This is a genomic window from Streptomyces sp. NPDC006551, from assembly GCF_040611675.1.
Taxonomy (GTDB): Bacteria; Actinomycetota; Actinomycetes; order Streptomycetales; family Streptomycetaceae; genus Streptomyces.
The window spans coordinates 508,163-551,868 of the sequence record NZ_JBEXOT010000001.1; the positions used below are offsets into that span (position 1 = coordinate 508,163).

General features: G+C 71.4%; 49 protein-coding genes and 4 tRNA genes. 20 read left to right on the plus strand and 33 right to left on the minus strand.

The features are described from left to right. Positions 1-105 precede the first annotated feature (105 nt). From rplK to ABZY12_RS02305, 4 genes are all read right to left on the minus strand, one after another. Complete coding sequence (gene rplK, locus ABZY12_RS02290) at positions 106-540, minus strand: 50S ribosomal protein L11 (protein ID WP_030318720.1); 435 nt, start codon at positions 538-540, stop codon at positions 106-108. 166 nt (positions 541-706) lie between these two features. Then, complete coding sequence (gene nusG / locus ABZY12_RS02295) at positions 707-1,615, minus strand: transcription termination/antitermination protein NusG (protein ID WP_356886164.1); 909 nt, start codon at positions 1,613-1,615, stop codon at positions 707-709. A 43-nt stretch (positions 1,616-1,658) separates the two neighbouring features. Beyond that, positions 1,659-1,946 (minus strand): preprotein translocase subunit SecE, encoded by a 288-nt coding sequence (gene secE / locus ABZY12_RS02300; RefSeq protein ID WP_356886166.1) that lies wholly within the window; start codon positions 1,944-1,946, stop codon positions 1,659-1,661. A gap of 103 nt (positions 1,947-2,049) precedes the next feature. After that, positions 2,050-2,122: transfer RNA gene (locus ABZY12_RS02305), tRNA-Trp, on the minus strand. A 247-nt stretch (positions 2,123-2,369) separates the two neighbouring features. Here ABZY12_RS02305 and ABZY12_RS02310 point away from each other — a divergent pair. After that, positions 2,370-3,596, plus strand: a complete 1,227-nt coding sequence (locus ABZY12_RS02310) for a pyridoxal phosphate-dependent aminotransferase (RefSeq protein WP_356886168.1) — start codon at positions 2,370-2,372, stop codon at positions 3,594-3,596. Between the two features lie 117 nt (positions 3,597-3,713). Continuing rightward, entirely contained in the window at positions 3,714-4,769 is a 1,056-nt protein-coding gene (locus ABZY12_RS02315; protein WP_356886170.1) for an adenosine deaminase, read from the plus strand. A 76-nt stretch (positions 4,770-4,845) separates the two neighbouring features. Here ABZY12_RS02315 and ABZY12_RS02320 read toward each other — a convergent pair whose 3' ends face one another. Then, the gene (locus ABZY12_RS02320; RefSeq protein WP_356886172.1) at positions 4,846-5,451 is read right to left on the minus strand and encodes a TetR/AcrR family transcriptional regulator; all 606 of its coding nucleotides are present in this window, start codon (positions 5,449-5,451) and stop codon (positions 4,846-4,848) included. Positions 5,452-5,537: 86 nt separating this feature from the next. Here ABZY12_RS02320 and ABZY12_RS02325 point away from each other — a divergent pair, with 86 nt between their 5' ends. After that, positions 5,538-6,170, plus strand: coding sequence for an SDR family oxidoreductase (locus tag ABZY12_RS02325; protein WP_356886174.1), 633 nt, complete (start codon positions 5,538-5,540; stop codon positions 6,168-6,170). A 49-nt stretch (positions 6,171-6,219) separates the two neighbouring features. Here the strand turns inward: ABZY12_RS02325 and ABZY12_RS02330 are convergent, their stop codons facing one another. The 6 genes from ABZY12_RS02330 to ABZY12_RS02355 form a co-directional block, all read right to left on the minus strand. After that, complete coding sequence (locus tag ABZY12_RS02330) at positions 6,220-7,275, minus strand: UDP-N-acetylmuramate dehydrogenase (RefSeq protein ID WP_356886176.1); 1,056 nt, start codon at positions 7,273-7,275, stop codon at positions 6,220-6,222. A gap of 111 nt (positions 7,276-7,386) precedes the next feature. Continuing rightward, entirely contained in the window at positions 7,387-7,815 is a 429-nt protein-coding gene (locus tag ABZY12_RS02335) for a MaoC family dehydratase (RefSeq protein WP_356886178.1), read from the minus strand. A gap of 4 nt (positions 7,816-7,819) precedes the next feature. Beyond that, a complete protein-coding gene (locus ABZY12_RS02340; protein WP_356886180.1) occupies positions 7,820-8,272 on the minus strand; it encodes a MaoC family dehydratase N-terminal domain-containing protein in 453 nt (150 codons plus the stop codon). A gap of 100 nt (positions 8,273-8,372) precedes the next feature. Continuing rightward, a complete protein-coding gene (gene rpmG / locus ABZY12_RS02345) occupies positions 8,373-8,537 on the minus strand; it encodes a 50S ribosomal protein L33 (protein WP_003956487.1) in 165 nt (54 codons plus the stop codon). Between the two features lie 89 nt (positions 8,538-8,626). After that, positions 8,627-8,699: transfer RNA gene (locus ABZY12_RS02350), tRNA-Met, on the minus strand. A gap of 44 nt (positions 8,700-8,743) precedes the next feature. Continuing rightward, positions 8,744-8,816: transfer RNA gene (locus tag ABZY12_RS02355), tRNA-Thr, on the minus strand. Positions 8,817-9,054: 238 nt separating this feature from the next. Here ABZY12_RS02355 and ABZY12_RS02360 point away from each other — a divergent pair. Together ABZY12_RS02360 and ABZY12_RS02365 are read left to right on the plus strand one after the other, a co-directional pair. Further along, positions 9,055-10,323, plus strand: a complete 1,269-nt coding sequence (locus tag ABZY12_RS02360) for an amidohydrolase family protein (RefSeq protein ID WP_356886182.1) — start codon at positions 9,055-9,057, stop codon at positions 10,321-10,323. Positions 10,324-10,325: 2 nt separating this feature from the next. Beyond that, a complete protein-coding gene (locus ABZY12_RS02365; protein WP_356886183.1) occupies positions 10,326-10,982 on the plus strand; it encodes an NAD(P)H-binding protein in 657 nt (218 codons plus the stop codon). Positions 10,983-11,071: 89 nt separating this feature from the next. Here ABZY12_RS02365 and ABZY12_RS02370 read toward each other — a convergent pair. Next, positions 11,072-11,153 (minus strand) — tRNA-Tyr (locus ABZY12_RS02370). Between the two features lie 182 nt (positions 11,154-11,335). Between ABZY12_RS02370 and ABZY12_RS02375 the strand changes: the two genes are divergently transcribed. The 3 genes from ABZY12_RS02375 (at position 11,336) to ABZY12_RS02385 (ending at position 13,048) form a co-directional block, all read left to right on the plus strand. Further along, positions 11,336-11,824, plus strand: a complete 489-nt coding sequence (locus tag ABZY12_RS02375) for a YajQ family cyclic di-GMP-binding protein (protein WP_356886185.1) — start codon at positions 11,336-11,338, stop codon at positions 11,822-11,824. A 94-nt stretch (positions 11,825-11,918) separates the two neighbouring features. Next, positions 11,919-12,425: a methylated-DNA--[protein]-cysteine S-methyltransferase gene (locus ABZY12_RS02380; protein WP_356886187.1), complete on the plus strand. Its 507-nt coding sequence runs from the start codon at positions 11,919-11,921 to the stop codon at positions 12,423-12,425. Beyond that, on the plus strand, positions 12,422-13,048 hold the full coding sequence (locus ABZY12_RS02385; protein ID WP_356886189.1) for an alpha-ketoglutarate-dependent dioxygenase AlkB: 627 nt from the start codon (positions 12,422-12,424) through the stop codon (positions 13,046-13,048). Before ABZY12_RS02380 ends, ABZY12_RS02385 begins: the two co-directional genes overlap by 4 nt. Here the strand turns inward: ABZY12_RS02385 and ABZY12_RS02390 are convergent. Further along, positions 13,045-13,314: a GlsB/YeaQ/YmgE family stress response membrane protein gene (locus ABZY12_RS02390; RefSeq protein WP_356886191.1), complete on the minus strand. Its 270-nt coding sequence runs from the start codon at positions 13,312-13,314 to the stop codon at positions 13,045-13,047. The two genes, ABZY12_RS02385 and ABZY12_RS02390, sit on opposite strands and share 4 nt — an antisense overlap. Positions 13,315-13,372: 58 nt before the next feature. Here ABZY12_RS02390 and ABZY12_RS02395 point away from each other — a divergent pair, with 58 nt between their 5' ends. Continuing rightward, a complete protein-coding gene (locus tag ABZY12_RS02395; RefSeq protein ID WP_356886193.1) occupies positions 13,373-14,611 on the plus strand; it encodes an amino acid permease in 1,239 nt (412 codons plus the stop codon). A gap of 76 nt (positions 14,612-14,687) precedes the next feature. Here the strand turns inward: ABZY12_RS02395 and ABZY12_RS02400 are convergent, their stop codons facing one another. From ABZY12_RS02400 to ABZY12_RS02460, 13 genes are all read right to left on the minus strand, one after another. After that, complete coding sequence (locus ABZY12_RS02400; protein WP_356886195.1) at positions 14,688-15,092, minus strand: YccF domain-containing protein; 405 nt, start codon at positions 15,090-15,092, stop codon at positions 14,688-14,690. Next, complete coding sequence (htpX, locus tag ABZY12_RS02405) at positions 15,089-15,952, minus strand: zinc metalloprotease HtpX (RefSeq protein ID WP_356886197.1); 864 nt, start codon at positions 15,950-15,952, stop codon at positions 15,089-15,091. Before htpX ends, ABZY12_RS02400 begins: the two co-directional genes overlap by 4 nt. Before the next feature lie 168 nt (positions 15,953-16,120). Beyond that, a complete protein-coding gene (gene mscL / locus ABZY12_RS02410) occupies positions 16,121-16,597 on the minus strand; it encodes a large conductance mechanosensitive channel protein MscL (RefSeq protein WP_356886199.1) in 477 nt (158 codons plus the stop codon). 42 nt (positions 16,598-16,639) lie between these two features. After that, complete coding sequence (locus tag ABZY12_RS02415; RefSeq protein WP_356886201.1) at positions 16,640-18,175, minus strand: NADH-quinone oxidoreductase subunit N; 1,536 nt, start codon at positions 18,173-18,175, stop codon at positions 16,640-16,642. After that, on the minus strand, positions 18,172-19,725 hold the full coding sequence (locus ABZY12_RS02420) for an NADH-quinone oxidoreductase subunit M (RefSeq protein WP_356886290.1): 1,554 nt from the start codon (positions 19,723-19,725) through the stop codon (positions 18,172-18,174). The genes ABZY12_RS02415 and ABZY12_RS02420 overlap by 4 nt, the downstream gene beginning before the upstream one ends. Before the next feature lie 27 nt (positions 19,726-19,752). Further along, positions 19,753-21,744: an NADH-quinone oxidoreductase subunit L gene (locus ABZY12_RS02425; protein ID WP_356886203.1), complete on the minus strand. Its 1,992-nt coding sequence runs from the start codon at positions 21,742-21,744 to the stop codon at positions 19,753-19,755. Next, positions 21,741-22,112: an NADH-quinone oxidoreductase subunit NuoK gene (gene nuoK, locus ABZY12_RS02430; protein ID WP_356886205.1), complete on the minus strand. Its 372-nt coding sequence runs from the start codon at positions 22,110-22,112 to the stop codon at positions 21,741-21,743. The genes ABZY12_RS02425 and nuoK overlap by 4 nt, the downstream gene beginning before the upstream one ends. Continuing rightward, complete coding sequence (locus tag ABZY12_RS02435; protein ID WP_356886207.1) at positions 22,112-22,666, minus strand: NADH-quinone oxidoreductase subunit J; 555 nt, start codon at positions 22,664-22,666, stop codon at positions 22,112-22,114. The genes nuoK and ABZY12_RS02435 overlap by 1 nt, the downstream gene beginning before the upstream one ends. Next, positions 22,663-23,370: an NADH-quinone oxidoreductase subunit I gene (locus ABZY12_RS02440; protein ID WP_356886209.1), complete on the minus strand. Its 708-nt coding sequence runs from the start codon at positions 23,368-23,370 to the stop codon at positions 22,663-22,665. The genes ABZY12_RS02435 and ABZY12_RS02440 overlap by 4 nt, the downstream gene beginning before the upstream one ends. Next, the gene (locus ABZY12_RS02445; protein ID WP_356886211.1) at positions 23,370-24,338 is read right to left on the minus strand and encodes a complex I subunit 1 family protein; all 969 of its coding nucleotides are present in this window, start codon (positions 24,336-24,338) and stop codon (positions 23,370-23,372) included. Before ABZY12_RS02445 ends, ABZY12_RS02440 begins: the two co-directional genes overlap by 1 nt. Continuing rightward, positions 24,335-25,768 (minus strand): NADH-quinone oxidoreductase subunit C, encoded by a 1,434-nt coding sequence (locus tag ABZY12_RS02450; protein WP_356886213.1) that lies wholly within the window; start codon positions 25,766-25,768, stop codon positions 24,335-24,337. The genes ABZY12_RS02445 and ABZY12_RS02450 overlap by 4 nt, the downstream gene beginning before the upstream one ends. After that, the gene (locus ABZY12_RS02455; RefSeq protein ID WP_356886215.1) at positions 25,765-26,391 is read right to left on the minus strand and encodes an NADH-quinone oxidoreductase subunit B family protein; all 627 of its coding nucleotides are present in this window, start codon (positions 26,389-26,391) and stop codon (positions 25,765-25,767) included. The genes ABZY12_RS02450 and ABZY12_RS02455 overlap by 4 nt, the downstream gene beginning before the upstream one ends. Beyond that, a complete protein-coding gene (locus ABZY12_RS02460) occupies positions 26,382-26,783 on the minus strand; it encodes an NADH-quinone oxidoreductase subunit A (protein ID WP_356886292.1) in 402 nt (133 codons plus the stop codon). Before ABZY12_RS02460 ends, ABZY12_RS02455 begins: the two co-directional genes overlap by 10 nt. A gap of 227 nt (positions 26,784-27,010) precedes the next feature. On the opposite strand from ABZY12_RS02460, the gene ABZY12_RS02465 reads away from it, so the two are divergent. The 5 genes from ABZY12_RS02465 to ABZY12_RS02485 all read left to right on the plus strand — a co-directional run bounded on the left by ABZY12_RS02465 (position 27,011) and on the right by ABZY12_RS02485 (position 33,874). Further along, complete coding sequence (locus ABZY12_RS02465; RefSeq protein ID WP_356886217.1) at positions 27,011-28,177, plus strand: sensor domain-containing protein; 1,167 nt, start codon at positions 27,011-27,013, stop codon at positions 28,175-28,177. Positions 28,178-28,333: 156 nt separating this feature from the next. Then, entirely contained in the window at positions 28,334-29,623 is a 1,290-nt protein-coding gene (locus tag ABZY12_RS02470; protein ID WP_356886294.1) for a sensor domain-containing protein, read from the plus strand. Between the two features lie 332 nt (positions 29,624-29,955). Next, positions 29,956-30,615 carry a response regulator transcription factor gene (locus tag ABZY12_RS02475; protein ID WP_356886296.1) on the plus strand — a complete coding sequence of 220 codons (660 nt, stop codon included), beginning with the start codon at positions 29,956-29,958 and terminating at the stop codon, positions 30,613-30,615. Positions 30,616-30,891: 276 nt separating this feature from the next. Then, a complete protein-coding gene (locus ABZY12_RS02480) occupies positions 30,892-32,829 on the plus strand; it encodes a 2-oxoacid:acceptor oxidoreductase subunit alpha (RefSeq protein ID WP_356886219.1) in 1,938 nt (645 codons plus the stop codon). After that, on the plus strand, positions 32,822-33,874 hold the full coding sequence (locus tag ABZY12_RS02485; protein WP_356886221.1) for a 2-oxoacid:ferredoxin oxidoreductase subunit beta: 1,053 nt from the start codon (positions 32,822-32,824) through the stop codon (positions 33,872-33,874). The genes ABZY12_RS02480 and ABZY12_RS02485 overlap by 8 nt, the downstream gene beginning before the upstream one ends. 73 nt (positions 33,875-33,947) lie before the next feature. Here the strand turns inward: ABZY12_RS02485 and ABZY12_RS02490 are convergent, their stop codons facing one another. Then, positions 33,948-34,295: a helix-turn-helix domain-containing protein gene (locus ABZY12_RS02490; RefSeq protein WP_356886298.1), complete on the minus strand. Its 348-nt coding sequence runs from the start codon at positions 34,293-34,295 to the stop codon at positions 33,948-33,950. A 187-nt stretch (positions 34,296-34,482) separates the two neighbouring features. Here ABZY12_RS02490 and ABZY12_RS02495 point away from each other — a divergent pair, with 187 nt between their 5' ends. The 3 genes from ABZY12_RS02495 to ABZY12_RS02505 all read left to right on the plus strand — a co-directional run bounded on the left by ABZY12_RS02495 (position 34,483) and on the right by ABZY12_RS02505 (position 37,423). Continuing rightward, the gene (locus ABZY12_RS02495; protein WP_356886223.1) at positions 34,483-35,349 is read left to right on the plus strand and encodes an SDR family oxidoreductase; all 867 of its coding nucleotides are present in this window, start codon (positions 34,483-34,485) and stop codon (positions 35,347-35,349) included. A gap of 112 nt (positions 35,350-35,461) precedes the next feature. Next, positions 35,462-36,472, plus strand: a complete 1,011-nt coding sequence (rarD, locus tag ABZY12_RS02500; protein WP_356886224.1) for an EamA family transporter RarD — start codon at positions 35,462-35,464, stop codon at positions 36,470-36,472. Between the two features lie 90 nt (positions 36,473-36,562). Further along, positions 36,563-37,423: a hypothetical protein gene (locus ABZY12_RS02505; protein WP_356886226.1), complete on the plus strand. Its 861-nt coding sequence runs from the start codon at positions 36,563-36,565 to the stop codon at positions 37,421-37,423. A 91-nt stretch (positions 37,424-37,514) separates the two neighbouring features. Here the strand turns inward: ABZY12_RS02505 and ABZY12_RS02510 are convergent, their stop codons facing one another. Both ABZY12_RS02510 and ABZY12_RS02515 read right to left on the minus strand, forming a co-directional pair. Then, positions 37,515-37,841, minus strand: a complete 327-nt coding sequence (locus tag ABZY12_RS02510) for a DUF6401 family natural product biosynthesis protein (protein ID WP_356886228.1) — start codon at positions 37,839-37,841, stop codon at positions 37,515-37,517. A 26-nt stretch (positions 37,842-37,867) separates the two neighbouring features. Then, on the minus strand, positions 37,868-39,262 hold the full coding sequence (locus ABZY12_RS02515; protein WP_356886230.1) for an MFS transporter: 1,395 nt from the start codon (positions 39,260-39,262) through the stop codon (positions 37,868-37,870). Positions 39,263-39,359: 97 nt separating this feature from the next. Here ABZY12_RS02515 and ABZY12_RS02520 point away from each other — a divergent pair, with 97 nt between their 5' ends. Further along, a complete protein-coding gene (locus tag ABZY12_RS02520) occupies positions 39,360-39,833 on the plus strand; it encodes a helix-turn-helix domain-containing protein (protein WP_356886232.1) in 474 nt (157 codons plus the stop codon). A gap of 106 nt (positions 39,834-39,939) precedes the next feature. Here the strand turns inward: ABZY12_RS02520 and ABZY12_RS02525 are convergent, their stop codons facing one another. Beyond that, a complete protein-coding gene (locus tag ABZY12_RS02525; protein WP_356886300.1) occupies positions 39,940-40,530 on the minus strand; it encodes an ABATE domain-containing protein in 591 nt (196 codons plus the stop codon). 42 nt (positions 40,531-40,572) lie between these two features. Between ABZY12_RS02525 and ABZY12_RS02530 the strand changes: the two genes are divergently transcribed. Beyond that, positions 40,573-41,025 (plus strand): VOC family protein, encoded by a 453-nt coding sequence (locus tag ABZY12_RS02530; protein ID WP_356886234.1) that lies wholly within the window; start codon positions 40,573-40,575, stop codon positions 41,023-41,025. Between the two features lie 78 nt (positions 41,026-41,103). Here the strand turns inward: ABZY12_RS02530 and ABZY12_RS02535 are convergent, their stop codons facing one another. Genes ABZY12_RS02535 through ABZY12_RS02545 form a run of 3 tightly spaced genes read right to left on the minus strand, consistent with a single transcriptional unit; the run spans position 41,104 to position 42,375 of the window. Then, positions 41,104-41,325, minus strand: coding sequence for a helix-turn-helix transcriptional regulator (locus ABZY12_RS02535; protein ID WP_356886236.1), 222 nt, complete (start codon positions 41,323-41,325; stop codon positions 41,104-41,106). After that, positions 41,325-41,822, minus strand: a complete 498-nt coding sequence (locus tag ABZY12_RS02540) for a DUF2975 domain-containing protein (RefSeq protein WP_356886238.1) — start codon at positions 41,820-41,822, stop codon at positions 41,325-41,327. The genes ABZY12_RS02535 and ABZY12_RS02540 overlap by 1 nt, the downstream gene beginning before the upstream one ends. Before the next feature lie 52 nt (positions 41,823-41,874). Continuing rightward, positions 41,875-42,375, minus strand: coding sequence for a DUF1203 domain-containing protein (locus tag ABZY12_RS02545; RefSeq protein WP_356886240.1), 501 nt, complete (start codon positions 42,373-42,375; stop codon positions 41,875-41,877). Positions 42,376-42,640: 265 nt separating this feature from the next. Between ABZY12_RS02545 and ABZY12_RS02550 the strand changes: the two genes are divergently transcribed. Beyond that, the coding region (locus ABZY12_RS02550; protein WP_356886242.1) for a M28 family metallopeptidase at positions 42,641-43,706 on the plus strand (1,066 nt) is incomplete at its 3' end.

Genomic DNA, 43,706 nt, shown 5'->3' on the forward strand with positions numbered 1-43,706 from the left:
TGCTTCTCCTGTGAAGTAAAACCATGCGGCTGACGCCGCGTGGCAGGTGTGGGAGTCGTGGTGCGGACCAGCGCTGGTCCTACCACAGAGGTCACGAGGGGCTGATCAGCCCTCGACCGTGATGCCCATGGAGCGGGCGGTGCCGGCGATGATCTTCGACGCGGCGTCCAGGTCGTTGGCGTTCAGGTCGGGCAGCTTGACCGTGGCGATCTCGCGGACCTGGGCGGCCGTGAGCTTGGCGACCTTGGTCTTGTGCGGCTCGCCGGAGCCCTTGTCCACACCTGCGGCCTTGAGGATCAGCTTGGCGGCCGGCGGAGTCTTGGTGATGAAGGTGAAGGAACGGTCCTCGTAGACCGTGATCTCCACCGGCACGACCATGCCACGCTGCGACTCGGTCGCGGCGTTGTAGGCCTTGCAGAACTCCATGATGTTGACGCCGTGCTGACCGAGCGCGGGGCCGACCGGCGGGGCCGGGTTGGCCGCACCGGCGTTGATCTGGAGCTTGATAAGCCCCGTGACCTTCTTCTTCTTGGGAGGCATTGCTCTCTCCGGGTCCTAGTGAGAGTGTTCAGCCCGCCATCCGGTCATCCGGATGGAGGCATACCGCACCACGATAACGGGTATAGACGTGCGGCTAAAAACCGAGCAGGTCAGAGCGGCTGCGAGAGCCACTCCGACCTGGTCGGAAAACCGTGAACCTGTGAGGTCAGTTCTTCTGGATCTGGTCGAAGCTCAGCTCGACCGGGGTCTCGCGGCCGAAGATCTCGACGAGGCCCTTGACCTTCTTCGAGTCGGCGTTGATCTCGTTGATCGTGGCCTGGAGGGTGGCGAAGGGACCGTCGGTGACGGTGACCGAGTCGCCGACCTCGAAGTCCAGGACCTGGACCTCGACCTTGCGGGCCGGAGCCGGCTTGCCCTCGGCCTCGGCGGCCTCGCGGGCGGCCTTCTCCTCGGCCTCCGGGGCGAGCATCTTGACGATCTCGTCCAGGGTGAGCGGGTACGGGTCGTAGGCGTTGCCCACGAAGCCGGTGACGCCGGGGGTGTTGCGGACGACGCCCCAGGACTCGTTCGTCAGATCCATGCGGACGAGAACGTAACCGGGCAGCTTGTTCTGCCGGACGTTCTTGCGCTCGCCGTTCTTGATCTGGACGATCTCTTCCTCGGGCACCTCGGCCTGGTAGATGAACTCCTCGACGTTCAGCGAGACGGCACGCTGCTCGAGGTTGGCCTTCACGCGCTTCTCGTAGCCCGCGTAGGTGTGGATCACGTACCACTCGCCGGGCAGGCCGCGGAGCTCGTCACGCAGGGCCTGGATCGGGTCGACGGGAGCGGCGGGCTCCTCCTCGGCCTCCTCGACCTCTTCGGCCTGGGCCTCGGCGTCCTCGTCGGAGTCGCCCTCGGCGTCCGAAGCCTCGTCCTCGACGTCCTCTTCGGAGGTGTCCTCGTCGGACTCCTCGGACTCGTCGTCGATGGTCAGAGCGGCCTCTTCGGCCGCCTCGCCCGCAGCGGCGTCAGCAGCCTCAGCCTGGTCCTCGTCGGCCGCCTCGACGATGTCGAGCTCGTCCTCAACGGACTCGACAGAATCGACGGCGTCGTTCAGGTTCGGGTCAGACACGGTGGCTGCTTCTTCCTGGATACAGATGGGGTGGAACAAGAAGTCAGCCGAAGACGTACTTGACTGCTTCCTGGAAGCCATAGTCAATCACGGTCACCAGACCGATCATGATGACAACGAAGACAATCACTACCGTGGTGTACGTCGTCAGCTGGCTACGAGTGGGCCAGACGACCTTGCGGAGCTCGGCGACGATCTGGCGGTAGAAGAGCGCGAGGCGGCCCAGGGGGCCCTTCTTCCCGCGCTTGCCGCCCTTACGGGCCTTCTTCTTCGACTCCAGCGCCTCGTCCTCGGCATCAGGCATGTCGATGGAGCCCACGGCGTCCGTCACGCTTCTCACCTGATCCCGGGTCATGGCAGAGCCGTGCCGGGTGGATCCGCACGGCGGTGCATTGAAGTACGTACATGCGCACACATCCTGGCGGTGTGTGTAGCAGGGCCGGAGGGACTTGAACCCCCAACCGCTGGTTTTGGAGACCAGTGCTCTACCAATTGAGCTACGACCCTTTGTGGCTCCCCCAACCTACCGCATCCTGGGATGTGGTCGGTGAGGGCCAACGAGCAGTGAGTGTACGTGTTCAAGAGCGCTGCGTCGAACAGAAAGCACGTCGGAGGCCCGGAGGCGCTGTGAGAGGTCTCCGGCGAGGTCCTCCGGAGGCCCCGCCGGGCCCCCGTACGACCGGGAATGACCGTTCCTGTCCGCTCCTCGAAACCTGTGTGCCGGGTCGAGAGACGGTCTGGGACGATGGGCCGCATGAGCGCTGCTACCCCTCCGACCGAGCGCCGGGTCTCCGCCCGCATCGGTGCGATCTCCGAGTCCGCGACCCTCGCCGTCGACGCCAAGGCCAAGGCCCTCAAGGCCGCCGGGCGGCCGGTGATCGGTTTCGGCGCGGGTGAGCCCGACTTCCCGACGCCCGACTACATCGTCGACGCCGCCGTCGAGGCGTGCAAGAACCCGAAGTACCACCGCTACACCCCGGCCGGCGGCCTGCCCGAGCTGAAGGCCGCGATCGCCGCCAAGACGCTGCGGGACTCCGGCTACGAGGTCGACGCCTCCCAGGTCCTGGTCACCAACGGCGGCAAGCAGGCGATCTATGAAGCCTTCGCCGCGATCCTCGACCCGGGCGACGAGGTCATCGTCCCGGCCCCGTACTGGACGACGTACCCCGAGTCGATCCGTCTCGCGGGCGGTGTCCCGGTCGAGGTCGTCGCCGACGAGACGACCGGCTACCGCGTCTCGGTCGAGCAGCTGGAGGCGGCCCGCACGGAGAAGACCAAGGTCGTCCTCTTCGTCTCCCCGTCGAACCCGACCGGCGCCGTCTACAGCGAGACCGAGACCGAGGCCATCGGCCGCTGGGCCGTCGAGCACGGTCTGTGGGTGCTGACGGACGAGATCTACGAGCACCTCGTGTACGGCAACGCCGCCGCGGTCTCCCTGCCGTCGGTCATGCCGGAGCTGCGCGACAAGTGCATCGTGGTCAACGGCGTCGCCAAGACGTACGCGATGACCGGCTGGCGCGTGGGGTGGATCATCGGCCCGAAGGACGTGGTGAAGGCCGCGACCAACCTGCAGTCGCACGCCACGTCGAACGTGAGCAACGTGGCACAGGTCGCCGCGCTGGCCGCCGTCTCGGGGAACCTGGACGCGGTCGCGGAGATGGGTCGCGCCTTCGACCGGCGCCGCCAGACGATCGTGCGGATGCTCAACGAGATCGAGGGCGTCCTGTGCCCCACCCCGGAGGGCGCGTTCTACGTGTACCCGTCGGTGAAGGGGCTGCTCGGCAAGGAGATCCGCGGCAAGCGCCCGAAGACCTCGGTCGAGCTGGCCGCGCTGATCCTGGACGAGGCCGAGGTCGCGGTCGTCCCGGGCGAGGCCTTCGGCACGCCGGGCTACCTGCGTCTCTCGTACGCGCTGGGTGACGAGGACCTGGTCGAGGGCGTGTCCCGGATGCAGAAGCTGCTCACGGAAGCGCGCCCGTAGCTCTCCGGTCGTGACGGGCCCCCGGCGTCGCGCCGGGGGCCCGTTCTTGCGTTCTAGCAAGGTCCCGATCGGGGAAAGGGGCTGTCTTCGTCCATTCGGGTGCGGCAAGATCCTTCAATGGAGCACGTTTCCGAGCACGTTTCCGGGTCTGCTGTCCGCGACATCAGTCTGCTGCCCAAGGCGCATCTGCATCTGCACTTCACCGGTTCGATGCGTCCCACGACGCTCATCGAGCTGGCCGACAAGTACGGCGTCCATCTCCCGGAGGCGCTGAGCAGCGGCACTCCGCCCCAGTTGCGGGCGACGGACGAGCGCGGCTGGTTCCGCTTCCAGCGCCTGTACGACATCGCGCGGTCCTGTCTGCGGGAGCCCGAGGACATCCGGCGGCTGGTCCGCGAGGCGGCCGAGGAGGACGTGCGGGACGGCTCGGGGTGGCTGGAGATCCAGGTCGACCCGACCTCGTACGCCCCGCTGCTCGGCGGTCTGACCCCGGCCATGGAGATCATTCTGGACGCCGTGGACACGGCCGCGCGGGAGACGGGGCTCGGGATGCGGGTCCTGGTCGCCGCGAACCGGATGAAGCACCCCCTGGAGGCCCGCACGCTGGCGCGGCTCGCGGTGCGGTACGCGGACCGGGGCGTGGTCGGCTTCGGGCTGTCCAACGACGAGCGCCGGGGCATGGCCCGTGATTTCGACCGCGCCTTCGCGATCGCCCGCGACGGCGGTCTGCTCGCGGCGCCGCACGGCGGTGAGCTGACGGGTCCCGCGTCGGTACGGGACTGCCTTGACGACCTCCGGGCGACCCGGGTGGGCCACGGGGTGCGCGCGGCGGAGGACCCGCGGGTGCTGCGCAAGCTCGCGGAGAGGGGCGTGACCTGCGAGGTCTGTCCGTCCTCGAACGTGGCCCTCGGGGTGTACGAGAAGCCGGAGGACGTTCCGCTGCGGACGCTGTTCGAGGCGGGGGTCCCGCTGGCCCTGGGCGCGGACGACCCGCTGCTCTTCGGTTCCCGGCTGGCCGCTCAGTACGAGATCGCCCGCAGGCACCACGCCTTCACGGACGCGGAACTGGCCGAACTGGCCCGCCAGTCGGTACGGGGTTCGGCGGCGCCGGAGGACGTCAGGCGGAAGCTGCTGTCGGGGATCGACGACTGGCTGACGAGCCCTGCGGCCTGAAGCGGCGCAGAGGCGGGTGGCCCGGAGCCATGCCGATCTCGGTCCGCTCGCCGCTGCCCGTCGGGCGCCGCGAACGTCATGTCCGTACGGCGATCCCGGCCAGCAGGGTGCGGGCGAGTGAGGTGGCGAAGGTGTCCAGGTCCTGGGGTGGCTCCTTGCCGACCTTCGCGTCGTAGGCGAAGGCTCGCTGGGCGCAGGCGCCGAGCAGGAGGGACGCCGCCGCGAAGGTGTCGGCGCCGGGCTGGACGCGGCCGGCCGTCTGTTCGGCGCGCAGGTAGCCGTCGAGGCTCTCCAGCGGGCGGTGCGGGCCGGCGTCGAGTCGGCGCATCGCCGCGTCGTGGCGTGCCTTGAGCCGGGTCTCGGCGTAGAGCGAGGCGGCGATCGGAAAGCTCTCGGCGTAGAAGAGGGCGGCCCGGCGGGCGATCTCGGTGAGGTTCTCCTCCACCGTCCGCTCCCCCGGGTCGGCGGTCAGCCGGTCGAGCAGCGGTGCCAGCTTCGGGAGGCGTTCGCTCAGGACGGCGACGAAGAGCTCCTCCTTGCCCGCGAAGTACTTGTAGAGCGCCGCCTCCGAGCAGCCGGCGCCCCGGGCGATCTCCTTGGTGGTGGTGCGGGCGAGGCCCACCGTGGTCCACAGCTCGTGCGCCGCGTCGAGGATCCGTTCCCGGGTGGGCCTCTTCTCCATGCCTGCTCCAACACCACTTGACGACGGGGTGAGTACACACTCACTGTAGGGGTGAGTGAACACTTACCCACCCCGGAGGGTGCGATATGAAGCTCACCGTCTTCGGCGCGACCGGCGGCATCGGTCGGGAGATCGTCGAGCAGGCGCTGCGCGCAGGCCACGAGGTGACGGCGGTCGTCCGTGATCCGGCGCGTCTCGCGGTCACCGGCGAACGCCTGGAGGTCTTCCGGGCCGACCTCACCGATCCGGCCGCCCTGCGCGGAGCGGTCGCCGGCCGGGACGCGGTGCTCTCCGGGCTCGGCGCCCGCTCCCGCGCTGACGCCGGTGTGGCCGCGCGGCTGACCCGCTCCGTCCTCGCCGCCATGGAGGCGGAGGCCACCCCGCGCCTCCTGGTGGTGAGCGCCGCCCCGCTCGGCCCGGTCCCGGACGGGCACACCGTCGTCGACAAGGCCGTCCTCGCGCTCATCAACACTGTCCTCAAGGACATCTACGACGACCTGCGGGAGATGGAGGAGCAGCTGGCCGCGAGCGCCACGGACTGGACCTCCGTACGGCCGCCGAAGCTCACGGACAAGCCGCTCACCGGCCGCTATCGCTCGGTCGTCGGCGGCAACCCGGGCCGGGGCCGCTCCCTCGCCCGCGCCGATGTGGCGCACGCGATGCTGGCGATGATCGACGACCCGGCGACGGTGCGGCAGGGCGTGGGGGTCGCCTACTGACAGCGAGGCAGGCCCCGGAGGGCGGGCGCCGGGTGGCGCCGGGCCGGGGTCAGAGGCTGACGCCGACCGTCACGGGCTCGTTCACGAGGGTGATCCCGAAGGCGTCCCGCACCCCGGCGACGACCTCGCGGGCGAGCGCGAGCAGGTCCTCGGTGGTGGCCTCGCCCCGGTTGGTGAGGGCGAGGGTGTGCTTGGTGGAGATCCGCGCGGGGCCGGAGCCGTACCCCTTGGTGAAGCCGGCCTTGTCGATCAGCCAGGCGGCCGAGGTCTTGGTGAAACCGTCGCCGACGGGGAAGGCGGGGGCCTTCACGTCGGGACCGAGGCGCTCGGCCACGCGGGCGTGGAAGGCGGAGAACTCCTCGTTCGTGAGGATCGGGTTGGTGAAGAACGACCCGGCCGACCAGGTGTCGTGGTCCTCCGGGTCGAGCACCATGCCCTTGCCCGCGCGCAGCTTCAGGACGGTCTCGCGGAGGGTGGCCAGCGGCACTCGGTCGCCGACCTCCACCCCGAGGGCCCGGGCGGTCTCGGCGTACGCGATGGGCGCGCTCAGGCCCCCGGCGTCCTCAAGTTGGAAGCGGACGCGCAGCACCACATAGGAGTCCGGCAGCTTCTTGAAGAGGCTGTGCCGGTACGAGAAGTCGCACTGTTCGTTCGTCAGCGTGACCACCCGGTGGTCGATCGTGTCGTACGCGATCACCTCGGTGATCGTGGACGAGACGTCCTGGCCGTACGCGCCCACGTTCTGGATCGGCGTCGCGCCCGCGCACCCGGGGATCCCCGCCAGGCACTCGATGCCCGCGAGACCCGCCTCGACGGTGCGCTCCACGGCGTCGGTCCAGACCTCGCCGGCCGCCAGTTCCAGCTTCGTGCCGTCGAGCTCGAAGCCCTTGGTGGCGATGCGCAGGGCGGTGCCCGGGAAGCCCTTGTCGCTGATGACCAGGTTGCTGCCGCCGCCGATGATCAGCAGCGGGGTGGCCGTCACATCGGCGTCGCGAATCGCCTGGATCACCTCGGCGTCGGTCGTCGCGGTGACCAGCCGGGCGGCGGGGCCGCCGAGCCGGAAGGTGGTCAGGGGGGCGAGGGGGGCGTCGTGGAGTTCCTGCACGGGCTCAAGAGTACGGGGGCGGCCCCACCGGTCCGGTCGGGGCCGCGCGCACGAAGCGGTCGGGGGCGACCACCGGGGCGCGTCCCGCGGCCGCCCCCGCTCTGTCACGAGCTACGCGAGCCGGACCACGGCCCGGGACATGCCCAGGACCTTCTGGCCCGCCGACATCGCCGTCAGGTCCACCCGGACCCGCCCGTCGTCCAGCTTCGCCGCGACCTTGCCGCTGACCTCGATCAGCGCGCCCTTGTCGTCGTTCGGCACGACGACCGGCTTGGTGAAGCGCACGCCGTACTCGACGACGGCCGCCGGGTCGCCGACCCAGTCCGTCACGACACGGATCGCCTCGGCCATGGTGAACATGCCGTGCGCGATGACGTCGGGGAGACCGACCTCACGCGCGAACTTCTCGTTCCAGTGGATCGGGTTGAAGTCCCCGGAGGCACCGGCGTACCGCACCAGCGTGGCGCGTGTCACGGGGAAGGACCGGGCCGGCAGCTCGGTGCCGACCTCGACCTCGTCGTAAGCGATCTTCGCAGCCATGGGTTCAGGCCTCCTCGGGCGCTCGGGACACGATCTTGGTCCACCCGGTCACGACGTGCTCGCCGGTCTCGTCGTGCACCTCGCCGCGGATGTCCAGGATGTCGTTGCCCGCCAGGGACTTGACCGCCTCGATGGTGGAGGTGACCGAGAGCCGGTCCCCGGCCCGCACCGGCCGGCTGTAGGCGAACTTCTGGTCGCCGTGCACCACGCGGCTGTAGTCCAGACCCAGCTGCGGATCCTCGATGACCTGCCCGGCCGCCGCGAAAGTGATCGCGAACACAAAAGTCGGCGGAGCGATCACATCGGGGTGACCGAGCGCCTTCGCCGCTTCCTGATCGATGTAGGCGGGATTCGCGTCACCCACCGCTTCCGCGAACTCGCGGATCTTTTCGCGGCCGACCTCGTAGGGCGCGGTGGGCGGATAGGTCCGACCCACGAAGGACTGGTCGAGCGCCATGGACTCGATACCTCCTGGATTTATTGCCGATGTTGCCGATGGTGCCGACAAACGACACGAGGCCGCCCCCTGGTGGGGACGGCCTCGTGTACGAGCCTGATTAGCGAGTCTCGCGGTGCGCAGTGTGCGAGTTGCAGCGAGGGCAGTGCTTCTTCATCTCAAGACGGTCCGGGTTGTTACGCCGGTTCTTCTTGGTGATGTAGTTCCGCTCCTTGCACTCCACGCAGGCCAGCGTGATCTTCGGGCGGACGTCGGTGGCAGCCACGTGAGTGCTCCTTGGACGGACGGATGGACGGATGAACGCATAGAAGAGTAGCCGATCGAAGGACCGACCCCACAATCGGCTACCGTGTGTAGCGGTGACCGGACTTGAACCGGTGACACAGCGATTATGAGCCGCTTGCTCTACCGACTGAGCTACACCGCTTTGATGATCTGGTTCCCGCCCGAAGGCGGGTTCCTTCTCACCAGAGCCCCAATACGGAATCGAACCGTAGACCTTCTCCTTACCATGGAGACGCTCTACCGACTGAGCTATTGGGGCGAGCGATGAAGACATTACACGGTCCTCCGCCGATCGCCCAAATCCGTTTCCGCGGCCGTCTCCGCGCGGGCGTTCGCGCCCGCGGCTCCCCGCGCGCACGAGCGCCCCGTCCGCCCCGTACGCCACTCGTGGCCTCATCAGTACGACTATTGCGCTCCTCCGCGAAGGGCGGCCGGGCCGCCCCTAGGCTCGGCTCCACGCTGCGTGATCTTGATCTTGAGGAGCCTTGAGGAGCCCGATGTCAGCCGACAGCAAGCAGCCCCAGCCGCCCGACGACTGGGCCGCCGACACCGCCGACTCCACCTCGCTCCTGCTCTCCAACGCCCGCCTCACCGACGGGCGGACGGTGGACGTACGCCTCGTCGGCGGCCGGATCGAGGCCGTCGGCACGGCCGGCAGCCTGACCGCCCTCGGCGCCCGCGTCGACCTCACCGGGTACCTCCTGCTGCCCGCGCCCGCCGAGCCCCACGCCCACGCCGACACCGCGCTCAGCGCCGACACCCCCGGCCCCGTCTCGTACGCGCCCGAGGAGGTGCAGCGGCGCGCCACCGAGGCTGCGCTGCTCCAGCTCGGTCACGGCGCCACCGCCCTGCGCGCCCACGTCCGGATCGGGGACGTCCAGGGGCTCGGCCCCCTCGAAGCCGTCCTCCAGGCCCGGCGCTCGCTGCGCGGCCTCACGGATCTGACGGCGGTCGCGGTCCCGCGTCTGCTGACCGGCGCGGCGGGCGGCGACGGGCTCGCGATGCTGCGGGACGCGGTGAAGATGGGCGCCGGGGTGGTGGGGGGCTGTCCGGACCTCGACCCCGATCCGGCCGGGTACGTGGAGGCCGTCCTGGAGACCGCGGCGGAGCACGGCTGCCCGGTCGACCTCCACACCGACGGCGACGACCCGGCACGCCTGGCCCGGCTCGCCGCGATGGCGGGCGGACTGCGACCCGGAGTGACCATCGGGCCCTGCGCCGGGCTCGCCCGGCTGCCCTCCGACGTGGCGCGGCGCGCGGCCGACCAGCTGGCGGCGGCCGGGGTGACCGTCGTCTGCCTGCCCCAGGGCGGCTGCGGGGCGACCGAGCTGCGCGGCGCGGCGCCGGTGCGGCTGCTGCGCGCGGCGGGCGTACGGCTGGCCGCGGGCGGCGGGGCCCTGCGGGACGTCTCCAACCCGGTGGGGCGCGGGGACCCGTTGGAGGCGGCCTATCTGCTGGCCTCCCTGGGGGGCCTCACGGCCCAGGACGCGTACGACACCGTGAGCGCGGCGGCGAGGACCGCGATGGGGCTGCCGGAGGTGCGGGTGGAGGCCGGGTTCCCCGCCGAGCTGCTCGCGGTGCGCGGCGAACGGCTCACGGGCGTGCTGTCCCTCGCGTACAGCCGGATCGTGGTGCATCGCGGGCGGGTGGTGGCGCGGACGAGCGCGGTGCGGGAGTACTGCGACTCCGCGGCGGCGCTCGACCTTCCCCGCCAGTCCCGGCCGGAGTCGGGAAGCCCTCCGGGCGGCCCCGTCGTACGGTCGTGAGTATGCGCATTGTCATCGCTGGAGGACACGGACAGATCGCCCTGCGTCTGGAGCGGCTGCTCTCGGCGGGCGGGCACGAGGCGGTCGGGATCATCCGCAGACCGGAACACGCCGAGGACCTGCGCGCGGCCGGCGCGGAACCGGTCGTCCTGGACCTGGAGTCGGCCTCGGTGGACGAGGTCGCCGAGGCCCTGCGCGGCGCCGACGCGGCGGTCTTCGCGGCGGGCGCCGGGCCGGGCAGCTCGGTGGAGCGCAAGGACACCGTGGACCGCGCGGCCGCGGTGCTCTTCGCGGACGCGGCCGAACGGGCGGGCGTACGGCGCTATGTCGTCGTCTCCTCCATGGGAGCCGACGCGGGCCACCCGGGCGGCGAGGTCTTCGACGCCTACCTCCGCGCCAAGGGCGAGGCGGACGACGCCGTGCGCTCCCGCGAGGCCCTGGACTGGACGATCCTGCGTCCCGGCATGCTCACCGACGACGCCGGCAAGGGCCTGGTCCGCCTGGAGGCCCGGACGGGCCGCGGCCCGATCCCCCGCGACGACGTGGCGGCGGTCCTCGCGGAACTCGTCGAAACCCCGGCCACGGCCGGCCTGACCCTGGAGCTGATCAGCGGCTCGACCCCGGTCTCGGTCGCGGTGAAGGCCGTGGCGGGCGAGTAGCCGGGCACCACCGGCCAAGGCGGCCCGGCCGCACATGCAGAACGGCCCCTGATCCGCGTTTCCGCAGATCAGGGGCCGTTCTTATCGCGTGGCGGCGCCAGGATTCGAACCTGGGTAGGCTAAGCCGACGGATTTACAGTCCGCTCCCATTGGCCACTCGGGCACACCGCCATGGAATGTCGCTGCCGGGAGCCGCTTTTCGGCGGTGCTCCGTGGCAACGACGTAAACGATACCTGATGCGTGGGGGTGGTTCGCCACCGGATTGATCAGCGGTTCGGGCGGGTGCGGGTGACTAGGCTTGCGTCGTAACGCCAACGCAACCCAACGCATTCGACGCAAGGAGCCACACGTCATGGCCGACTCCAGTTTCGACATCGTCTCCAAGGTCGAGCGGCAGGAGGTCGACAACGCCCTCAACCAGGCCGCGAAGGAGATCTCGCAGCGCTACGACTTCAAGGGCACCGACGCCTCGATCTCCTGGCAGGGCGAGAAGATCCTGATGCAGGCCAACGGCGAGGAGCGGGTGAAGGCGATCCTCGACATCTTCGAGACCAAGCTGATCAAGCGCGGGATCTCGCTGAAGTCGCTGGACGCGGGCGAGCCGCAGCTGTCCGGCAAGGAGTACAAGATCTTCGCCACGATCGAGGAGGGCATCTCCCAGGAGAACGCCAAGAAGGTCTCCAAGGTCATCCGCGACGAGGGCCCCAAGGGCGTCAAGGCGCAGGTCCAGGGTGACGAGCTGCGGGTCAGCTCCAAGAGCCGGGACGACCTGCAGGCCGTACAGGCGCTGCTCAAGGGCAAGGACTTCGACTTCGCCATCCAGTTCGTGAACTACCGGTAGGTCCACGACCTGCGTGTCCGAAAACCGCCAGCTTCCCCTGGCGGCCCCTCGCACACTGGACAACGGATCGAGCGTGCGAGGAGAGGAACCAGCCATGACGCCGCAGACCGTGTACGCCCACATCGACAGCCCCCTCGGGGAGATGCTGCTGGCCGGTCGCGTCACCGAGGACGGTTCCACGGAGCTGGCGTCGCTCTCGCTGCCCGGCCAGAAGGGTGCCGTCACCGTCCAGGACGGCTGGCGGCACGCGCCCGAGCTGTTCACGGGGGTCGCCGGGCAGCTGGGCGAGTACTTCGCCGGGCGGCGGGACCGTTTCGACCTCGTGTACGCCGCGAGCGGTACGGACTTCCAGCGGCGCGTCTGGCGGGCCCTCGAGGACATTCCGTACGGCTCCACGGTCTCGTACGCGGACATCGCCCGCCGGGTCGGGGCGTCCGGGGCCGGGGTACGGGCCGTCGGCACCGCGATCGGGCGCAATCCGCTGCTCGTGGTGCGGCCCTGCCACCGGGTGATCGGCGCGGACGGGAGCCTGCGCGGGTACGCGGCCGGGCTGGAGCGCAAGGAGCGGCTGCTCGGGCTCGAAGGCGCCCTGGTGGGATGAGCGGGGAAGGGCTCTTTCCCCGCGAGCGGGCGGTCGTCGCGCCGGGCGCGGTGCATGTGCCCGGGTGGCTGCCGCCCGCGCGGCAGCGGGAGTTGGTCGTCGCCTGCCGGGAGTGGGGCCGTGGACCCGTTCCGTACCGGCACACCGTGCTGCCGGGCGGCGGGGTGATGTCCGTGCGGTCGCTGTGCCTGGGCCGGCGGTGGGAGCCGTACCGCTATCTGCCTGGGGTCGGCGTCGAAATGCCCGACTGGCTCGCGGAGTTGGGGCGTGAGGCGCTGGTCGAGGCGTACGGGGAGCACGGGGGTTTCGCGCCCGACACGGCGTTGGTGAACTTCTACGACGCCGGGGCGAGGATGGGCATGCACCAGGACAAGGAGGAGCGGTCCGGTGCGCCGGTGGTGTCGTTGAGTCTCGGCGACACCTGCGTGTTCCGGTTCGGGAACACCGAGAGCCGCGGACGGCCCTATACGGACGTGGAGTTGACCTCGGGTGATCTCTTCGTCTTCGGCGGGCCGTCGCGTCTCGCGTACCACGGGGTGCCCAAGGTGCTGCCCGGCACGGCCGATCCGGAGCTCGGACTGACCGGCCGGCTGAACATCACCCTGCGCCAGACGGGGCTCTAGCGCGAGCGCGAGTGGCCGAAGAGGATCCGGTACGCGATCAGGAGCACGAGCGCGCCGCCGATGGCCGAGAGCCAGGTGGCGCCGTCGTAGAACTGCGTGGTGATCGGGCGGTCCAGGAAGCGCGCGGAGATCCAGCCGCCGACGAACGCTCCGGCGACGCCGATGAGGGTGGTGCCGATGAGGCCGCCCGGATCCCGGCCGGGCAGCAGGATCTTGGCGATGACGCCGGCGAGCAGTCCGAGAACGACCCAGCTGATGATGGTCATGCCGTGAAGGACGACCGTGCGGCGCTGTCCGGTTGCGGGACTGGCTAGGGTGCGGCGCATGACACAGGGACTGCGCCGTTCGCTCGGGGTGTTCGACGCCGTCGTCATCGGGCTGGGCTCGATGGTGGGGGCCGGGATCTTCGTGGCGCTCGCGCCGGCGGCGGGCGCGGCCGGTTCGGGGCTGCTTCCGGCGCTCGGCGTCGCCGCGCTCGTGGCGTACTGCAACGCCATGGCGTCGGCCCGGCTCGCGGCCCGCTATCCGGCCTCCGGCGGCACCTATGTGTACGGTCGCGAACGCCTCGGCCCCTTCTGGGGGTACCTGGCGGGCTGGGCGTTCGTCGTCGGCAAGACGGCCTCGTGCGCGGCGATGGCGCTGACGGTCGGGGCGTATCTGTGGCCGGAGCAGGCGCACGCGGTGGCGGTGGCGGCCGTGGTGGCGCTGACGGCCGTGAACTACGGCGGTGTGCGGAAGTCGGCGCTGCTGACCCGGGTGATCGTGGCGCTCGTGCTCGCCGTCCTGGCCGCGGTGGTGGTGGCGTCGTTCGCGTCCGGGTCCGGGGAGTTCGAGCGGCTCGGGCTGGGCGCGGACGTGTCGGCGAGCGGGGTTCTGCAGGCGGCGGGACTCCTGTTCTTCGCGTTCGCGGGCTACGCGCGGATCGCCACGCTCGGCGAGGAGGTGCGTGATCCGGCCCGGACGATCCCGCGGGCGGTCCCGCTGGCGCTCGGGATCGCGCTGGGCGTCTACGCGGCGGTCTCGGTGTGTGTCCTCGCCGTTCTGGGGCCGCAGGCCCTGGCCGCCTCGCCCGCGCCGCTCGCGGACGCGGCCCGTGCGGCAGACGCGGGCTGGCTGGTCCCGGTGGTGCGGGTGGGAGCGGTCGTCGCGGCCCTGGGGTCGCTGCTGTCGCTGATCCTGGGGGTGTCCCGTACGACGCTGGCGATGGCGCGGGACGGTCATCTGCCGGCCGGACTCGCCGCCGTGCATCCCCGTTTCCAGGTGCCGCACCGGGCCGAGCTGGCGGTGGGTGCCGTGGTGGCCGTGGTGGCGGCGACGGCCGACGTGCGGGGCGCGATCGGCTTCTCCTCGTTCGGCGTGCTGGTCTACTACGGCATCGCCAACGCCTCCGCCTGGACGCTGGGCCGTTCGCGCCGGCTGCTCGCGGCCGTGGGTCTGGCCGGCTGCGCGGTCCTGGCGTTCGCGCTGCCGCTGACCTCCGTGCTCGCGGGGGTGGGGGTGCTCGCGGCGGGGGTGGTGGCGTACGCGGTCACGCGAGGACGGCCCGTACGCCCGCGTCCGTGAGGGGCGCTCGCGCGGGTCTGAAGGTCCGGCGGGACTGGCGCTCGCGCAGGACTGAAGCTCCGGCGGGACTGGCGCTCTAGCGGGCCGCGTACCCGTACGGGTACGGCTGGTCCGTGGGGACGATCTCCTTGCCGAGGGGCAGCAGGGAGACCGGGACCAGTTTGAAGTTCGCGAGGCCCAGGGGGATGCCGATGATCGTGACGCAGAGCGCGATGCCGGTGACGATGTGGCCGAGCGCCAGCCACCAGCCGGCGAGGACCAGCCAGAGCACGTTACCGACGCAGGAGGGCGCGCCCGCGTCACGCTGGTCCACGACCGTGTAGCCGAAGGGCCACAGGGCGTAGACGCCGATGCGGAAAGCGGCGACCCCGAAGGGGATGCCGATGATCGTGACGCACAGCAGGACGCCGGCCAGGAGGTAGCCGAGGAACATCCACAGGCCGCACAGGATCAGCCATATGACGTTGAGGATTGTCTTCATGGGCGACGACCTGCCATCTGCTCGAGTCGGGAGATGCGCTCCGCCATCGGCGGGTGCGTCGAGAACATCCTGGACAGCCCCTGACCAGGCCGGAACGGGTTCGCGATCATCATGTGGCTCGCGGTCTCGATCTTCGGCTCGGGCGGCAGCGGGAGCTGCTTCGTGCCGGCTTCGAGCTTGCGCAGGGCGCTGGCCAGGGCCAGCGGGTCGCCGGTGAGCTGGGCGCCGGAGGCGTCGGCCTCGTACTCCCGCGAACGGCTGATGGCGAGCTGGATGACGGAGGCGGCGACGGGGCCGAGGATCATGATCAGCAGCATGCCGAGGAGGCCGGGGCCGTCGTCGTCGCTGGAGCGGCCGACGGGGATCAGCCAGGCGAAGTTGACCAGGAACATGATCACGGACGCGAGGGCGCCGGCGACCGAGGAGATCAGGATGTCCCGGTTGTAGACGTGGCTCAGCTCGTGGCCGATGACTCCGCGCAGCTCGCGCTCGTCGAGGAGCCGCAGGATGCCCTCCGTGCAGCAGACGGCGGCGTTGCGCGGGTTACGGCCGGTGGCGAAGGCGTTGGGGGCCTGGGTGGGCGAGATGTAGAGCCGGGGCATCGGCTGACGGGCCTGGGTGGAGAGTTCGCGCACCATCCGGTAGAGGGCGGGGGCCTCGAACTCGCTGACCGGGCGGGCCCGCATGGCCCGCAGCGCCAGCTTGTCGCTGTTCCAGTAGGCGTACGCGTTGGTGCCGAGCGCCACGAGGAGCGCGACGATCAGCCCCGTACGTCCGAAGAAGCTGCCGATGACGATGATGAGGGCCGAGAGCCCTCCGAGGAGTACGGCGGTCCTCAGCCCGTTGTGCCGGCGGTGCACGGTACGCCCTCCAAGTCGTGCGGCAGGGGAACCCTTGCTCGGTGCTGGTCCACTGGTCCAGTGGACCCTCCCGTACTGGTCAACGCCAGGCGGGAGGCGCGGGTTCCCCTGGGGGCACAGGGGGCGACGCTGGGCGGTGTGGGCCGTCCGGGTGACGGGGGCGGGGGATCAGCGCGCGGCGGGGACGGCGGCCTTCTCCAGGGAGCTCTCCAGGGAGTTCTCCAGCGCCGCGGCCACCGGCTCGACGTGGCTGGTGCAGTGCGCGCAGCGGGTGGCGACGGCCGGGATCTCGCTGAAGCAGTCGGGGCAGTCGCGCTTCTCGGACTTGATGTCGGTCTCCTGGCGGGCGAACCTCTCCTGGATCTTCGTCATGGGGACGACGACGAAGAAGTAGAGCACCGCGGCGGTGATGACGAAGGCGATCGTGGCGGCGATGAGCAGGCCGTACGGGAAGACGGCGCCACGGATGGTGAAGCTGGCCTCGCTGAAGTCGCCGACGGAGCCGGTGGCGAGGCCGATGAGCGGGGTGATGAACGCCTTGCTGAAGCCGGTGACGACTGCCGTGAACGCCGAACCCACGGCGAGACCGATGGCCAGGGAAATGACGTTTCCGCGGAGGATGAAGTCCTTGAAGCCGTTCAGCACGGGTGATGCTCCTTGGTGCGTTCCTGTCGGGTGGCGACAGGGTCAGAAGAGGCTGTTTGCCGCGAAACGGAGGGCGAACTGCGGGTAGCCCGACAGTACGACGCCCGCGACGGCGGTCAGCGCGATCACCGCGGTCAGCGGGGCGGGGACGCGGTGGCTGACCGGCTCGCCCTTCGGGGCGCGGAAGAGCAGCGCTGTCCACCGAAGGTAGTAGTAGAGGGCGATCACGACGTTGACGCCCATGATCACGGCCAGCCAGCCGAGGCCGGCGTCGACCGCCGCCGAGAAGACGGTGACCTTGGCGAAGAGGCCGATGATGCCGGGCGGCAGACCGGCCAGGTTGAGCAGGAAGAAGCCCATGGTGAGGGCGGTGAGCGGCCGGGCGGCGTACAGGCCGCGGTAGTCGGCGATGCGGTTCTCGGGCCGGCTTCGGGCGACCAGCGCGGCCACCGCGAAGGCGCCGAGGTTCACGACGGCGTACATCAGGGCGTACGCGACGGTGGCGCCGATCTGGTCGTCGCTGGAGTACGCGGCGGCGGCGATCGGCACCAGGAGGTAGCCGGCCTGGGCGACGGAGGACCAGGCGAGCAGCCGGACCGCGCTCCACGCGCGCGTGGAGACCTGCCGCAGGGCGGCCACGTTGCCGACGGTCATGGTGAGCGCGGCCAGGACGGCGAGCGCCGGGCCCCAGACGTGCGCGTACGAGGGGAAGGCGACGACGGTCACGAGGATGAGGCCGGTGAAGCCGACGGCCTTGCCGACCACGGAGAGGTAGCCGGCGACGGGCAGCGGGGCGCCGACGTAGGTGTCGGGTACCCAGAAGTGGAAGGGGACGGCGGCCGTCTTGAAGGCGAAGCCGATCAGGGTGAGGACCACGCCCGCCTCGGCGAGGGTCTGCAGCTGGGCGGGGACGTCGTCGAGGCGCTGGGCGATCTCGGAGAGATGGAGGGTGCCGGTGGCGGCGTACACGAAGCTGACGCCGAGCAGGGTGACGGCGGTCGCGGCGACCGAGGAGAGGAAGAACTTCAGCGCGGCCTCGCTGGACATCCGGTCGCCGCGGCGCAGGCCCACGAGGGCGAAGGCGGGCAGCGAGGCCACTTCGAGGGCGACGACGAGGGTGGCGAGGTCACGCGAGGCGGGCAGCAGCGCGGCGCCGGCGGCCGAGGAGAGCAGCAGGAACCAGTACTCCCCCGCCGGCAGCTTCTCCTTGGTGTCGGAGAGCGAGAGCAGGGCGGTGAGGAGCGCCCCGCCGAGCACCAGGAACTGGATGACCAGCGTGAAGTGGTCGGCGGTGTAGCTGCAGCCGGCGGTGCCGGAGGCGTCCTGCGCCATCGAGGCGGCCTCGGCCGCCTCGGGGGTGAGGCAGAAGGTCGAGCGGTCGCCGGCGCGCAGCGGGATCAGCAGGACGATCGCGGCGACGAGCCCGGCGATCGCGGTCCAGCCGAGGAGCTGCTTGCGATGGGCGGGGACGAAGAGGTCGGCGACGAGTACGGCGAGCGCCACCACCGCGGTGAGGGTGGGCGGCGCGATCGTGAGCCAGTCGACGGACTGGACGAGGCTCGCGGCTGTAGGGGTCACTGCTTGCCTCCGGCGAGGAGCTGCTGCACGGCCGGGTCGGTGAGGCCGAGGAGGACCGCGGGCCACAGGCCGGCGAGGACGGTGAGGGCGACGAGCGGGGTCCAGGCGGCGAACTCGTAGCCCTGGACGTCGGCGATGGCCGTCTCGCCGCCGGGGCGGGGGCCGCCCATGCAGACGCGTCGGACCACGACGAGGAGATAGGCGGCGGTGAGCAGGGTGCCGAAGGCGCCGACCGCCATGAAGGTGAGGAAGGCGGGGCGGCTGAGGCCGTCCGCCGGGTCGAAGGCGCCGAACAGGGCCAGCATCTCGCCCCAGAACCCGGCGAGTCCGGGCAGTCCGAGGGAGGCGACGGCGGCGAACGCGAGCAGTCCGCCCAGGCGGGGGGCGCGGCCGTAGAGGGCGGCGCCGGTGGCGCCGGCGAGGGTGTCGAGGTCGGCGGTGCCGTACCGGTCCTTGAGGGCTCCGACGAGGAAGAACAGCAGGCCGGTGATGAGGCCGTGGGCGATGTTGGCGAAGAGCGCGCCGTTGACTCCGGTGGGCGTCATGGTCGCGATGCCGAGGAGGACGAAGCCCATGTGACCGACGGAGGAGTAGGCGATCAGACGCTTGAGGTCGCCCTTGTTGCCGGGCCTCGCGAGGGCGAGGCAGGCGAGGGATCCGTAGATGACGCCGGCGACGGCGAAGGCGGCGAGGTAGGGGGCGAAGACCCGCATGCCGTCGGGGGCGATCGGCAGGACGATCCGTACGAAGCCGTACGTGCCCATCTTCAGCAGGACGCCGGCGAGGAGGACGGAGCCGACGGTCGGGGCGGCGGTGTGGGCGTCCGGGAGCCAGCTGTGCAGGGGCCACATCGGGGTCTTCACGGCGAGCCCGATCCCGATCGCGAGAACGGCGATGACCTGCACGGATGTGGTCAGTCCACGGCCGTTGTCAGTGGCCAGTGCCACCATGTCGAACGTGCCCGCCTTCAGGCCGATGAGGAGCAGGCCGAGCAACATGACGACGGAGCCGAGGAGGGTGAAGAGGATGAACTTCCAGGCGGCGGCCTGCCTGCCCTCACCGCCCCAGCGGGCGATGAGGAAGTACATCGGGATGAGGACCATCTCGAAGGCGAGGAAGAACAGCACGAGGTCGAGGACGGCGAAGGTGGCCAGGGTGCCGGACTCGAGGACGAGCAGCAGGGCGACGAAGGCCTTGGGGGAAGGCCCGCTCGGCATCTTGGAGTAGCTGTACAGCGCGCAGAGGAAGGTCAGCAGCGCGGTCATCACCAGGAGGGGGAGGGAAATGCCGTCGACACCGAGGTGGATGCGTACGTCTAGTGCGGGGATCCACGTGATGTCCGTGCTCGCCTGCATCTTCGACGGCTGGTCGTGGTCGAAGCCGAGCGCGAGGACGATCGTGGCGGCCAGGACGACGCCGGTCACGGTCACGCCGTGGCGGAGCACGGCCTGGTCGGGTGACTTCCCCTTCAGCCCGGGCGGGGCCGGGAGAAGGGCGGCGGCGGCGCCGACGAGCGGCCCGGCGACGATCAACGCGAGAAGGAACTGCATCACGGATTCGCTGATATCGATCACGGCTCACGCTCCGGCGGCGACGAGTACGGCGGCGATCGCCAGGACGACGGAGCCGGCGAGCAGGGCGCTGAGGTAGGTCTGCACATTGCCGGTCTGGGCGCGGCGGACGAGCCATCCCAGCCAGTTGGTGCCGGTGCCCGCGCCGCTGACGTAGGTGTCGACGACCTCCCGGTCCAGGAAACGGACGAGGGAGGCGGCGGCCAGGACGGGGCGGACGAAGAGGGTGCGGTAGACGGCGTCCAGGTGGAAGCCGGTGACCGCGTGGCGGTACAGCGGGCCGAGGAGGACGCGGCCGGGGTCGGCGGGGTCCGGGGCGGAGGCCACGTCCCCGTAGGCGGGGGCGTGGCCGGCGATCGCCTCGGCCTCGACGAGGCCGGCGTCGCCCTCGGGGTGGGCGGCGACGGCACCGAGCGGGGTGCGGGCCGCGAGGGCGCGGGTGCGCTGCCAGACGGCGTAGGTGACGGCGCCGCCGATGACGGCGATGCCCGTGCCGAGGACGGCGGTGGTGACGGTCGGGGTGAGGGCCTGGCCGTCGAACCAGTCGTCGAGGGAGGTGACGGTGAGGCCGAAGCCGAGAGAGGGGATGGCGAGCACCCACAGGACCGTGGTCATGGCGATCGGCTGACGGCCGTGGTCGGGGGCCTCGGTGCCACGGCCGCGGAAGGCGAGGAGCCAGAGGCGGGTCGCGTAGGCGGCGGTGAGCAGGGCGGTGAGCAGGCCCGCGACGAGGACGGTCCAGCCGGCGCCGGCGGGGGCGACGGTCCGGTCTCCGAGGGCGGTGTGCTCGGCGGCCACGAGGACGGCTTCCTTGGAGAAGAAGCCGGCGAACGGCGGGAGCGCGGCCAGCGCGAGCAGGGCGACGGTCATCGTCCAGTACGCGTCGGGGATCCGCTTGGTCAGGCCGCTCATCCGGGACATCGCGGAGAGCGAGTTGGTCCCGGCGGCGTGGATGATCACGCCGGCGGCGAGGAAGAGCAGCGCCTTGAAGGCGCCGTGCGACAGGAGGTGGAAGACGGCGGCCCCGCGGTCGCCCACGGCCAGGGCGCCTGCCATGTAGCCGAGCTGGCCGATGGTCGAGTAGGCGAGGACCCGCTTGATGTCGTCCTGCGCGAGGGCGGCGAGCGCCGAGCCGACCATCGTGACGGCGGCCATCACGGCGAGCACGGTCAGCGCCGCGGCGGAGGCGGCGAAGACGGGGAGGAGCCGGGCGATGAAGTAGATGCCGGCGGCGACCATCGTCGCCGCGTGGATGAGCGCGGAGACGGGGGTGGGGCCGGCCATCGCGTCGGGGAGCCAGGTGTGCAGCGGGAACTGCGCGGACTTGCCCGCCACGCCGGCCAGAAGCAGCAGCGCGATCAGCGTGGGGTGGTCGAGGCCGCCCGCGGCGACCGCGCCGAGGATCCCGCCGATCCGGAAGGTGCCCGCGTCGGCGGCGAGCGCGAACAGACCGATCAGGAAGGGCACGTCGCCGAGCTTGGTGACCAGGAAGGCCTTCAGGGAGGCGGCGCGCGCCTCGGGGGTCTCCCAGTAGTGCCCGACGAGGAAGTACGAGCAGATGCCCATGATCTCCCAGCCGACCAGCAGCACCATCAGGTCGCCGGAGTAGACGACGAGCAGCATCGCGGAGGTGAAGAGGGAGACGAGCGAGGCGTACGAGGGGTAGCGCGGGTCGTCGCGGAGGTACCCGGTGGAGTAGATCTGCACACAGCCGGCGACCACGCAGACCAGGACGGCGGCGAGGGCGGCGAAGCCGTCGAGGCGCAGGGCCAGGTCGATGGGGACCGAGCCGGTGGGGGTGAGCTGGGTGGCGGCCTCGACGGTCTTCCCACCGCCGTGGCGGACGGCGACGAGGACGGCGAGGACGGCCGCGGCGAGGGTCGGCAGGACGGCCAGTGGGCGGACGAAGCCGGGCGCGGTACGGCCCAGGAGGAGACCGGCGGCGGCGCCGAGGAAGGGCAGGAGGGGGACGAGGACGGCGAGGGTCGTGGTGGTCACGCGGTGGCCTCGGCCTTCTCGTCGTCGGAGGTGGAGGTCTCGTCGGACGCGGCGGCCCCGTCGGCCTCCGCGGTGTCGCGGAGCCGGTCGACGTCCGAGGTGCCGCCGTTGCGGTACACCATCAAGACGATCGCGAGACCGATGCCGATCTCGGCGGCGGCGATGGCGATGACGAACAGGGTGAGCGCCTGGCCGGCGTGGAGGGTGTCGCGGAGCCAGACGTCGAAGGCGACCAGGTTGAGGTTGACGGCGTTGAGCATCAGCTCGACGGACATCAGGACCAGGATCGCGTTGCGGCGGGCGAGGACGCCGTACAGGCCGACGCAGAAGAGGAGGGCGGCGAGGACGGCGGGATAGGCGAGGTGCATCAGCGCGGTCCTTCCTCGGAGCGGTCCCTGCGGGAGAGGACGATCGCGCCGACCAGGGCGGCCAGGAGGAGGACGGACAGGGCCTCGAAGGGCAGCACCCAGTGCCGGAAGAGGATCTCGCCGGACACCCTGGTGGAGCCCTGGGCCGGTCCGTCCAGCTCGATCCAGGTCGTACGGAACGCGTCGACGACCACCCAGACGAGCGCGGCGGCCGCGGCCAGGGCGACCACGAGGGCGACCGGGCGGTTGCCGGAATCGGCGTCCGGGGAGCGGCCGATGGGGGCCTTGGTGAGCATGAGACCGAAGAGGAGGAGGACGACGACGGAGCCGACGTAGATCAGCACCTGGACCCAGGCGATGAACTCGGCGGTGAGGAGGAGGTACTCGACGGCGATGCCGCCGAGCGTCACGACCAGCCACAGGGCGGCGTGGACGAGCTGCCTGGTGGTGACGGTGACGAGGGCCGCGCCGAGGGTGGCGAGGCCGACGAGGAGGAAGGCGATCTCGACGCCGGAGGGCGAGAGGAAGCCGGGGTGGGCGGCGGCGAGGTTCACGCGGGGCCTCCCTCGGAAGAGCCGGGGGTGGTGCCGGGGGCGGCGGGACCGCGGGGGGTCTCGGGGGTGCCGGGGGCCGGGGGCTCGGGAGCGCCGGGGGCCGGGGGCTCGGGCTGGGCTCGGGTCACGGGCTGGGACTCTGCCTGGGCTTGCGCCTCGGCCTGGGCCCGGGCGGCGGCTTCGGCGGCGGCCTGCTTCTCGACCGCCTTGCGGGCCGCGGCGATCTCCTTCGGCTCCTCCGCCGCCGGGTCGAGCGCGGGCGGCTCGGGGACCGTCCACATCCACTCCCGGAGCTTGTCGCGCTCGTGCGTGAGTTCGTGGATGTCCGTCTCCGCGTACTCGAACTCGGGCGACCAGAACAGCGCGTCGAAGGGGCACACCTCGATGCAGATACCGCAGTACATGCAGAGGGAGAAGTCGATGGCGAAGCGGTCGAGGACGTTGCGGCTGCGCTCACGGCCGCCGGGGGCGGCGGCCGGGAGCGTCTCCTTGTGGGAGTCGATGTAGATGCACCAGTCGGGGCACTCGCGGGCGCAGAGCATGCAGACCGTGCAGTTCTCCTCGAACAGTCCGATGACCCCGCGGCTGCGGGGCGGGAGCTCGGGCTGGGCGTCGGGGTACTGGGCGGTGTGCGCGCGCTTGGTCATCGTGCGCAGGGTGACGGCGAGGCCTTTCGCCAGGCCGCTGCCGGGGATCGGGGCCATTAGTTGATCGCCACCTTCACGATGCCGGTGAGCGCGATCTGCGCGAGGGCGAGGGGGACGAGCGTCGTCCAGGCGAGCTTCTGGAGCTGGTCCTCGCGCAGGCGGGGGTAGCTCACGCGCAGCCAGATGACGACGAAGGCGAGGATCGCGGTCTTGAGCAGGGTCCAGACCCAGCCGAGGCCGTCGGCGCCGAACGGGCCGTGCCAGCCGCCGAGGAAGAGGACGGTGGTCAGACCGCAGAGGACGACGATGCCGGCGTACTCGGCGAGGAGGAAGAGCGCGAAGCGGAGGCCGGTGTACTCGGTGTACGCGCCGAAGATGATCTCCGAGTCGGCGACGGGCATGTCGAACGGCGGGCGCTGGAGCTCGGCGAGGCCGGCGACGAAGAAGACGAGCGCGCCGACGATCTGCCAGGGCAGCCACCACCACTCGAAGGCGTTGAGGATGCCGGGGAGGGAGACGGTGCCGGCGGCCATCGCGACGGAGGCGGCGGCGAGGAGCATCGGGAGTTCGTAGGCGAGGAGCTGGGCGGCGGTGCGGAGTCCTCCGAGCAGGGAGAACTTGTTGGCGGAGGCCCAGCCGGCCATGAGACTGCCGAGGACGCCGACGCCCATCACGGCGAGGACGAAGAAGATGCCCGCGTCGACGATCTGGCCGACGGCTCCCTCGCTCGGGCCGATGGGGATGGCGACGAGGACGAGGAGGTACGGGAGGAGGGCGACGGCGGGGGCGAGCTGGAAGACGCGGCGGTCGGCGTTGGCCGGGACGACGTCCTCCTTCTGCGCGAACTTCACCCCGTCGGCGACGAGCTGGGCCCAGCCGTGGAAGCCGCCGGCGTACATGGGGCCGAGGCGGCCCTGCATGTGGGCCATCACCTTGTGCTCGGTCTGCCCGATGACGAGGGGCAGGACCAGGAACACGCCGAAGACGACGAGCAGCCGGAGGGCGACGTCGAGTGCGTCGTTCACGCGGGATCGCCTCCGGCGGGGTGGTGGGTGGACGGGTTCTCGGGCGAGCGGCCCTCGGGGGCGGGGTCGGGGGCCCGTTCTGGCTCGGCGGCGGGGCCCGGTTCCGGCTCGGCGGCATCCGAGGGCTCGGGGGCCTGCACCGGCTCGGCAGCGCGGCTCTCGGGGGCCGGGCTCTCGGGAGCCGGGCTCTCGGGGGCCGGGCTGTCCGGCGCCGCTTCCGTACCGGAGGTCGGCTCGGGGGCCCGCGACGGCTCGGGGGCCGGTTCCGCGGCCGGGCTGTCCGGCGCCGACCCGGCCTCCGGAGCCGGTTCGGCGGCGGTCGAGGTCTCGTCGTCGAAGGCCGGTCGGGCGTGGTGCCAGGGGGCGTCCGCGCTGCGGGTGCGCGGCGGTGGGGTGGGCGCGGCCGTGCCGGCCTGGCTCGCCGAGCCGTCGGCCGCGCTACGGGTGCGCCGTGGCGGGCGGGCCTGGGGAGTCGTCTCCGTACCGCCGTCCGTACCGCCGTCCGTACCGTCAGCGCTCGGCGCCTCGGCGCGCTGGGTCGCCGAGCCCTCGCTCACGGAGCGCGAGCGGCGGGCCGGGCGCGCGGCGCCGGTGTCCGGGGCTGCCGCAGGGGGCGCCGCCTGGCTCGCCGAGCCCTCCGCGGCCGTACGCGCGCGACGCGGAGCGACCCCCGGAGCCGGGGCCTCGGGTGCCTGGCCGGCCGTGCCCGGGGCCTCGGTCGCCTGGCTCGCCGAGCCCTCCGCTGTCGTGCGCGCGCGACGCGGGGTGGCCGCGGGCGGTGTCGAGCCCTCTGCCGTCGTGCGGGCGCGTGCCGTGCGGGCGGGGCGGGTTGGGGCAGGGGGGAGTTGGCCCTTGAGGGGGCCCCAGTCGTTGGGGTCGGGGACGCCCGGCGGGAGCATCTGGCGGCGCTTGGGGCCGCCGTGCCCCGCGCCCGCCGCAGGCTCCCCCGGCTCCTTCGCGCCCGGCCACGCCTTGGCGACCCGCGCCGCCAGCACGAAGTCCTTGCGAAGCGGGTGGCCCTCGAAGTTCTCCGGGAGGAGGAGCGGAGCCAGGTTCGGGTGGTCGGTGAAGGTGACGCCGAACATCTCGTGCGTCTCGCGCTCGTGCCACGCCGCGCCCGCGTAGATCTCCACCGCCGTCGGCAGGGACGCCGCCTCGTGCGGGACGGTCGTGCGCACCAGGAGGCGGCGGACCGTGCCGCCCTCCAGGGCGACCACGTGCGCGCAGACACGGAAGCCCGTGCCCGGCTCGTCGACCGCGCTCAGCCAGTCGAAGTACGTGCAGCCCAGCTTGTCCCGGGCGATCTCCAGCGCCGCGATCCACGAGCCCGCCGGCACGTCGACCGTCAGCAGGTCGTACGCCCGTTCCGCCGTCGCCTCCTCGCCGAAGACCTCGGTCACGGCCTCCGGCAGGGTGTCGTACGCGTTCACTTCTCACCGCCCGGCGGGGTGACCAGGCCGCTGGTCAGCTGGCCCACGGAGGGACCCGAGTACCGCTCGCCCAGGGACTCTCGGGCGATCTTCTCCTGCAGCTTCAGGATTCCCTGGAGCAGCGCCTCCGGCCGCGGCGGGCAGCCGGGGACGTAGACGTCGACGGGGATGATCTGGTCGACGCCCTTCGTCACCGCGTAGGAGTCCCAATAGGGGCCGCCGCAGTTCGAGCAGGCGCCGAAGGAGATGACGTACTTCGGCTCGGGCATCTGTTCGTAGAGACGCTTCACCGCCGGCGCCATCTTGTCCGTCACCGTGCCGGAGACGATCATCAGGTCGGCCTGACGCGGTCCGGGCGCGAAGGGGATGACGCCGAGACGGATGAAGTCGTGACGGGCCATCGACGCGGCGATGAACTCGATCGCGCAGCAGGCGAGGCCGAAGTTGAAGACCCAGAGGCTGTAGCGGCGGCCCCAGTTCAGGACCACCTTCATCGGCTCGGGAGCGAGCCGGGCGAGCGGACCGAGTGTGGGGGCCGGCAGCGGCATCGGCTGCGGCGACCGCCCGGCCCGCGGGGCCGGCCCGGTCCGGGGCGTCTGCGGGGTCTGCGGGGTCACGTCCATGTCAGGACGCCCTTCTTGTACGCGTAGAGCAGTCCCACGGCCAGGAAGCCGAGGAAGATGAACATCTCGACCAGCGTCGTCGCGCCGTAGCCGGGCGCCGCGAAGACCGTCGCCCAGGGGAAGAGGAAGATCGAGTCCACGGCGAAGATGACGTAAAGAAAAGCGTAGACGTAGTAGCGGACCTGGGTGTGGGCCCAGCCCTCGCCGACCGGGTCGACGCCGCACTCGTACGTCAGCAGCTTCTCGGGCGTCGGCGCGACGGGCCGCAGCAGCCGGCCCGCCCCGAAGGCGATGGCCACGAAGAGCACGCCGAGGGCGGCGAGCAGTCCGACGACGGAGTACGTCTGGAAGTAGTCCGCCGCGAGTCCCGCCCGTACGGTCGGATCCGGCACGTCCACCCCTCGCTCCCTGCCCGTATCGACGATCTGTACGCACGGGAGTCTAGGCCCTCGTAAAGAGCGGGTAAGCGGTCGTGTCAAGGAGTGGGCGGCGCGGCGCCGCGAGGACGCGCGCCGGGACGTGGAGGGCGCGGGTGGGGCCACGGGTGGGGATATCCCTACCCCGGCCCACCCACGGACCCCATGGCGTCGCCGGACTCCCGACCGGCAGGCTTGAGCCCATGAGCGTCGACACCGAAAGCCCTGACAGCGACAGACTGCCGCCCGCGCGCCTCGCCTACGGCCGGCACACCTGGAAGGAGATCTCCTTCCTCCTCTCCAATCTGCCGTTCGCACTGGTCGGCTTCGTGTACGCGGTGGTCTCGGTCCTCCTCGGGGTGGGCCTGTCGGTCACCGTGATCGGTCTGCCGCTCCTCGCCCTCGGTCTGGCCGGGGCGCGCGGGATGGGCCGGGCCGAGCGGGCGAGGGCCCGGGCGCTGCTCGGTGTACGGGTGGAGGAGCCCAGTCCGCTGCCCCGTCGGCACGGCTTCCTCCCCTGGCTGTGGACGGCGTTGAAGGATCCCGTCGCCTGGCGGACGGTGCTGTACGGGTTCATCCGGCTGCCCTGGGGGGTCGTGACGTTCACGGTGGCCCTCGTCGGGCTGATCGTGCTCTGGCCCGTGCTGCCGTTCATCGCCCGCGGTCTGTCCAACGCCGACCGGGCCATGGTCCGCGGTCTACTCTCGCCCTCGGACGAGCTGGAGCGGCGGGTCGCCGAACTGGAGTCGGACCGGGGGGTGGTCGTGGACACGGCCGCCGCCGATCTGCGCCGCATCGAGCGCGATCTGCACGACGGCGCGCAGGCCCGGCTCGTGGCGCTGGCGATGGGGCTCGGTCTGGCGAAGGAGAAGCTCCTCGAGGACCCGGAGGCGGCGGCCGCGATGGTCGACGAGGCGCACGGCGAGGTGAAGCTGGCACTGCAGGAGCTGCGCGATCTGGCGCGGGGCATCCATCCGGCGGTCCTCACCGACCGCGGTCTGGACGCGGCCCTCTCCGCCGTCGCCGCCCGGTGCACGGTGCCGGTGAAGGTGACCGTCGATCTGGACCGGCGTCCGGCCGAGGCAATCGAGGGCATCGCGTACTTCACCGTCTCCGAGCTGCTCCAGAACGTGTCCAAGCACGCGCGGGCGCGGTCCGCCTCGGTGGAGGTCTGGCGCCGGGACGACCGGCTGCTGCTCCAGGTGCGGGACGACGGCCGCGGCGGCGCGCGGCTGGACGGCGGCACGGGGATGGCGGGGCTCGCGGAGCGGCTGGGGGCGGTGGACGGGCTCTTCGTCCTCGACTCGCCGCAGGGCGGTCCGACGACGGTGACGGCCGAGCTGCCGTGGCGGGAGCGGCCGGGCGCCTGAGCGCCGAACAGCCGGCGCGGCCCGGCTCCCGGGCCGGGTGGTAGGGAAATCCCCCGCCCCGAGACGCCGACCCTCCTCATGGTCCGGCGCGCGCCGGACCGGAAGTCTTGAGGCATGCACCGCATGGACCTCTCCGAGCAGAAACGGACACCAGCGATGGCCACCCACCGCCTTCCCGCCGCGATCCGCGCACCGTTCGAGGCCCGCACCTGGCGGGAGTTCGGCTACCTGCTGCTCGGGCTGCCGCTCGGCTGTCTGTACTTCGCCCTCTCCGTCGCTGCGGTGTCGGCGGGCGCGGGCCTGCTGATCACCTTCCTGGGGATTCCGGTCCTGGCCGCGGGCCTGGCGATGTGCCGCGGCTTCGGCGCGGTGGAGCGGGCCCGGGCACGCGGTCTGCTGCGGCTGGACGTGGGGGCGCCGGAGCCGGTGCGGGGCCGTGCCGGAGGCGGGCCGATGTCGTGGATGGGCGCGATGCTGAAGAGCGGGGCGTCCTGGCGCCATCTTCTGTACGCGATCCTCCACTTCCCGTGGTCGGTGTTCGCCTTCTCGGTCGCGGTGGCCTTCATGGGCTGGGGCTGGTCCCTCTTCACGTATCCGCTGTGGCAGTGGGTGTTCCCGCTGTACGCGGGGCAGGACGGCCTACAGCTGTACGGCGACAAGACGCACGCCTTCTATCTCGACTCGCCCTTCGAGATCGCGGTCACCAGCGCCGTCGGTCTGCTCTTCGTGCTCGTGGGGCCGTGGCTGATCCGTGGGCTCGCCGCCGTGGACCGGCTGATGGTGTCCGGGCTGCTCGGGCCGTCGCGCCTGGCGACGCGGGTGACGGAGCTGGAGACGGACCGGGGCGTGGTCGTGGACACGGCCGCCGCCGATCTGCGCCGTATCGAGCGCGACCTGCACGACGGCGCGCAGGCCCGGCTCGTGGCGCTCGCCATGGATCTGGGTCTGGCGAAGGAGAAGCTGGCCAAGGACCCGCGGGCGGCGGCGCGGATGGTGGAGGAGGCGCACGGCGAGGTCAAGATCGCGCTGCGGGAGCTGCGCGATCTTGCGCGGGGCATCCATCCGGCGGTCCTCACGGATCGCGGTCTGGACGCGGCGCTGTCGGCGGTGGCGTCCCGGTGCGCGGTTCCGGTGTCGGTGGAGGTGGATCTGCCGGCCCGGCCGGTTCCGGCGATCGAGGGCATCGCCTACTTCACCGTGTCGGAGCTGCTGCAGAACGTCTCCAAGCACGCGCGGGCGCGGCGCGCGTGGGTGGAGGTGTGGCGGACGGGCGACCGGCTGATGCTCCAGGTCAGGGACGACGGCCGGGGCGGCGCGGACGTCGCCGCGGGCAGCGGCCTGGCCGGTCTCACGGAGCGGCTCGACGCGGTCGACGGCATCCTGGCGGTCGACTCCCCGGCCGGCGGCCCGACGACGGTCACGGCGGAGCTGCCCTGGCGCGCGTGAGCCGCGGCGGCGTCCTGACACGCACGTGAACGGCGCCGCACCTGTGGGCGCCGCAGGCACCGGAGCCCGGGACCGGCAAGGGGCCCCCGTCCGGCAGGGGCGCCCGTTCGTTGTGCCCGCCCTCCCCCGGGAGCCTGGGCCCGGCAAGGGGCGCCCGTCCGGCAGGGGCGCCCGTCCGTTGTGGCCGCCCTCCCCCGGACTTCGTCCGGGCCCCCATCGCCCAGCCGGACGATTGCCCCGACGGGGGATGGCGTTGCTGCGATGCTGGGGGCTCATCGGAACATCGACATGGGGGCTGCGGGATCGTGGGCGTGGAAGACGTGGCGGGCAGGGTGCGGGTGGTCATCGCCGAGGATTCGGTGCTGCTCCGGGAGGGGCTGACCCGGCTGCTGACCGACCGGGGGCACGAGGTCGTCGCCGGTGTCGGGGACGGCGAGGCCCTGGTGAAGACCGTGGCCGGGCTGGCCGGGGAGGACGCGCTGCCGGACGTGGTCGTGGCCGATGTGCGGATGCCGCCCACCCATACGGACGAGGGCGTACGCGCGGCGGTGCGGCTGCGCAAGGAGTACCCCGAAGTCGGGGTCCTGGTCCTTTCGCAGTACGTGGAGGAGCGGTACGCCACCGAGCTTCTCGCCGGCTCCAGCCGGGGTGTGGGCTATCTGCTGAAGGACCGGGTGGCGGAGGTCCGGGAGTTCGTGGACGCGGTGGTCCGGGTGGCACGCGGCGGTACGGCGCTGGACCCTGAGGTCGTGCAGCAGCTCCTGGGCCGCAGCCGCAAGCAGGACGTGCTGGCCAACCTCACCCCGCGTGAGCGGGAGGTTCTCGGCCTGATGGCGGAGGGCCGGACCAACTCGGCGATCGCGAAGCAGCTGGTGGTGAGCGACGGCGCGGTGGAGAAGCACGTCAGCAACATCTTCCTGAAGCTCGGGCTGTCGCCGAGTGACGGGGATCACCGTCGGGTACTCGCGGTGTTGACCTACCTGAACTCGTGACGACCTGACACCCTGCCGGACGAGGAAGCGACCGGACCGGTCGTAGGACAGAAGTACGAGCGGAGGGTCACGCTCCGCTCACTGAAGGGCTAGACATAACGTAATAATCCAGGGCAAGAGGGCGTCTCAAAAAGAGGTCCGCTCTGCGAGAAGTCCCGGGAAGGCCCCCCTTACCGTCGTAGGGTGGGCCACGGGACGACCGGTCGGCCGGCCGTCACCCGAGCCTTCTCCCGCCACGGGCGGAGGAGACCCTTGCCGCGAGGGAGGTCCAGTTCAGTGACCAGCCAGGTCAGCAACGAGGCCGGTGAGGCCCTGGTCGGGGAGCAGCGCAGCGCTCCGGCGGCGCCCCACCACGGCACAGAGAAGGAAGTCCGGCGTCTCGACCGGGTGATCATCCGCTTCGCGGGTGACTCCGGCGACGGCATGCAGCTCACGGGTGACCGGTTCACCTCCGAGACGGCGTCCTTCGGGAACGACCTCTCGACGCTGCCGAACTTCCCCGCCGAGATCCGGGCGCCCGCCGGCACCCTGCCGGGTGTCTCCTCGTTCCAGCTGCACTTCGCCGACCACGACATCCTGACCCCGGGCGACGCCCCGAACGTGCTGGTCGCGATGAACCCGGCCGCGCTGAAGGCCAACATCGGCGACGTGCCGCGCGGCGGCGAGATCATCGTCAACACCGACGAGTTCGCCAAGCGCGCCATGGCCAAGGTCGGCTACGAGACCTCTCCGCTGGAGGACGGCTCGCTGGCCGGGTACCGGGTCCATCCGGTCCCGCTGACCACGCTGACGATCGAGGCGCTCAAGGAGTTCGGCCTGTCCCGGAAGGAGGCCGAGCGCTCCAAGAACATGTTCGCGCTCGGGCTGCTCTCCTGGATGTACCACCGGCCGACCGAGGGCACCGAGACCTTCCTGCGGCAGAAGTTCGCCAAGAAACCGCAGATCGCCGAGGCGAACGTGGCAGCGTTCCGGGCCGGGTGGAACTTCGGCGAGACGACCGAGGACTTCGCCGTCTCCTACGAGGTCGCCCCGGCGACCGCGGCCTTCCCCACCGGCACGTACCGGAACATCTCCGGGAACCTGGCCCTCTCCTACGGCCTGATCGCCGCGTCCCGGCAGGCGGATCTCCCGCTCTACCTGGGCTCGTACCCGATCACGCCAGCCTCCGACATCCTGCACGAGCTGAGCAAGCACAAGAACTTCGGCGTCCGCACCTTCCAGGCCGAGGACGAGATCGCCGGCATCGGCGCCGCGCTCGGCGCGGCCTTCGGCGGCTCGCTGGCCGTCACCACCACCTCCGGTCCCGGGGTGGCGCTGAAGTCCGAGACGATCGGCCTCGCGGTCTCCCTGGAGCTGCCGCTGCTGATCGTCGACATCCAGCGCGGTGGGCCGTCGACCGGTCTGCCCACCAAGACCGAGCAGGCCGACCTCCTCCAGGCCATGTACGGCCGCAACGGCGAGGCGCCGGTTCCCGTCGTGGCGCCGAAGACCCCCGCCGACTGTTTCGACGCGGCCCTCGACGCGGCCCGGATCGCGCTCACGTACCGCACGCCGGTCTTCCTGCTCTCCGACGGCTACCTCGCCAACGGCTCCGAGCCCTGGCGGATCCCCGACCTCGACGAACTCCCCGATCTGCGCGTGCAGTTCGCCTCCAGCCCCAACCACGAGCTCGCGGACGGCACCGAGGTCTTCTGGCCGTACAAGCGCGATCCGTTGACCCTCGCCCGGCCGTGGGCCGTGCCCGGCACCCCCGGCCTCGAACACCGCATCGGCGGCATCGAGAAGCAGGACGGCTCCGGCAACATCAGTTACGACCCCGCCAACCACGACTTCATGGTCCGCACCCGTCAGGCCAAGATCGACGGCATCGAGGTCCCGGACCTCGACGTCGACGACCCGGACGGCGCGACGACCCTGGTCCTCGGCTGGGGCTCCACCTACGGCCCCATCACGGCGGCCGTCCGCCGGCTCCGCCGCGAGGGAGCGCCCATCGCCCAGGCGCACCTGCGCCATCTGAACCCCTTCCCGAAGAACCTCGGAGAGGTGCTCGAGCGGTACGAGAAGGTGGTGGTCCCCGAGATGAACCTGGGCCAGCTCGCCACCCTCGTCCGGGCGAAGTACCTCGTCGACGCGCAGTCGTACACGCAGGTCAACGGCATGCCGTTCAAGGCCGAGCAGCTCGCCGCGGCACTCAAGGAGGCCATCGATGTCTGAGTCACTCCTGAACCTCGTGCCCAAGGCCGAAGCCGCCCAGTCGATGAAGGACTTCAAGTCCGACCAGGAGGTGCGCTGGTGCCCGGGGTGCGGTGACTACGCCGTCCTCGCCGCCGTGCAGGGCTTCATGCCGGAGCTGGGCCTGGCGAAGGAGAACATCGTCTTCGTCTCCGGCATCGGCTGCTCCTCCCGATTCCCGTACTACATGAACACGTACGGGATGCACTCCATCCACGGCCGCGCCCCCGCCATCGCCACCGGTCTGGCCACCTCGCGCCGCGACCTGTCGGTCTGGGTCGTCACGGGTGACGGCGACGCGCTCTCCATCGGCGGCAACCACCTCATCCACGCCCTGCGCCGCAACGTCAACCTCAAGATCCTGCTCTTCAACAACCGGATCTACGGCCTGACCAAGGGGCAGTACAGCCCGACCAGCGAGGTCGGCAAGATCACCAAGTCGACCCCGATGGGCTCGCTCGACGCGCCCTTCAACCCGGTGTCGCTGGCGATCGGCGCGGAGGCGTCGTTCGTGGCGCGGACCGTCGACTCCGACCGCAAGCACCTCACCGAGGTGCTGCGCCAGGCCGCCGACCACCCGGGCACGGCGCTGGTGGAGATCTACCAGAACTGCAACATCTTCAACGACGGCGCCTTCGAGGTCCTGAAGGACAAGGACCAGGCGCAGGAGGCCGTGATCCGGCTGGAGCACGGGCAGCCGATCCGCTTCGGCGCCGACCTGGCCAAGGGCGTCGTCCGGGACCCGGCGACGGGCGACCTGAAGGTCGTCACCGTCAGCCCCGAGAACGAGAGCGCCGTCCTGGTCCACGACGCCCACGCCGCCTCCCCGACCACCGCGTTCGCGCTGTCCCGCCTCGCGGATCCGGACACCCTGCACCAGACGCCGATCGGGGTGTTCAGGTCGGTGCGCCGGCCGGTGTACGACACGCTGATGGCGGACCAGCTGGACACGGCGATCGAGCAGCACGGCAAGGGAGACCTGGGCCAGCTGCTGACGGGCAACGACACCTGGACCGTGGTCGGTTAGGACACGCGTCGTACGGCGTGAGGGGCGCGGCAGCCCGGCTGCCGCGCCCCTCACGTGTCCCGTCACGTAGTGATCAGCCGGCGCTCTCGCGCCGCGCTGCGTCGTACCGTGCGCGGGCCTCCTGCACCGCCGCCACCCGGCGCTCCGTCCAGCGCCCCAGCTCCGCGACCTGACGGGCGGCCTCCGCGCCCAGCTCGGTGAGGCTGTAGTCGACCCGGGGCGGGATCACCGGCTTGGCGTCGCGGTGGACGAAGCCGTCGCGCTCCAGGGTCTGGAGGGTCTGGGTCAGCATCTTCTCGCTGACACCGCCGATCTCGCGGCGCAGCTCGCCGAAGCGGTACGAACGCTCGAGGAGGGCGATCAGGATCAGCACGCCCCAGCGGCTGGTGACGTGCTCCAGAACGAGCCGCGAGGGGCACATGGGGTCCTTGACGTCGGGCCGCCGCGCACCGTCGTGCCCATTGCCGCTCACTGCCGCGCCATCGACTCCGGCCGCACTTACTCCCATGCCAGTACCTTACTTCAAAGTGGGTACTTTCGAATAGTTGGCGCCCCACCTACGGTGAGTGGACACCCCGAACGATTCCCTCTCCAGGAGTGAGAACGCCATGAGCATCGTCGTCACCGGAGCCACCGGACAGCTCGGCCGTCTCGTCATCGACGAGCTGCTGAGCCGCGTCCCCGCCGAGTCCGTCGTCGCCGTCGTGCGGGACAAGGCGAAGGCGGCCGACCTCGCCGAGCGCGGCGTCGAGCTGCGGATCGCCGACTACAGCCGGCCGGAGACGCTGGCGGACGCCTTCGAGGCCGGTGACCGGGTGCTGCTGATCTCCGGCAGCGAGGTCGGGCAGCGCGTACCGCAGCACTCCGCGGTGATCGACGCGGCCAAGGCGGCGGGCGTCGCGCAGCTCGCGTACACCGGCATTCTCGGCGGCCCGGCGGCCGACTTCGACCTGGCCGCCGAGCACAAGGAGACCGAGCGGCTGATCCTCGACTCGGGCCTGCCGTACACCTTCCTCCGTAACGGCTGGTACACCGAGAACTACACCGCGAACCTCGCTCCGGTCCTGGCGCACGGCGCCGTCGTCGCCAACGCGGGCGAGGGCCGGGTCGCCTCGGCCTCCCGCGCCGACTACGCGGCCGCGGCCGCCGCCGTCCTGACCGGTGAGGGGCACCTCGGGCGGGCGTACGAGCTGAGCGGCGATGTCGCCTGGTCGCTCACCGAGTACGCGGCCGAGGTCGCCCGCCAGACCGGCGAGGAGATCGTGTACCGCAGCGTCCCCGCCGAGACGCACCTGGCGGTCCTCACCGGCGCGGGCGTCCCGCAGCCCTTCGCGGAGATCCTGGTGGACGTCGACAAGGCCATCGAGCGCGGAGCCCTCGCGCGCGGCGACGGCGACCTCTCCCGCCTGATCGGGCGCCCGACCACTCCGATCAGCGAGACGATCACCGAGGCCCTCGCCCAGCCCCTCGCCTAGCCGCCCGCCTCACCCGCCGGAGGGTCATGACCGTATCGCGGTACGGACATGACATCGCGCCCTGTGCGGCGCTACCGTCTTCAGGACGGCGCGGCACAGGGCAGGAGGTTCGGTGAAGACGGACGACGAGGGGCGAGCAGGGCTCCTGTACGGGATCGGCGCCTACGGCATCTGGGGGCTGTTCCCGCTCTTCTGGCCGCTCCTGGAGCCGGCCGGGGCGGTCGAGATCCTCGCCCACCGGATGGTCTGGTCGCTGGTCGTCGTCAGCATCGCGCTGGCGGCGCTGCGCCGCTGGGGCTGGATACGCGAACTGCTCCGCAGCCCGCGCAAGCTGGGCCTGATCGCCCTGGCCGCGGCCGTGATCAGCGTCAACTGGGGCGGCTACATCTGGGCCGTGAACTCCGGCCAGGTCGTCGAGGCCTCCCTCGGATACTTCATCAACCCGCTCGTCACCATCGCCATGGGCGTCCTGCTCCTCAAGGAGCGGCTGCGGCCCGTGCAGTGGGCGGCGGTCGGCATCGGCTTCGCGGCCGTGCTCGTCCTCGCGATCGGCTACGGGCGGCCGCCGTGGCTCTCGCTGATGCTGGCCTTCTCCTTCGCCGTCTACGGCCTGGTGAAGAAGAAGGTCAACATCGGCGGCCTGGAGTCGCTGGCGGCCGAGACCGCGATCCAGTTCCTGCCCGCCCTGGGCTATCTGCTCTGGCTCGGCTCGACCGGCGAGGCCACGTTCGGCGCGGCGGGGGCGGGCCACGCCGCCCTGCTCGCGGCGACCGGTGTCGTGACGGCCGCACCGCTGGTCTGCTTCGGCGCGGCGGCGATCCGCGTGCCGCTGTCGACGCTGGGGCTGCTGCAGTACCTCGCGCCGGTCTTCCAGTTCCTTCTGGGGGTCGTCTACTTCCACGAGGCGATGCCGCCGGAGCGCTGGGCCGGCTTCTCGCTGGTGTGGCTGGCCCTGACGCTCCTGACCTGGGACGCCCTGCGGACGGCCCACCGGAGCCGGGCGGCCATCGAGGCGGCGGCGCGGGCCAGGCTCTCGTCGACCGAACTCTCCGCGGGCGGAGGCTCCGCCGACGACCCGGAAGGTACGCCGGTTTCCACTCCATCGGCCCAGCCGGGGCGCTGACCGGAGGCACGGTCGACGGGGGCGGTGTTACGTCGGGAGTCCAAGGCCTCGCTGCCCGTGCGAGCCCATCCCGAGCGGAGAGAACGCGTCATGTCGCAGACCCTCGCCCTCTCGGTCGACTTCGGCCGCGGATTCACCGACGCCTGGTCGGCCATCGCCTCGTTCGTACCGAAATTCATCGGCTTCCTCGCGATCCTGCTCATCGGCTGGTTCGTGGCGAAGATGATCGCCAAGGTCGCGGACCGCGTGCTGCGGAAGGTCGGCTTCGAGCGAATGGCCGAACGCAGTGGCGTCGCCAACACCCTCAAGGGGTCCAAGTACGACGCCACCGGGATCATCGCCAAGATCCTGTACTACGCGGTCCTGCTGATCGCGCTCCAGCTCGCCTTCGGGGTCTTCGGCCCCAACCCGGTGAGCGTCATGATCAACGGCATCGTCGCCTGGCTGCCGAGGGCGATCGTCGCCGTCGTCATCGTCGTGGTGGCGATGGCCATCGCCCGCGCCGTCCGGGACATCGTCACGGGTGCGCTGGGCCAGATGTCGTACGGCAGGGTCGTGGCCACGGCGGCCTGGGCGTTCATCGTGGGTCTCGGCGTGATCGCCGCCCTCAGCCAGGCGGGCATCGCCACCGCCGTGACCGGACCGGTGCTCACGGCGGTCCTCGCGACCATGGCGGGCATCATGATCGTCGGCGTCGGCGGCGGCCTGATCACCCCGATGCGGCAGCGGTGGGAGCGCTGGCTCTCGGCCGCCGAGACGGAGACGGGCCACGCGAAGGACCAGATCTCCGCGTACCAGCGCGGTCGCGAGGACGCGAAGCGCGGTATGCCGGCCCCGCAGGAACGCATGGACCAGGGGCGCGACATGGGCGGCAGGGACATGGGCGGCAGGGACATGGGCCGGGGCGGCCGCGACACGGGGCAGGGCCCGGAGCCGATCGACCCGATGTAGCCACTGTTGCCACCGCTGCCGGTGGCCGCCGGTGCTGCCGGTGGCCGCCGGTGCTGCCGGTGGCCGCCGGTGCTGCCGGTGGCCGCCGGTGCTACGAGTCCAGCAGATCGTGCTCGCGGATCAGCCAGCACACGGCCGTCAGCCGCAGCGTCGCGAAGTCGTACCCCACCGGCTCCACCCAGTCCGCCTCCGACAGCCAGTCGGTGAATCCGAGGACGTAGTCCGACAGATCCTCCCGCCGGACGGTCCCGCCCTCCGGGCTCCGCTGAGCCGGGACGGTCGGGACCAGCGCGTCACGGACCGCCGCGGCGTGCTGGTCCACGGCAGCCACGAGCCCCGGCTCGAAGGAGAACTCCGAGAGCCGGGGCATGTACGTGGCGGCGACGCCCACCAGCGGGCAGCCGGGCGAATCGTTCATTCCTCCACACTAAGGGCGCGTCCCGCCTACGAGACCGTGACCTTGGTCGCAGCCGCCGGGAGCTCGGACACGGACCTCTTCGGCCGCAGGCCGGTCGCGGTGACCACCGCGCCGAGCGCCACCATCGCCACCGGCACCGCCAAGGCCGCCCGGAAACCGCCGAGTCCGCCGCCGACGATCCCGTACACCGCCGTCACCGCCGAGATGCCGACCGCGGAGCCGAACTGCGTCGCCGTGGTGAGCAGTCCGCTCGCGAGCCCCTGCTCCTCCTCGGCGACGCCGTCGGTCGCGGCGATCGTCAGCGGCCCGTAGGCGAGGGCGAAGGCGAGCCCGGTCAGGAGCAGGGTCGGGAACATCGCCGCGTACGACCAGTCGGGGCCCACCGGCAGGAACAGCGCGTACGAGACGACCGCGAGCACGAAGCCGCCGAGGATCACCTTGCCGTTGCCGAACCGTGCGACCAGCCTCGGCGTCAGGGTCGGGGCGAGGACGGCGTCGATGCCCATCACGAGCAGGGCGAGCGCGGTCTCCAGGGAGGACCAGCCGCGCAGCTCCTGGAGGTAGAGGGTGGCCACGAACTGGAAGCCGAAGAACGAGCCGACGAAGAGCAGCGCTCCCAGTTCGGCGCGGACCATGGACGCCTTGCGCAGCAGACCGAGCCGTACGAGCGGGGCGGCGGCCCGTCGTTCCACGGCGACGAACACCCCGGCGAGGACGAGTCCGGCGGCGAGGACGAGCGCCGTCAGCGCCCAGCCGTCGAGCCCGTGCTCCAGTCGTACGATCGCGAACGCCAGCAGCAGCATCGCCCCGGCGGCCGTGAGCGCGCCGCCCAGGTCGAAGCCGCCCGCCGCCTTCTCGGGCCGCGGCTCCTTCGGGATCAGACGCAGCGCGGCGAGCAGCACCGCCCCGGCGAGCAGCACGGGCGCGAAGAAGACCCAGCGCCAGCCGAGCTGGGTGAGGAGCCCGCCGATGACGAGGCCGAGCGAGAAGCCGCCGGCGGCGGTACCGGCGAAGACCAGCAGGGCCTGGTTGCGCTGCGGACCCTCCTCGTAGGAGGTGGTGATGATCGACATCGCGGCGGGGGTCATGAAGGCGGCGGCGACACCGGTCACGAAGCGGGCGACGATCAGCATCCAGCCCTCGGTCGCGAGGCCGCCGAGACCGGAGAAGAGCAGGAAGACGGTGAGCCAGGCGAGGAACATCCGGCGGCGGCCGAGGAGATCGGCGGCGCGGCCGCCGAGGAGGGTGAAGCCGGCGTAGCCGAGGACGTAGGCGGACATCACCCAGGCCGCGGTGCCGGTGGACAACTCCAGGTCGGATCTGATCGAGGGAACCGCGACGGCGAGCATGGCGACGTCGATGCCTTCGAGGAAGATCGTGCCGCAGAGGACGAGAAGAAGGCTCCAGGCGCGTACGGACACAGCTGTCTCCAGGGCGGGAGGGGGCGGGAAGCGGTTACTGGCCAGAGGGTCGGTTCCCTCTTGTAACCATCTGCATCATGAGGGAGCATCAGGTGCCATGGAAGAAGGCACTTTGAAGTCACCGAGTCACTGCGGAGTGACCTACGGCGCCGGGGACGACGGAGACACCGACCCCTTCCAGTGGGACACCCGGGAGGACTGTGAGGTCCGGCAGATCCTCGACCGGGTGGCGGACAAGTGGTCGCTGCTCGTCATCGCCCTGCTGGACCGGCGCAGGCTGCGCTTCACGGAGCTGCGGCGGGAGATCGACGGGATCAGCCAGCGGATGCTGACGGTCACGCTGCGGCAGCTGGAGCGGGACGGCCTGGTGAAGCGGACGGTCCATCCGGTGGTGCCGCCGCGCGTGGAGTACGAACTGACGCCGCTGGGCGGGACGCTGCACACGACGATCCGCTCGCTGGTGACGTGGACGGAGCGGCACCAGAACGAGATCGCGGCGGCGCGGGAGGCGTACGACGCACGGGAGGCGGCGGAGCGGGAGGCGGCGGAGCGAGAGACGGCCAGGGCCTGAGCGCGAGCCCGGTCCGAGTGCGGTCTGGCGGGGCCACGACCTGAGCACGGGCACGGCCTGGGCCGGGGCCTGAGCGCGGGCCGTTCAGGGTCAAACCCCGGCGCCCTCAGCTGTCCCCTTCGTCGCCGGTGGTACGAGCCCGGTGCGCCCGCACCTTGTGTCGGTTGCCGCACCGCTCCATCGCGCACCAGCGGCGGCGCCCGGGGCGAGAGGTGTCCACGAACAGCAGCGCGCAGTTGTCGGATCCGCAGACGCGGAGCCGGTCGGCATGGGGGCCGGTGAACAGCTCGATCGCGTCGCGGGCGACGGTCGAGAGCAGAGCGGTCCCGGTCGCTCCGGGGGCCCAGGCGTGCGCGCCGGCCGCGGTGAACCGGGCGACGAGCGGCGGATGGGCGGCGGCCGCGTTGACGGTGTCGACGTCGTCCGGGGGGAGGGGCCGTCCGTGCGCCCGTGCGCCGGCGAGCCGCCACAGCGCGTCCCGCACGTCCCGTACCCGCGCGAGTTCGGCCGCGGTGACCGTCAGGTCGAGTCCGGGCGCGAGCCGGCACCGCCGGACCCAGTCGAGCAGCCCGTCGGCCCGGTCGAGGACTTCGAACCGCGAGGCCACCGGACCGGGGCCGCCCGTCACCAGCAGTTCCAGACAGAGGGCGCCCGCGTCGAACGGGAACGTCTGGCCGTCCGGGTGGTTCAGTGTCATCGCTGTTGTGGCCCGCGTCACGAAACCATTATAAGTGGTTACATGACTCCGATCCACTGGAAGCTCGTGATCGACGCCGCCGACCCGCACGCCCAGGCCTCCTTCTGGGCGGCCGCGCTGGGCTACACGGACGAGGACCACAGCGCCCACATCACCCGGCTCCTCGCACTGGGCGTCGTGACGCCCGAGATGACGCTCTCGGTCTCCGGCCGCCTCGCATGGCGAGATCTGGCCGCTGTCCGACATCCGGACGACCCGTACGACGAGCAGAGCGGCGCCGGGCTCGGCCGCCGCCTGCTCTTCCAGCGCGTCCCGGAGAAGAAGACGGTCAAGAACCGCCTCCACATGGACCTCCACCCGGGCCCGGACGCCCGCGACGCGGAGGTGGACCGCCTGGCGGCACAGGGGGCGTCGGTCCTGCGCCGCGTGTCGGAGCAGGGGGGTACGTGGGTGGTGATGGCGGACCCGGAGGGGAACGAGTTCTGCGTGCAGTGACCGGGTGCCCCCAGAGGTCCCGGAGGTACGCGGCGCGGTCACCGCGCACCCCCCGGGACCCCCGGGGGTGTCTCGCCGTCAGCCGGCCGGGGGGTCCTCGGCCTCCCACCGGAGCAGGTCTCCCGGCTGGCACTCCAGCACCTCGCAAAGCGCGGCGAGCGTCGCGAAGCGCACCGCCTTGGCGCGGCCGTTCTTGAGTACCGCCAGGTTGGCGGGGGTGATCCCGACGCGCTCGGCCAGCTCCCCCACGGACATCTTCCGCCTGGCGAGCATCACGTCGATGTCGACGGCGATCGGCATCAGATCACCTCGTCCAGCTCGGCCTTCATCTTCGTCGCCTCGGCGTCGCGGGCGACGGCCTGGGCGAGCAGCATCCGCAGCACCAGCACGATGAGCGCGATCCCGAGGACCGCCACGCCGACTCCGCCGATCAGAAGGACGACGCCCGGCGCGACGGCCTCGCCCGGGGCCAGGACGACGCCGAACGCGAAGACCAGGAGCGCGGCCGCCACGATCGCGCCGATCACGATGTGCACGTACCGGAAGGCGGCGTGGGAGAAGACGGTGCCGCGCCGCACCATCGTCACCAGCCGCCACACGCAGACGAGGACGACCTGAGCGGCCACGATGCCCAGGACCGTGATCACGAGGACCGGGGTACGCAGATGGGCGACGTCGGCGTCGAGATCCTTCATGTCGATGGCCAGCAGGGGCACCATCACCGCCTGCACGAACACCGAGCCGGCGAGCAGCGCCACGAGCACGGCGCGCAGCGCGAGCACTGTCAGCTTTCCCATCGCTTCTCCTTCGATCGAGTCACGATGGAAATCTATCGAAAGTCGATAGGCGCTACAAGTCCCGGCGGACCTCGTAGTGGAAGCAGCCGTACTCGACGGCCCGGACATGGACGAGCGCCACGTCCGGATCGGCGAAAGCCTCCGCGAAGGCCGCGTCGAACGCCTCGGTCGCGGCCTCCGGGATCTCCAGGAGCCGGCCGCCGACGATGCGGCCGTCGGCGCCGTACCGGCGCAGCGTGCGCAGGGCGCCGGAGCGCGAGAAGGGGTACGCCTCCGTGTCGCCCGGCCCCCGGCACTCCTCGGCGTGGATGAAGACCGGCCCCTGCTCGTCGTACGCCCCCGGCTCCGCACCGGTCGCCGCCGCCCAGCGACGCAGCGGCGCGTACGAGACGAGCGCGACACGCTCGCCGGCGCGCACCGGCCGCAGACAGCAGCGCAGCGGATCGCCGCCCTCCTCGTGGACGTACGGAACGCAGGGCCGCCCCGCGTCGTCGGCGACGCGGAGCTCGGCGAGAACGGCGGGTTCGATGGCGCGTGCGGTGAAGACGGTCATGGATCCAGCCTCACGCCCGGCCACCCCCACCGCTGGCGGAATACGGACGTCGCGTTACGGGGTGATCTGTCCGGTCAGCGAACGGGGCTGACCGGTTTCCGCTCTTGACGGAGAGTCAAAGTCTCGCTGAACATTCAGCACGCACAGCCGTACGACGCACAGACGCACAGCCGCACCACGCACAGCTCCAGCGCCTCGTGGCACCCACGCCGCGGGGCGTCTCGCACGTTCCGTCCCATCCCCGTTCGGAATCCGGAGCCCCCACATGAAACTCTCCGTTCCCAGACGTACCGCCGCACTCGCCGCCGTCGCGGCGATGGCCCTCGGCGGACTCGCCGGGACCACGGCGACCGCGGCCCCGGCCGCCCCCGCCGGCACTCTCGCGGCGCCCGACATCCCGTTGGCCAACGTCAAGCAGCACTTGACCGACTTCCAGTCGATCGCCAACGCCAACGGCGGCAACCGCGCCCACGGCCGTCCCGGCTACAAGGCGTCCATCGACTTCGTGAAGGCCAAGCTGGACGCGGCCGGATACACCACCGCCGTCCAGCAGTTCACCTACAACGGCACCACCGGCTACAACCTCATAGCCGACTGGCCCGGCGGCGACCCGGGCCAGGTCCTCATGGCAGGCGCGCACCTCGACTCGGTGTCCTCCGGCGCCGGGATCAACGACAACGGCTCCGGTTCCGCCGCGGTCCTGGAGACCGCGCTCGCCGTCTCCCGGGCCGGTCTCAAGCCCACGAAGCATCTGCGCTTCGGCTGGTGGGGCGCCGAGGAGCTCGGGCTCGTCGGGTCGAAGTACTACGTCAACAACCTTCCCACCACCGAGCGTTCGAAGTTCAGCGGCTATCTGAACTTCGACATGATCGGCTCGCCGAACCCCGGCTACTTCGTCTACGACGACGACCCGACGATCGAGCAGACCTTCAAGTCCTACTTCGCCGGCATCGGCGTCCCCACCGAGATCGAGACCGAGGGCGACGGCCGCTCCGACCACGCCTCGTTCAAGAACGCCGGCATCCCCGTCGGCGGTCTGTTCACCGGGGCCAGCCGGGTCAAGACCAGCGCGCAGGTCCAGAAGTGGGGCGGCACGGCCACGGCCTTCGACCGCTGCTACCACTCCTCCTGCGACACCACGTCGAACATCAACGACACCGCCCTGGACCGCAACAGCGACGCCGTCGCCCACGCGATCTGGACGCTGTCGGCCGGTACGACCACCCCGCCCGGGCCGGTCTTCGAGAACACCGCCGACGTGTCGATCCCGGACAACGGCGCCGCGGTGACCTCCACGGTCAACGTCACCGGCATCACCGGCAACGCGCCCT

Excerpts from the sequence above, each read along its gene's own strand:
- rplK (WP_030318720.1), bottom strand. The coding sequence starts at position 540 with ATGCCTCCCAAGAAGAAGAAGGTCACGGGGCTTATCAAGCTCCAGATC.
- ABZY12_RS02310 (WP_356886168.1), top strand. The coding sequence starts at position 2,370 with ATGAGCGCTGCTACCCCTCCGACCGAGCGCCGGGTCTCCGCCCGCATC.
- ABZY12_RS02315 (WP_356886170.1), top strand. The coding sequence starts at position 3,714 with ATGGAGCACGTTTCCGAGCACGTTTCCGGGTCTGCTGTCCGCGACATC.
- ABZY12_RS02320 (WP_356886172.1), bottom strand. The coding sequence starts at position 5,451 with ATGGAGAAGAGGCCCACCCGGGAACGGATCCTCGACGCGGCGCACGAG.
- ABZY12_RS02325 (WP_356886174.1), top strand. The coding sequence starts at position 5,538 with ATGAAGCTCACCGTCTTCGGCGCGACCGGCGGCATCGGTCGGGAGATC.
- ABZY12_RS02335 (WP_356886178.1), bottom strand. The coding sequence starts at position 7,815 with ATGGCTGCGAAGATCGCTTACGACGAGGTCGAGGTCGGCACCGAGCTG.
- ABZY12_RS02340 (WP_356886180.1), bottom strand. The coding sequence starts at position 8,272 with ATGGCGCTCGACCAGTCCTTCGTGGGTCGGACCTATCCGCCCACCGCG.
- ABZY12_RS02360 (WP_356886182.1), top strand. The coding sequence starts at position 9,055 with ATGTCAGCCGACAGCAAGCAGCCCCAGCCGCCCGACGACTGGGCCGCC.
- ABZY12_RS02365 (WP_356886183.1), top strand. The coding sequence starts at position 10,326 with ATGCGCATTGTCATCGCTGGAGGACACGGACAGATCGCCCTGCGTCTG.
- ABZY12_RS02375 (WP_356886185.1), top strand. The coding sequence starts at position 11,336 with ATGGCCGACTCCAGTTTCGACATCGTCTCCAAGGTCGAGCGGCAGGAG.
- ABZY12_RS02380 (WP_356886187.1), top strand. The coding sequence starts at position 11,919 with ATGACGCCGCAGACCGTGTACGCCCACATCGACAGCCCCCTCGGGGAG.
- ABZY12_RS02385 (WP_356886189.1), top strand. The coding sequence starts at position 12,422 with ATGAGCGGGGAAGGGCTCTTTCCCCGCGAGCGGGCGGTCGTCGCGCCG.
- ABZY12_RS02390 (WP_356886191.1), bottom strand. The coding sequence starts at position 13,314 with ATGACCATCATCAGCTGGGTCGTTCTCGGACTGCTCGCCGGCGTCATC.
- ABZY12_RS02395 (WP_356886193.1), top strand. The coding sequence starts at position 13,373 with ATGACACAGGGACTGCGCCGTTCGCTCGGGGTGTTCGACGCCGTCGTC.
- ABZY12_RS02400 (WP_356886195.1), bottom strand. The coding sequence starts at position 15,092 with ATGAAGACAATCCTCAACGTCATATGGCTGATCCTGTGCGGCCTGTGG.
- ABZY12_RS02420 (WP_356886290.1), bottom strand. The coding sequence starts at position 19,725 with ATGCAGTTCCTTCTCGCGTTGATCGTCGCCGGGCCGCTCGTCGGCGCC.
- nuoK (WP_356886205.1), bottom strand. The coding sequence starts at position 22,112 with ATGCACCTCGCCTATCCCGCCGTCCTCGCCGCCCTCCTCTTCTGCGTC.
- ABZY12_RS02440 (WP_356886209.1), bottom strand. The coding sequence starts at position 23,370 with ATGGCCCCGATCCCCGGCAGCGGCCTGGCGAAAGGCCTCGCCGTCACC.
- ABZY12_RS02455 (WP_356886215.1), bottom strand. The coding sequence starts at position 26,391 with ATGGACGTGACCCCGCAGACCCCGCAGACGCCCCGGACCGGGCCGGCC.
- ABZY12_RS02465 (WP_356886217.1), top strand. The coding sequence starts at position 27,011 with ATGAGCGTCGACACCGAAAGCCCTGACAGCGACAGACTGCCGCCCGCG.
- ABZY12_RS02470 (WP_356886294.1), top strand. The coding sequence starts at position 28,334 with ATGGCCACCCACCGCCTTCCCGCCGCGATCCGCGCACCGTTCGAGGCC.
- ABZY12_RS02485 (WP_356886221.1), top strand. The coding sequence starts at position 32,822 with ATGTCTGAGTCACTCCTGAACCTCGTGCCCAAGGCCGAAGCCGCCCAG.
- ABZY12_RS02490 (WP_356886298.1), bottom strand. The coding sequence starts at position 34,295 with ATGTGCCCCTCGCGGCTCGTTCTGGAGCACGTCACCAGCCGCTGGGGC.
- ABZY12_RS02495 (WP_356886223.1), top strand. The coding sequence starts at position 34,483 with ATGAGCATCGTCGTCACCGGAGCCACCGGACAGCTCGGCCGTCTCGTC.
- ABZY12_RS02505 (WP_356886226.1), top strand. The coding sequence starts at position 36,563 with ATGTCGCAGACCCTCGCCCTCTCGGTCGACTTCGGCCGCGGATTCACC.
- ABZY12_RS02510 (WP_356886228.1), bottom strand. The coding sequence starts at position 37,841 with ATGAACGATTCGCCCGGCTGCCCGCTGGTGGGCGTCGCCGCCACGTAC.
- ABZY12_RS02520 (WP_356886232.1), top strand. The coding sequence starts at position 39,360 with ATGGAAGAAGGCACTTTGAAGTCACCGAGTCACTGCGGAGTGACCTAC.
- ABZY12_RS02525 (WP_356886300.1), bottom strand. The coding sequence starts at position 40,530 with ATGACACTGAACCACCCGGACGGCCAGACGTTCCCGTTCGACGCGGGC.
- ABZY12_RS02530 (WP_356886234.1), top strand. The coding sequence starts at position 40,573 with ATGACTCCGATCCACTGGAAGCTCGTGATCGACGCCGCCGACCCGCAC.
- ABZY12_RS02535 (WP_356886236.1), bottom strand. The coding sequence starts at position 41,325 with ATGCCGATCGCCGTCGACATCGACGTGATGCTCGCCAGGCGGAAGATG.
- ABZY12_RS02540 (WP_356886238.1), bottom strand. The coding sequence starts at position 41,822 with ATGGGAAAGCTGACAGTGCTCGCGCTGCGCGCCGTGCTCGTGGCGCTG.
- ABZY12_RS02545 (WP_356886240.1), bottom strand. The coding sequence starts at position 42,375 with ATGACCGTCTTCACCGCACGCGCCATCGAACCCGCCGTTCTCGCCGAG.